This window comes from Lentzea sp. NPDC020367 (assembly GCF_044387305.1).
In the GTDB taxonomy this organism is placed as follows: domain Bacteria; phylum Actinomycetota; class Actinomycetes; order Mycobacteriales; family Pseudonocardiaceae; genus Lentzea.
Genome location: NZ_JBIRVV010000001.1, coordinates 684,146 through 741,194, shown reverse-complemented (window position 1 = coordinate 741,194; position 57,049 = coordinate 684,146). Strand labels below are relative to the sequence as shown.

Here is a 57,049-nt window from a genome sequence, read left to right as displayed (position 1 = left end):
GGCGCGTGGGCCTCGCCCTGCCGACCGGCGATCAGGGTGCCGAGCCGGCTGGCCAGGTCGGCGAGCAGGTCGCGGCGCTCCCACGAGGGCAGTGCCGCGTCCCTCTCCAGGCGCTGGACCTCCAGCGCGACGATCTCCCGCAGGTCCGTGGATTCCGGCACGGGCACTGGCATGGGCATCGGCGGCGGCACGGGCATCGACGCGGAGTCACGCATCAGCTTCGGCGCCGCGGCCCTGGCCATCGGCGCGGCCGCGGGCGGAGGTGCGCCATAGCCGCCGCCAGGCGCGCCACCCGCGAAGCTCGGCGCCGCCGCCACCGGCATCGCGAACTGCGGTACCTGAGGCGCCCATCCGGCGGGCTGCTCGACCGGCTGCACCACCCGGTGCACCGTCCCGTCGGACACCACCCGCTCGTCCACCGCGACGAACGCGGTGAAGCGGCACAACACCCCGAACTTCAACGAGGTCTCTACGATCGACGACTCCAGCGACCGGTCACCGACCGCGTACCGGTCCTCCAGGTCACGCAGCGCGGCACGGGCCCACTGCGCCCGGACGGCCGGTGACGTGTGCCGTTGCACGGCCACCGTCTCCTGCCAGTCCGCACCGTCCCGGGTACGGCCGCGCACGCTGAACGACTCCGGCGCCGCGCCCCGGTACCGGCCGAAGGCCACCAGCGGCACACCCGGATAGATGGCCGTCGGCTGCTTGGGCAGGTCGGACGACGGCGACAGCACCACGTCGGTGATGACCGGCGCGCCGATGCGCCGCTGGATGTGCGTCATCGCCTCGTCGAGCCGGTCCTCGCTCTCGACCAGTTCGCAGCGACCCGCCCCGGCGGCGGCCAGCCTGCCGAGGAAGCCCGCATTCACGGCCGTGTCGATGCCGACGGCGTGGATCCGCGTCCGGTTGATCATCGGCGCGATGTCGCGCAGCATCTGGTCCTCGTTGCCGACCTGGCCGTCCGTGACCAGCACGAGGACGGGGTCGCGGTCCGAGGTCGCGTCGGCGAGCAGGCTCAGGCCCTGCCGCAGCGGTTCGTACATCTCGGTGCCGCCGCGGGCCTGCACGGCCGCCAGGTGCTCGACGGCGCGGAAGCGGTGCCGGTCCGTGGCGGTGACCAGCGCCGAACCGAGAGTCTCCGGCCGGTCCAGGCGGTCGTCGAAGGTGATCACGGAGAACGTGTCGTCCGCGGTCAGCGTGTCGACGATGCGGGCCGCCGCGCGCCTGGCCGCGACCATCTTCCAGCCGGACATGCTGCCGGAGCGGTCGAGCAGCAGCACGACGTCCCGTGCGCGCACCGGGGCCTCGGGCTCGGGCGGCAGAACGGTCAGCTGGTAGGTGCCCTCACCGCTGTCGTCCAGGTCGGGCACGCACACGACCGCGGAGCTGTTCCCCTGGTACGCCAGGCGAAGCACGAAGTCGCGGTCGACCCGCTCACCCGGCGCGACCGTCACGGTGTTGCCCTCGGCGACCACGGTGTGCAGGCTCGACCGCACCTCGCCGAGCTCCAGGCCGGCCGGGTCGATCTCGACGCCGATGCCCAGCCGCACGGGGTTCGGGAAGCCCGGCAGCAGCACGGGCGGCGTGATGCGGGAAGCATCCGGCACCACGTCCGTGTCCTGCGCGTACCCGTCGCCCACCGACGGTCCTGGCAAAGGCGTGCCCGGCACGTACCTCGGCGCCACCACCAGCGGGAACCGGAACGTGGCCGCGCCGTCCTCGAACACCAGCGGCCCCACCAGGGTCAGCTCGACGGTGACGCGTTCGCCCGCCGGGATGTTGCCGACCCGCATGGTGAAGACGTCGGGCCGTTCTTCCTCCACAATGGATGCTCTTTTGCCCGCGGCGATCGCGTCGTCGTACGTCTGGCGGGCCTGGGCGCGTTCCTGCAGATCGGCTTCCACGGTGCGGTCGCCGGCGGTCATCTTCATACCGGTGACGGCGGCGCGATCCGGCAACGGGAACACGTAGGTCGCTTCAAGTGCGGTGTCATAGGTGTTCACGAACCCGGTCGTCAGCACGACGCGGCCGACCAGACCGGTGATCGCCGCTCGCACGTCGAGCCGCTCCAGCGGCAGGTTGCCGCGGTCGGTGCGCAGCGCGCCGATACCCGCGTCCTCGGTCGTCCGGCCGATGCGGTCGGCTTCGGCGGCCTTCATCGGGGCGACGGAGATGGTCATGACGGGTCCCTTTCGTTGAGCAGGCCACGGGCGGCGAGCAGGTCGAGCAGTGGCCGGGCGGCGGCGGCGATGTCGGCGCGGTCGGCGGCGGTCGGCGTTCCGGGTATCAGCACCACGGCACCTCCGCCGAGCGCGACGCCGTTGAGCGCGAACGCCTCCGGAGGTGCGGGTGGAGCGGGCGGTGCGGCGGTGGGTTCGGCCCAGAACCTCGGGCGAACCGCCTCCGGCGGCGGTGCCTCGCCGGACTCGAACAGGTGCTCCGGCACGCGGGCGATGGCCACCAGCGTCGTGTCGGTGGCGCCCGCGAGCTCCGTCTGGATGTCGGCCAGCGTCCTCCCCTGCGACTGAAGTCTCTTCACCGCCACGAGCTGGAGCAGGTGGCGCTTCTCGTACAACGCGGTGCGGCCGCGCATCGCCGATGGCCGGTCGACCAGCCCCGTCGTCGCGTACCAGCGGACGGCCCGTTTGTCGGGCACGTCCCGGACGCGGCCGTTGGGCGCGCCCGAGTACTCCGCCGTCAGCGCGGCGGAGACACGGTCCAGCAACTCGTCGAGCGTCCACACCCCACGATAGTGACACTGCAACCGTGACAGTGTCAACGTCGAAACCGATGATGTTCACGCGTGGTAGCCGGGTAGGGTCCAGCGCGTCCGCGTGCCCCTGAAAGTTCACCCACATGAGGACGGAGAGCACGAGTGACCACGGACGAGGTCGGCACCCTGACCGACCACCGCGCTGAGTTATCCCGGCTGAAGACCCACAAGGCCAGGATCGAGTACGCGCTGGAGCACATGCCGCGCGGCGGCACGGTTGAGGATGTTCGCCGCTGGCTGCACAAGCAGGACCAGCTGGTGCCCACCAGTTCTCACGCCAGGACGATCGTGAACGACTGGCGTGCGCGCAACGGCATGACCGACACGGGCGGTCACGTGCTGCTGACGCCGGAACTGATCGCCGAGCTCGACAAGGCGGAGGCCCCCGCTCCCGAACCTGTGGAACCCGCAGAGCCCGCGGAGCCGTCGAAGCCCGCCGGTGCCAAGGGTTTCTACGCCGTCGCGCTGATGAGCATCGGCGTCAGCGTCGACACCTCGTGGCGGTTCTTCGAACAGCGCCTGGGCATCACCGACGTCGTCGAGCGGGTCGTCCTGTTCTCCGTGATGGAGGCGGCGCTCGTCGCGTGCGGCTGGGCCATGCGCGGCGGCGTTCGTCGGGACGGCCGCCCCGGTCCGGCCCGCCTCGTGGCGTGGGCCCTGACCGCGTTCGCCGCCTTCGCGGCCTTCAGCCTGTCCGGCCCGGTCGCCGGCACCGCCCGTGTCCTGCTCGGACCGGTCCTCGGCCTCGTCATGCTGCACCTCGCACTCGGCATCGAGATCCGCGCCTCGCGGCAGCGCACGACGACGTGGGCACGTGTGGGCCGTGAGCTCCGGGAACGGCTGTTGTCGTTGCTGGGTCTGGGCGACGACCACCGGGACGCCGCCGCGCGCACCCGGGACAAGGCCGCGCTGCGTGCAGCCAAGCTGGCCATCGCGAGCCGGTGGACGCCGCGCCGGAAGGCACGTCTGCGCAAGGCGCTGCACGCGTCGCACGTCGCGCACGACGCCACCCAACGCGACCGCATGCTGCGCGAACTCGGCGTGCTCCAGCACGCGGACGAGCTCGCCAAGATCTCCCAGCCGTCGCCGTGGTGACTCCCGTCTTCCTCTCCGACACCGGACTGGCCGCGGAGATCGCGGGCCTGATCAACCGCGTGTACGCCGACGCGGAACAAGGGATCTGGCAGGAAAGCGGCGCCCGGACCACCCCGGAGGAGGTCGCGGAGCTCATCTCCAGCGGGCAGATCGCGGTGCTCAGGTCGGGCGAGCGCATCGTGGGTTCGGTGCGCGTGCACGAGATCGAGGACGGCGTCGGCGAGTTCGGGATGCTGGTCGCCGCGCCGGAGGAGCGCGGCACCGGCATCGGCCGCGACCTCGTGTCGTTCGCCGAGAACTGGGGCCGTGAGCGCGGCTTCGCGGAGATGCAGCTGGAACTGCTGGTGCCGCAGGGGTGGGCACATCCGGTCAAGGAGTTCCTGCGCGGCTGGTACACGCGGATCGGCTATCAGGTCGTGCGCAAGGACAGCCTGGAGAGCGCGTATCCGTTCCTGGTGCCGCACCTGGCGTGCCCGTGCGACTTCCTGGTCTTCCGTAAAGTTCTCGATCCCAGTAAGTGAACTCTCAACCGGTTTGATCGAGGTGCGAGGTACCGTCCGCCTCCTAAAGCCGAGTTAGAGGAGACGAACCGTGCGTCGTCGTATGCGTGGCACCGCCGTGGCCGCGATCGCGCTGACCAGCCTCATGGCGGTGAGCGCCTGCGCTAAGGACTCCGGTGGTGGCACCACGCCCACCACGTCCGGCAGCGCCTGCGAGTTCTCGACGCCGCCCACCGCGCCCGCCACGTCCAGCACCAGCGCCGCTGCCGGCGACAAGGTCGACGGCAGCGCGTTGAAGATCGGCCTGGCCTACGACATCGGCGGCCGCGGCGACGCGTCGTTCAACGACCTCGCCGCCCTCGGGTTCGACCAGGCGATCAAGGACATGGGCGTCAAGAAGGAGAACACCCGCGAGCTCTCCGCCGCGCCGAACGAGGACGAGGCGGCGAAGCAGACCCGCCTGCGCCAGCTCGCGGCCGAGGGCTTCAACCCGATCGTCGGCGTCGGCTTCGCGTACACCGAGTCGCTCAAGGTGGTCGCGCCGGAGTTCCCGAACGTCAAGTTCGGCCTGGTCGACTCCGCCGTCGACGGCGCCGCCAACGTCACGCCGCTGGTCTTCGCCGAGCAGGAGGGCGCGTTCCTCGCGGGCGTCGTCGCCGCGTACCAGAGCAAGAAGTGCCACGTGGGCTTCGTCGGCGGCGTGGACATCCCGCTGATCCAGAAGTTCGAGGCGGGCTACAACCAGGGTGCCCGCACCGCCGCGCCCAAGGTGAAGATCGACAAGAAGTACATCACCCCGGCCGGCGACTTCACCGGCTTCCAGGACCCGCCGAAGGGCCAGGAGGCCGCGAAGGGCCTGATCGACAAGGGCGCCGACGTCGTCTACCCGGCCGCCGGCGCCTCCGGTCTCGGCGTGTTCGCCGCGGTCAAGCAGGCGGGCGTGCTCGCGATCGGCTGCGACGCCGACCAGTACAACCAGCCCGCCGTCGCCGCCAACAAGGACGTCATCGTGGCGTCGAGCCTCAAGCGCGTGGACGTCGCCGTCTACGACTTCTTCCACGCGGCCGCCAAGAACGACCTCGCGTCGCTGCCGAAGGTCTTCGACCTGAAGGTCAACGGCATGGGCTACGCCACGTCCGGCGGCAAGATCGACGCGAAGCTGCAGGGCATTCTCGAGGGCTACAAGAAGGACATCGTCGACGGCAAGATCAAGGTCGCGAACACGCCGTAGTGCTCACGCTGGTGGGGTTCACCGAGCCCCACCAGCCCGCCGGGGCGCGACACCTCAGCCGATCGGGAAGTCGAAGTAGGTGTCCGGGTAGGGCTCGTCGATCAGCGTGTAGTGCCACCACTCGCTGTCGTAGCGGTGGAACCCGCAGGCTTCCATGATCGAGCAGAGGTGCTGCCGGTTCGCCGTTTCGGCCTCGGTGATCCCGGACGCGCCGTGGTGCGAGATCGGGTCCATCAGGTCGTGGTCGCCGCCCATCGGCGCGAGTTCGCCAGTGGCCAGGTGATACAGCGTCAGGTCGACCGTGCTGCCTCGGCTGTGGCCTGATCTCCTTGCCACGTAACCCTTCTCGAACATCTCCGCCCTGGTGATGTTCGGGTGGTACCGCTCCTTGGTCCTGCTGTCCCCGGGTTGTTCCGCCCAGCGCAGGAAGCAGTCCACGGCGCGTTGCGGGCGATAGCCGTCCCACAGCAGCAGGCCGAAGCCGAGCGACTCGGCCTTCTCGTGCGCCTTCTCCAGCGCGGCGGTCAGGGCTCGGGTGCCGACGACGCGGTTGACGAGGTAGCCGTCGACGGGTTTGCCGGTGAAGTTGTCCCACGTGGCGTACTTGGCGTCCCAGCGGATTCCGGGCGCGCACTCGTCCACGAAGACGAAGTCCGGGTTCACCGGGACCTGCCCGCCAGCGACACCAGCCGGTCGATCACGTCGCCGAGCGACAGGCCCGCGGCCGCCATCATCCTCGGGTAACGGCTGTAGGAGGTGAGGCCGGGCATGGTGTTGACCTCGTTGAGGACCGCCTTCCCGTCCGGCGTCAGGAACATGTCGACGCGGGCGAGCCCGGAGCAGCCCAGGGCGCGGTAGATGACCTTTGCCGTCTCCTGGACGAGTGCGCGCGACTCCTCCGGGATGTCCGCGGGCACGATGAACGTCGAGTTCTCCGAACCCGTTTCGGGCGTGCTCTCCTGGTGGATGCGGAAGAAGCCGTGGGTCAGCGCGACCCGGTCCAGCTCGCCGGCGACCAGGTCCAGGCCGTCGCCCAGGATCGAACAGCCGATCTCGCTGCCGGCCACCGCTTCCTCGATCAGCACCTTCGAGTCGTACTGCCGGGCGACCTCCACCGCGACCGCCAGCTCGTCCTCCGCGGACACCTTCGTGACGCCGAACGACGACCCGGAGCGGGCCGGCTTGACGAACACCGGGTAGGTGAGCTCGCTGAGTTCGACCTTCTCGTCCGGCGTCACGGTCCAGAAGTTCGGCGTCGCCACCCCGGCGCTCCTGGCGACGACGTACGTGAGGGACTTGTCCATGCACAGCGCGGAACTCTGGACGTCGCAGCCGATGTACGGCACGCCCGACAGCTCCAGCAGGCCCTGCACCGCGCCGTCCTCCCCCAGCCTGCCGTGCAGCACGGGAAAGACGACGTCCAGGCTGATCGACTCGAACCGGTCCCCGTCCAGGACGAGCAGTCCGCCGGGCGAGAGCACGACCGGGCGGCCGTCCGCCGCGTCCGGGCCGTCGCACAGCCTCCAGTCACCGCCGCGCGTGATCTTGATCCAGAACGGGTCGTACCTCGCGGTGTCGAGGCTCCCCGCGACCTCCTGCGCGGACTTCACCGAGACGGGATGCTCCTCGAACGATCCGCCGAAGATGATCCCGATCTTCACCTTGGTCATGCTTTTCCCCCGTTTTCGAAGTGCAGGCAGTTGATGAGACTGTTTTCCACGGTGTCGCTCAGGGCGTGGTCCGTGTAATAAGCCGTGTGCGGGCTGATGAGCACGTTCGGCATTCTTTGCAACTGCGTCAGCGGTTCGCTGTCGATCTCGCGCGCACGGCAGTCGGCGTAGAAGATTCCTTCCTCGCCTTCGACCACGTCCAATGCCGCGCCGCCCAGACGACCACTTTCCAACGCCTCGACCAGCGCCTTGGTGTCGATGAGCGGGCCGCGTCCGGTGTTGACGACGACGGCGCCGTGCTTCATCAGCCCGATGCGGTCGCGGTCGAGGAGATGATGTGTTCCCGCGTTCAACGGCGTGTGCAGCGTGACGATGTCGCACAGCCGCAGCAGTTCGTCCAGCGGCACGTAGTCGGCGGAGTTGCGGGGCCTGCTGTCGTGGGCCAGCACGCCGCAGCCGAAGCCGCGCAGCCGGTCCAGGACCGCCACGCCGATGCGCCCGGTGCCGACCACCCCGACGGTCAGGTCGCGCAGTTCTTTGCCGCGCACGGCCTGAAGCCGGTAATCGTGCAGGTCGGCTCGTCTCAACACGGACTTCATGTCCCGGATGACCATCAGCATCAACATCACCGCGTAGTCGGCGACGCTGTCGGGTGAGTAGGCGATGTTCCCGACGGTGATGCCCAGGCTCTCGGCGTGCTCCACGTCGACGTGGTCGAAGCCGACGCTTCGGGTGGAGATGTAGCGCACGCCGGCACGAGCGAGCGCCGAAAGCGTGGCAGTGGTGATGCGGGTTTTGTGGCCGACGCTGACGCACCGGTTTCCGCGCGCCAGTTCGGCGTTGGACTCGGACACCGCTTCTTCGATGATGGTCGGTGTCACGCCGCAGCGGGGTGCCATTTTCCGGAACAGGACGGCCTCGTCCTGTCCGCACCCGTAAATCGTGATGCCCGTTGCCATGCGTCTCAGTCAAGACAGCACGGCGTTGCCGGCCCGTATGCGGTTATCGATATACCGGCGATATGGCCGCTATTCGGCCTTGGTCACCATCAGACCGATCGCGGCCGGCAACTCGACGCGCAACTGGGCGACGTTGTCCGCGTTGCCCGCCAGGTGGTTCAGCAGCGCCCGCTGGAAGATGCCGTCGAGCGTCACGTAGATCATGGTGGGCGAGACGGCGACCGTGCCGCCGACCAGTTCGGCGTAGCGGCTGACCACGCGCCACACCATGTCCTCGCGGTGGCCGTCGATGTCCAGCACGTCGGCGCGGAACGACTCGTCGAACAGGCTCTGGTTGCGCAGGTCGTACCAGAGGCGGTGCAGCGTCGCGTCCTGGCCGAGGGTGTCGAAGAACATCGCCACGAACTCGTCCCGCAGCTGGTCCGCCGTCGTGGAGGTGGCCACGACCTCGTCGTAGCGCGTCACGCAGACGACCTCGTACTGGCGGACGGCCTCGGTGATCAGGTCCCGCTTGTCCGCGAAGTAGTAGTGCAGGACCCCGTGGGAGAACTCGGAGTTCTGCGCGATCTCCCGCAGGCTCGTCCGCGCGTACCCCAGTTCGGCCAGCGTGTGCAGGGTCGCCACGGCGAGTTCGGTCCGCCGGGCGTCGAACTTGTCGACCTGCCGGCGGGTGATGCGGTCCTGCTTGCGCGAAGCGACATCCGTCACGCCTCGGATCCTAACGCTCACTGCGACAAACCTTGACCAAACGTCCAAAAAATCTTGGACAGTCGTCAAAGAAAAACTTGACGACTGTCAAGGAAAAGCTAGTGTGTGAGCCATCTCACCGAGGAGGCGACTCAATGACGAGTTATCAGCTGGACGGGCGGAAAGCGCTGGTCACCGGGGGTGCGCGAGGACTGGGCGCAGGCATGGCCCAGGCCCTGGCGCAGGCCGGCGCGGCGGTGCTGATCGGCGACGTCCTGGAGGAGGAGGGCAAGCAGACCGCCCAGGCGTTGCGTGACTCGGGCGCCACGGCGGAGTTCGTTCCGCTGGACGTCACCGACGACGCGAGCTGGGCCTCCGCGGTGAGCACGGCGGTCGACGCGATCGGCGGCCTCGACATCCTCGTGAACAACGCGGGCATCGAGATCACCAGCCTGATCACCGAGCTCGACCCCGCCGACGTCCGCAAGATGCTCGACGTGAACGTCCTGGGCACCGCGCTGGGCATGAAGCACGGCCTGCGCGCGATGCGTCCCGGCGGCGCGGCGGGCAACGGCGGCTCGATCATCAGCGTCGCGTCCGTCGCGGCGACCATCGCCTTCCCCGGCATCAGCGTCTACTCGGCGACCAAGTCCGCCATCGACCGGCTGACCAGGGTCGCGGCCGCGGAGTCCGGCAAGCTCGGCTACGGCGTGCGCGTCAACTGCATCTACCCCGGCCTCACGCCCACCGCCATGGGCAACCAGCTGGCCGTGGACTGCGCCCAGCTGGGCCTGTTCCCGTCGGTCGAGGCCGCCGTCGGCGCGGTCGTGGAGCTCACGCCGCTCGGCCGGCTCGGGCAGGTCGACGACATGGCCGACGCGGTGGTCTTCCTCGCGTCCGACGCCTCCAAGTTCATCACCGGGGCGGGTCTCCCGGTCGACGGCGGAATGGGGATGTGACCGTGCCTACCGACAAGCCTGTCGTCGTTTATGGAGCCTCCGGCTACACCGGACGCCTGATCTGCGAGTACCTGCGCGAGTACGGGATCCCGTTCCTCGCCGCCGGCCGCGATGGCAAGAGGGTCAAGGAGACCGTCGACGCCGTGCCCGGCATCGAGACGGTCGACTACGACGTCCTCGAGGTCGAGCACACCGAGGCGGCGCTGACCGAGGCGTTCACCGGGGCCAAGGTCGTGCTCAACACCGTCGGCCCGTTCTCCCGCTACGGCCACGAGGCGGTGCAGGCGAGCCTGAACGTCGGCGCGCACTACACCGACACCAACGGCGAGCAGGACTGGATGATCGACTCCGACGCCCGGTACGGCGCCGAGTTCGCGAAGCAGGGCCTGCTGCTCTCCCCCGGCATCGCGCAGATGTACACGGTCGGCGAGATCGCCGCGCAGATCTGCCTGGAGCAGCCCGGACTGGACACTTTGGACATCGGGGTGTTCTGGAAGGGTTATCCCACCGTCGCCTCCACCAACACCATCCTCACGAACGCCGCGTTCTCGAAGGCCTTCTACCTGGAGCAGAACGAGTACGTGGAATGGCCCGCGGACGCCGGTCTCTACGAGCTCGTCGTGCCCGGCCAGCACGAGCTGGGCCTGGCGTTGCCGTGGGGTGGAACGGCTCATCCGGTGTGGTTCAAGAGGGACCCGCGGGTCGCGTCGGTGCGGGCGCTCGGCGGCGTCTTCAACCGGCCGTTGATGCAGGGCGTGCCGCAGATCGTCGCGGCGGCGCTGGAACAGATGGAAGGCAAGTCGGACAAGGAGAAGTACGAGATCGTCGACGCGTTCTCCGCGCAGGTGCGCAGTGAGATGCCGCCGCGGGAGAACCCGAGGATCAACATCTCGCTCGACTCCGTGCACGCTTCCGGTCCGCTGGGCCGCGCGAGCTGCGTGATCCACGGCAACTGCAACTACAAGCAGACGGCGCTGCTGAACGTGCGCGCCGCCGTGCACCTGTTGCAGGACGCGCCTCGCCGCGTCGGGTTCGCGTCCGGGTGCCAGGCGTTCGGGCACCGGGAACTGCTGGGCGCGCTGCGGTCGTTCGGCCTGGTGCTCGACCCGATCGTCGAAGTGCACCGCTGATGCGCCTCTGCGACTACCTGGACAAGGGCGCGTCGCTCGGGGGCGACGCGCCCTGCCTGACCATCGGCGGGGTCTCGCAGAGCTACGCCGAGGTGCAGCAACGCTCCCGTGCCATCGCGGGAGCGTTGCAGGGCAGCGGGATCGCCCCCGGCGACCGGGTCGCGGTGCTGTCCGCCAACGATCCGCTCGCGCTCACCTGCGTGTTCGGCATCTCGCGGGCCGGCGCGGTGTGGTGCCCGGTCAACCCCCGCAACGAGGCGGCGGAGAACCGCGAGCTGCTCGACCTGTTCGGCTGCCGGTGCCTGTTCTTCCAGGCGAAGTTCGCACCGCTGGTCGACCGGATCCGCGGCGATCTGCCCGCGCTGACCACGCTGGTGTGCCTGGACGGCGAGGTGGAGGGCGCGGTCACGTTCTCCGACTGGCTTTCCGAGCACGGGCGTGAGCCGGAACCGGTCTCCGTGGCCGACGACGACCTCTGCGTGCTGGCGGGCACCGGCGGTACGACCGGGCGTCCCAAGGGCGTGCGGCTGACCGGGCACAACCTGGAGACCGCGACCGCGCTGACGTTGATGAGCTACCCGTTCAGCGCCCGGCCGCGCTACCTCGCGCTCGCCCCGCTCACGCACTCGGCGGGCGTGCTCACGTTCCCGATCATGTCACTGGGCGGCGAGACGGTGATCATGCCCGCACCGGATCTCGGCGAGTTCCTGCGGCTGATCGAGCACCACCGGATCACGCACGCGTTCCTGCCGCCGACCGTGATCTACGGCCTGCTCGACCACCCCGCCCTGGACTCGACGGAACTCGGTTCGCTGCAGTGCCTCTGGTACGGCGCCGCGCCGATGTCCCCGGTGCGGCTGACCGAGGCACTCCACCGGATCGGGCCCGTGATGGGCCAGCTGTTCGGACAGACCGAGGCGCCGAACATGATCGCCACCCTCGCCCCTGCCGACCACTTCCTGCCGGACGGGTCGATCGCGGTCGACCGGTTGTCGTCGGCGGGCAGGCCCACGCCGCTGACGCAGGTCGCGATCATGGCCGCGGACGGCACGCTGCTGCCCGCGGGCGAACGCGGCGAGATCGTGGTGCGCGGTCCGTTGGTGATGGCCGGGTACCACGAGAATCCGGCGGCCACGGCGGAGGTCAGTGCTTTCGGCTGGCACCACACCGGCGACATCGGGTACCTCGACGCGGACAACTACCTGTTCATCGTCGACCGCGCCAAGGACATGATCATCACCGGTGGGTTCAACGTGTACTCGGCCGAGGTCGAGCAGGCGTTGCGGGCCCATCCGGCGGTCCAGGACAGCGCCGTCGTCGGACTGCCCGACCCGAAGTGGGGCGAGCGGGTGACCGCCGTGGTGCAGCTGCGGGTCTCCGGCCAGGCCGACTCCGACGCGTTGATCGCGTTCGTGAAGGAGCAGCTGGGCAGTGTGAAGGCGCCCAAACAGGTGGAGATCTGGCCGGACCTGCCGCGGTCCAAGGTGGGCAAGGTGCTCAAGGCCGAGATCAGGCAGCAGCTGACCTCCGGGCCCTGAGTTCGGCGAGGTGTTCCTCGAACGTGCCCGGCGCCTCGGTGAACGGCCCCTGCGGCAGCAACGCGCCGCCGGTCATCGCCCTGCCCACGCGGCCGGGCAACCGCACCGGGACGAGGATCTTGCGGTCACCTCGCGCCGCGGCGATCTGCTTCGCCATGTCCTGCATGAGCAACTCCCGCGGCCCGGCGATCGGCGGCACGAACTCGCCGGGCCGTCCCACCAACTCCACCAGCCTCGTCGCCACGTCGGCGGCCGCGACCGGGCGGCACAGCATCTTCGGCACCACGACGAACGGGCCACGCGCGTCGAGCAGTGGTTCGGCGAACTCGTGGAACTGCGTGGCGCGCAGAATCGTCCACGGCAGCGGACCGCCGCTGACCAACTCCTCCTGCCGGCGTTTGCCCATGTAGTAGCCCGTGTCCACCTTGTCCAGGCCCACAATGGACAGTGCCAGGAAGTGGCCGATCCCCGCCCTCGCACCGGCGTCGAGCAGGTTCGTGGTCACGGTCCCGAAGAACCTGACGGCCGCCTTCCTGCTCAGCAGCATCTGGTTGCTGACGTCGATGATCGCCTCGCAGCCCGTCAACCGTTCCACGAGCCCCTGCCCGGTCATCAGGTCCACACCGGTCCCGCGGGACAGGACCACGGCGTCGTGCCCCGTTCGTTCCAGCTCCCGCACCACGAACCTGCCGACCACACCGGTTCCGCCGGCCACTGCCACCCTCATCGCCGTTCTCCTCATCCCTGACCTGTGTCATCAGGGGGACGAGGTGGCGCTCCGATTCGTGACAGCCGCCCTGCCGGGGATCACCGGAATGACCGACGTCACCACGAGCAGGCTCAGCAGAACCACGTTCAGCGCCTGGTCAAGCGGCTCGTACAGGTGCAGCATCGTCAGGTGGTAGAGGAAGTGCAGGGTGTTGAAGACCAGCAGGGCGGCACCTGCCAGCGGCACGACCCCCGGCTTCTTCGCGTAGGCCAAAGCCATCAGGCTCAGCGCGGTGAACGCCAGGTAGGCCGCGCCCACGTCCTTGGCGAAGTGCTCGTTGTAGGGGCCGAGCTGGGGCAGCCAGCGCAGGCCCAGTCCCGGGAACGTGTCGTACCAGGTCTTCGGGGCGAAGTAGGCGAAGCCACCGACGTACGCCGACGTGACCGCGATGAAGCCCAGGCTGATCCGGTCGAGCAGAAGTTTCATGACACCGTCCTTCGTTGCAGGCAGCGCGAACGTAGCTGACAATTTCCTCACAACTGGTTGGCACCATGCGGCCATGACCGCACGCACCACCTGTCTCCTGTCGGCACTGTTCGCTCTCACCGTGAGTTCGTGCACAGCCGGTACCGCGGCGCCCCCGGAGTCCACCTCGAACACAACTACCACCATCACCACGACGACGAAGGCCCCGTACCCGCCCGCGGTCGACTACGCCCCGCACGTGCCCGAACGGACGCGCAAGACCGCCGCCGGCCGCCAGGTCAACACCTGCGTCCCCGAAGCACTCGACAAGAACGTCTTCACACTGACCACTTCGGACGGTGTGCGTCTGTCCGCAATGGAGCTGGGCGGCGGCGATCGCGGTGTACTGCTGTCCCACGAGCAGGGCTACTACATGTGCTCGTGGCTGGCGCTGGGCGAGGAACTGGCCGCGGCCGGGTATCACGTCGTGCTGTTCGAGTACCGCAACCACGGCGCGTCGGAGACGTCCGAGGACAACGACCACATCGATCGGGACACACGGGCCGCGCTCGCCGCGCTGCACTCGTTCGGTGCGGACAGGGTGCTGCTGGGCGGCGCCTCGTGCGGTGGCACGTCGAGTGCGGTGACGGCGGCGGACGAGCCGAAGCTGACCGGGCTGCTGATCCTCTCGTCACCCGCGAAGTGCGCTGGTCAGGACGGGGAGGCGGCTGCCAGGAGGATCACCGCGCCGTCGTTCTTCGCCGTGTCGCCCGAGGACTACAGCGGCAACATGATCAAGGAGACGCGGAGGTTGTACGAGGCTTCGGCGGCCGCGGACAAGCACCTGGAGATCGTGCCGGGTGGGCGGCACGGGACGGACATGTTGCGGCACGACGACCCGGAGAAGCTTCATCAGCTCGTGCGCGACTTCATCGACTCCGCCTTCCGGGGCTGAGCGGAGATCAACGGGTAGCGTGCAGGTCGTGGAACCTGTTGCGCTGCCGTTGGGACGTCCCCGAGAAGAACGGGCCGACGCCGCGCGCAACCGTGCCCACCTGATCGCCGTCGCCCGCGAGATGGTCGCGGAACTGGGTGTGGACAAGGTCACGATGGACGGGCTCGCCGAACGCGCCGGTCTGGGCAAGGGCACCGTGTTCCGGCGCTTCCGCACCCGTGCGGGCATCTTCCACACCCTGCTGGACGAGGAGGAGAAGCTCTTCCAGGAACGGGTGATGACCGGCCCGCCGCCGCTGGGTCCCGGTGCGCCGGCGGCCGAGCGGCTCGCCGCGTTCGGACGGGCCCGGCTCGAGTTCCTGATCGAGCACACCGCACTGGCGCGCGCCTCGCTGGACCCCGGCCAGCCCGTTCCCGCCGGGGACAGCCCCTCGCTGTTCCACGTCCACATGCTGCTGAGCGAGGCATGTCCGGACGACGCCGCGAGCGGCACCCTCGCCCTTCAGCTCGTCGCCGCGCTGGAGGGACCGATCCTGCTCTACCTCCAGACGCAGGACGGCGACGCGCCCGACCCGGGAGCCGTGGTGCACAACCTGATCACCAGCTGGCAGGTCCTGGTCGAGCGCGTCTGCGGTTAGGCCTTGGAACGCACGGTGAAGCGGTCGATCGTCAGCGCGCCCGCGTCCAGTCGCAGGCCCAGCGCCGGTGCCCACCCCGCGACCACCGAGGGATCCACGGCGGACCCGATCGGCGCGGACCGCAGCAACGTCCACCGGTTCGCGTGCTGCTGCCAGCTCGTCAGCTGACCGTTCTCGACGACCACGGCGAGCCGGTCGCCCGACGCCCAGTTCAGGCTCGCGCAGCACCCACCGGTGGCCTCGTCGCCCCGGCGCACTCCCTCCACGGTCACGTCGACGCCTGAGGCCTTGCCCGCGTTGTTGAACCAGGCCAGCGCGAAGTCGCGGTTGCCGGCGGTCTGGCCGAGGAACAGGCTGTCCTCGGGAGCCGAGCCCGCGAACGACCGGGGTTCGACGACGACAGCGGTTCCGCGCGCGTCCCCGGTCACCGGCGCGGCGAGCACCGATCCCGCCCGGCCACCGGATGAGGCGGTCAGCACGCCGTTCGCGACCGTCAACGTCGGCGGTGGCTCACCGAACGGGCCGTCCACGCGGTAGGAGGCCAGGCCGGCGTCGAACGTGTCGTCCCACACGACCCTGCCGTAGTCGGCGGGATCGAACACGGTCTGCGCCGAACTCAACGAGGACGTCACGCCGTCGGAGCCGGAAGCCGTTGCCAGCAAACGAATCGGCGCCCGCTCCCCCAGCCGCAGACCCGCCGGTGCCGTGACGCGCCACCGGGTGACGAGACTTTTGCCCGGCGCGAGCTGCGCGGCGTAGGACGAACTGAGCGGCACAGCGTTCCACCCGGCAGGCACGGCAAGGGTCGCCCGGACACCGCGCAACGGTTGCTGCGCCTGCAAAGTCGTGGTCGTCTCGACCCCACCGGCACGGACGGCGAGATCCTCCGGCAGTGACGCGCGCAGCCCTCGGACGGCCGAGCGCCACGACGAGAACGACGTGATGCCAACGGCTCCGCCATCAGCGCGACGAGGCAGGATCCGCACCCGGCTCGCGGTCAGCGCCGGTTGCACCAGGACGCGGTTCACCTGACGCGCCACCGGTTGCGCGGGAGTTCTTTGCTGGCCGGGTATGTCCCGCCATTGGCCGTCCCAGTACTGCAGGTCGAACGTCGTCGGCACCCGCACTCCCCCGCCGTCGTCGTAGAACACGACGCGCAGGTCGGAGATCTGGGTCGGCGCGCCGAGGTCGACCTCCAGCCAGTCCGCGGAGTTCGGGCTGCCGTAGGACGTCCAGCGCGTGCCGGGCACGTCGAGGTGGAAGTCCTGGCCGTCGATCGCCTTCGTGGGCGGGTCCGCGCTGTAGCTGTAGGACGCGCGGGCCGTGGGCAGTCCGGTCTGACTCACGTTCGCGAAGTCGTCGACCAGTTCCGGCACGTCCGCCGACCCGCGCGGCGTCACGTTCAGCCGCACCGCCCCCAGACCGGCCTGGGTGTGGGTGAGCCTGCCGTCGACCCAGACGCGCAGACCGGCGCCCTTGCCGTAGCGGCTGCCGTCCCTGTCCCACAGCACGGTGAGGTTGTGGCCGTGGTACGGCACGTTCTCGACGGCGAAGTTGTTCCACGAGTCCGGGACCAGCGGCGCGATCGACACCGTGTTGCCGAGCTGCGGCCGGATGCCGAGCAGTCCGGACAGCACGTTGTCGTTGAACGTCGAGTGGTTGTAGTCCTCGCTGTGGCCCTTGCCGTCGTACAGCCAGCGGTTCTCGTCGGGGTGGTGCGCCTCGGCGACGTACGGCTCGCCGTTCTTGCGCTGGGTCAGGGCATAGCCGCGCAGCACGGCGAGGTAGTCGTCGCGGTCGACGTAGGGCTGGCTCGGGTAGTCGATCAGCAGGTTCGCCAGTGCGGTCAGGGTCTGGCTGGTGGCGAACGGCCAGCTGGGGCCGTTCCAGCGGCAGCACCCGTTCAGCGCGTCGCGCATGAACCACGGGCTGCGGCGCTCGGCGGTGGTCGGGCCGTAGGGAGAAGCGAACCCCTGCGGATCGGTCAGTTGTGCCCAGGCCGCGCTGTTCGCGGCCGGTGGCATGTGGAAGTACCACGGCACGAAGCCGATCTCCTCGCGGTCGGCGAGCTTCGTGCGGCCGGGGTTGTTGTCGCGCATGACGTGCTTGTAGAACTTGCCCGCGTCGTCCCAGAGCCACCGCTCCTGGTTGGCGCGCAACGAATCGGCGGCCTGGTCGAACGGACGCGCACCCGCGACGTCTCCCCGTGCCCTGTACAGCTCCGCGATCGCCCGCGCGTCGCCGTACTGGTAGGCGTTGAGGGTCGGCCGGAAGCCGTCGCCACCGTGGTAGGGATCGGGACTCTGGTACGAGCTGGCCGTGTACTCCATCGCGTCCCACACCGGCGTCTGCCAGTAGAGCCCCATGTCCTGGTTGAGCTGCGGCGACCAGCGCTGCCACTGCCGGACCAGCTCGGGCAGCCGGTCGGTGGCGAACTGGGAGCGGCCGTCCACGGCGGCACGGGCGGCCACGGCGTCGGCGGCCCAAAACGAGTACTGGTGGGCCCAGTCGGTGGTGTTCTTGTTCAGGAAGTCGGTCGCGGGCTTGGGCCCGGCACCCGATCCACGCAGCCAGTAGTCGACGTAGTCGTCCAGATAGCGGTGGTCACGCAGCCAGCGGCCCTCGTAGACGTGATGGCCCGCCGCGGCGACGATTCCGCCGTTCGGCGCCGAGTAGCCGACCGGGCCGAGGAACTCCGAGACGATCCAGCCGTCTTTCGGGCCGGTGTACTTGAGCGCCTCGCGGTAGGTCCGCCAGCGGTAGTAGTAGGTGTCGCGGATCTCCCGGTCAGGGAGGTCCACGAACGGGATGTTCGCCTCGTACCAGGCCGGCTCCGGAACGTTGCCCAGCAGCTCGGAGTGGTTGAGGAAGTTCGTACCCGCGCCGACGGCCGGGTACAGGTCGGGCGCCACAGCGCGGTCTTGCTGCGCCACCGCCGGCAGGGTCGAGATCGATAACGCCGCCACCACGAGCATCGTCATTGACACGCGCATGGGCCCTATTGAAGTGGGAGCGCTCTCAACGCGCAAGACTCAACGCAGTCCGACATACCTCCACAGGATCTCGAACATCGGCGATCGTCGCCGCCGCAAGAGCCGCCGCCTCAGCGAAACCGGGATCGCCCAGCACGCGCGTCACGGCGTTCCGCAGTCCGTCGACGGTGGCCGGGCGGACGATCACGCCGCTGCCCTGCCGTGCGACCCGGCAGGCCATCTCCCACTGGTCGCCACCGCCGGGCACGACCACCACGGGAACCCCGGCCCGCAACGCCTTGACCAGCATTCCGTGCCCGCCGCCGCACACCAGCACCGAGGACTGGCGCAGCAGTTCGTCCTGCTTGCCCGGCCCCGACCGCACCCACGACGGCAGGTCGACCGGCGGCGGCGCGAACGTGGACACCACCGCCCGCACCTCCATGTCCCGCAACGCTTCCAGGGCCATCTCGGCCATGCTCTCCGCACCGGTCCAGGCCGTGGACGGGGCCACCATCACCAGCGGGGCGTCGCCCGGCGGCGGGCTCAGCGTCTCCCGGCTCGCCTCCCACAGCAGCGGCCCGACGACGTGGGCGTCGCGCGGCCAGTCCGGGCGCGGCACCTCCAGCGCGGGCAGCGTCGCGATCAACCGGGCGGCCGGGCCGGGCTCCTTCGCGGTGAGCCCGATCCGTTGCCGCACAACGGCTCGCTGCCGTTCACCCTGACGCAGCGACCTGGCCGTCATGGCCCGCAGCACCGCGTCCCGGAGCTTGCCGCGCACCCCGGTTCCGGCGGCCAGCCCGCTGCCCATCGGCGGCAACCACTTCGACGGTTCGTAGAGCGGGTGCGGCGACAGCTGGACCCACGGCACGCCGAGCAGTTCCGCGGCCATGCTCGCGCCCAGTGCGAGGACGTCGCAGACCACCAGGTCCGGATCCAGCTCAGCGAGTTGCGGGGCGAGGGCCGACGCCAGCACCGCGGCCTGGTCGTGCAGCGCGCGCCCGAGATCCGGCACGTCGCGCAGGTCGTCCAGCGACAGGCCGGCTACCCGTGAGGCCGTGATGCCCTCGGCGGTGGCAGGTTCGACCCAGCGGTCGCCGGTCAGCAGGACCGGGGTGTCTCCCGCCTCCGTGAACCGCAGGCACAACGCGATGGCCGGCACCACATGACCGGGATCGCCCCCGGAGACAACGACGACTCGCACCGGGCAGATCCTGCCCTGTTCGCGCTGGTGTTGACTGGACGGCATGGACCAGGCCCGCTGGCAGACGTACTGGGACCGCAAGTCGGCGACCTACGACGCCGAGATCGGGGTCCTGGACCGCCGGGTCTTCGGCGACTCCCGCCAGTGGGCCTGTTCGCAGGCCTCCGGGGAGGTGCTGGAGGTCGCCGTCGGCACCGGCCTCAACCTGCCGCACTACCCCGCCGGCGCCACCGTGACCGGCCTCGACCTGAGCGAGCAGATGCTCGGCCTCGCCCGCTCCCGCGCCGCGGACCTGGGCCTGCAGGTGACGTTGCGGCAAGGCACCGCGCACGCCCTGCCGTTCGACGACGGCTCGTTCGACACGGTCGTGTGCACGCTGGGTCTGTGCGCGATCCCCGACCACGAGACCGCGCTGACCGAGATGGTCAGGGTCCTGCGGCCGGGCGGACGGCTGATCCTCCTCGACCACGTGGCCAGCACTTCCCGGCTTGCGCGGGGCGTGCAGTGGCTTCTGGAGCGGATCACGGTGCCGATGGCGGGCGAGCACTTCCTGCGCCGCCCGCTGCACCTGGTCGAGGCTCGCGGTCTGGTCGTCGAGCAACGGCAACGCTTCAAGCTCGGCGTGGTCGAACGGCTCGTCGCCCGCAAACCGGTCAGCAGCAGTGGTGGCCCCGCCACGCCTCACGGCCTTCCCTGACCGCCACCACGGCGATCACCAGCGCCGCCAGCGGGTCGGCCCACCACCAGCCGAACAGGCTGTTCACCACGAGCCCGACGAGCAGCACCGCCGACAGGTAGGTGCACAACAGCGTCTGCTTCGAGTCCGCCACCGCGCTCGCCGACCCGAGTTCGCGACCGGCCCTGCGCTGGGCGTAGGACAGGCCGGGCATGATCACCAACGACACCGCGGCCAGCACGATGCCGACCGTCGAGTGCTCCGCCCGTTCCCCCTGCAGCAACGACAGCACGGACTCGACCGACACGTAGGCCGCCAGCGCGAAGAACGACACCGCGATCACCTTGAGCGCCGTCCGCTCGCGCTTCTCGGGATCACGCCCGGCGAACTGCCAGGCCACGGCCGTCGCCGAGGCGACCTCGATCACCGAGTCCAGCCCGAACCCGATCAACGCCGTCGAGCCCGCCACCGTGCCCGCCGCGAGCGCGATGACCGCCTCGACGACGTTGTAGGTGATCGTGGCGGCGACGAACATCCGGACCCGGCTCTGAAGCACGAGCTTGCGCTCGTCCACGGCCGGTGCGCAGCAGGCGTCACTCATCGGCGCAGTCCGGCCCGGGCTCAACGGCGAGCACGACGTCCACGAGTTCACTGATCGCGCGCTTGAGGTGCTGGTCCGCGAGTTCGTACCGCACCTGCCGACCCTGGTAGGTCGCGACGACCAGGCCGCAGCCGCGCAGACAGGACAGGTGGTTGGAGACGTTCGACCTGGTCAGCTCCAGCGTCTCGGCCAGCTGCGCGGGATAGCCGGGGCCGTCGAGCAGGGCGATCAGGATGCGGCACCGGGTCGGGTCCGCCAGGGCGCGGCCCAGCCGGGCGAGGGCCGCCTCCCGCGTCTCACAGGTCAGCATGGGCGGAACAGTACAGCGCTGGCTGTATTACAGCCAACGCTGAACAGTTGTTCAGGGACGGACGCGGTCAGTCGCGCAGCCGACGAGGAGCATCGCCAGGACGGCTGCGAGCGCGTGGTCGCCACTGAGCGCGCAGATGCACGCGAGTGTGAGCCAGAGCACAAGCCTCATGGACCGAGGTTAGGGACCGTACGACGGAGATCGCATCTCATTTGGGCAAGGCTTGATGGTCGCTTAGGCAAAACTGCGTTGGTGACGACGCGAGAGTTCTGGGACCGGCATGCCGCGACGTTCGACGACGAGCCTGACCACGGGCTTCGCGACCCTCTCGTGCGCGCCGCCTGGGCCCGTCTCCTGCTGCCGCTCGTCCCCGCGGAGTCCTCCGTGGCGGATCTCGGTTGCGGCACCGGCAGCCTGTCGGCCCTGTTCGCCGAGGCGGGCCACGACGTGCACGGCCTGGACCTGTCTTCGCGGATGCTGGAAGCCGCGCGGGCCAAGGCGCCGGACGCGAGCTTCACCGCCGGCGACGCGGCTCATCCGCCGTACCCCGAGGCGTCGTTCGACGTCGTGCTGGCGCGGCACGTGCTGTGGGCGTTGCCGGATCCGGCGGCGGCGCTTCAGGAATGGGTGTCCTTGCTCAAGCCGGGCGGCGTTCTCCTGCTCGTGGAGGGTCGATGGTCGACCGGGGCCGGGCTGACCGCCGCGCAGACCCGCTCGCTGGTTCTCGGGGTGCGCGTGGAGGCCGTGATCACTGCGCTGACCAGCGAGGACCTGTGGGGACGACCGATCGAGGACGAGCGCTACCTGCTGGTCAGCCGGCGGTAGTCAGGCCGTCGAGCAGCAGCCGGAGCGCGAACTCGAACCGCTCGTGCCCCTCGCCGGAGTTCAGCGTGTCCACGTGCTCGACGACGTTCGGAAAGCGGCTCACCGGCAGCATCCGCAGCCGTGCGAGCATCTCGGCCCGGTCCGGCTGCCCGCCGCGCAAGGACGATTCGAACGTGTAGCCGCTCACGTACAGGAGCACGGCGTCGATCGCCCACGCCGCCGACTGCGGTGACACGCCACCTGCCAGGAAGATCCCGAGCAGGCCCTCGGTGATCCGGAGCGTGTCGAGGTTGGCGGGCGGAGCGGACAACGCGGCCCGCGCGATCCCCGGATAGCGCAGGAACTGGTCGCGCAGCTGCCCGCAGACGTCGAGGACCTGCTCGCGCCACCGTTGCGGGTCGGGCGCGGGCACCGCCACGTTCCTGCTGAGCGTCCCGATGAGCAGGTCGTCGAGGTCGGCCTTGTTGCGCACGTGCGCGTAGAGCGAGGCGGGCCCGGTCTGCAGCGCGGCGGCGACGCGGCGCATGGTCAGCGCGTCGAAGCCCTCGGCCTCGACCAGCCTGAGCGCCGTGGTGACGATGCGGCTGACCGTGATCGGTTCCTTGCGCACCGGGGCTGACTCCTGCTCCAGCGCGGCGATCTGGGTCGCCCACTCCTCGCGGTTCATGTGACCAGCCTACCAGTTGACTCGAACAGTGTTCGTGAGTAGAACAGTGTTCGTGACTACCTACGATCTCGCGCAGCCCGAACTGCGCTCACCGCGGTCGCTGAGGGAAGCGTGGATCGCCCTCGCCGGCCTCTCCGCCGTGTTCCTCTTCGAGATGCTCGACAACTCGATCCTCAACGTCGCCCTGCCCACGATCGGCCGCGACCTGCACGCCTCGACGACCGCACTCCAGTGGGTGTCGAACTCCTACGCGGTTGTGTTCGGCGGCCTGATGCTGGTGTTCGGCGCCGTGGCGGACCGCTTCGGCCGCCGCCGCGTGATGCTCGCCGGCCTCGCACTACTTGCCGTGGCAAGCCTCGCGACTCTGTTCGTCACGTCCGTGAGCGGCCTTATCGCCGTGCGCTCGGTGATGGGCATCGCCGCCGCCATGACCACACCGGGCTCGATCGCGCTCGCGTTCCGCCTGTTCCAGGCCGACGACCTCCGCATCCGCGCGATGACGCTCATCTCGACCGTGGGCCTAGTCGGCCTGGCGATCGGCCCACCGCTAGGAGGTTTCCTGCTCGCCATCGCGCCCTGGCAGGCGTTGCTCCTGATCAACGTGCCGATCGCGGTGCTCGCGTTCGTCGGCATCGGCCGAGGCATCCAGGCCGACACGGACCTGCACCACGGTCCCGCCGACTATCTCGGCGGCCTTCTCGGCACCGCGGCGATCGCACTAGCCCTCGTCACGCCGACGCTCTTCGTCGAAGGCTCCTCCTGGCTCGCGTGGGCCGCCGCCGCACTGACCGTCGTGACCGCAATCCTGTTCGTGGTTCGCGCGCGCACGGCCAGCCATCCGTTGCTGGACCTCAAACTCGTCGCGCACCCGTTGGTCTCGAGCGGCCTCGCGTACAAGGCCGCGACCGGCCTGGCGGCAGCCGGCCTGACCTACCTCGTGACGCTCCAACTCCAGCTCGACTGGGGCTGGTCCCCCGCACTCGCCGCCGCCGGCATGCTGCCGCAGGTCGCCGTCCTCATCGCCGCGGGCCCGCTGGTCAACCGCTTCGTGCACTGGGCGGGCCTCAACCGCGCCGTGTGGCTCGGCGCGCTCTGCGTCGTCGCCGGCCTCGCCGTGTACGCACTGCTCGGCCGCCTCGGCTACCCGCCGGTCGCGATCGCGTTGGTGCTGGTCGCCATCGGCATCCGCGTGGTCGGCGCCGTCGCGGGCGTCAACGTCCTCAAGGGCCTGCCCGAGAACAGGACCTCGATCGGTGCCGCCCTGGTCGACACCGCGTCCCAGGTCACCTCGGCCGCGGGTGTCGCCGTCAGCGGCACGGTGCTGGCGGTCCTGTTCGTCGGCGGCATCGCGCAGCCGGACTGGACGAGCGCGCAGACCGCGCAGTTCGAACGGGCCGTCACGATCGGCAGTCTCGCCCTGACCGCGATGGCCGCCGCCCTCGTCGGCTGGGCGTACCTCCGGACGCGTAGCGCGCACTAGGCCGAATTGCTCCGGAAAGTTCTTGCAACGCTATGCCCGGTGTGCCTGCGGATGCTACGACGGTGTGTGAACCCCTGCAGCAAGGAGACAACGTGGTTTCCTCGGCTTCGCGCACCCTTCTAGCGGTGCTGCTGATCGTCGGACTGTCCACACCGGTGCAAAGTCTTGCGGCGCCACCGGGCGCCAAGGACGTCACCGTCACCCTGTTCCAATGGCCGTTCGCCCGCGTGGCAACGGAGTGCACGAACGTTCTCGGGCCCAAGGGCTACGGCTACGTCGAGGTCTCCCCCGCGACCGAGCACATCCAGGGTCCGCAGTGGTGGACCAGCTACCAGCCCGTGAGTTACCGGATCGCGGGCAGGCTCGGTGACGAGAACGCGTTCCGCAACATGGTCAGCACCTGCCACAACGCGGGTGTGAAGGTCATCGCGGACGCGGTGATCAACCACATGAGCGCCGGATCCGGCACGGGCACCGGTGGTTCCGGCTATTCGAAGTACAACTACCCGGGCTACTACAGCGACTGGGACTTCCACTCGTGCCGCTCGGCGATCAACAACTACCAGGACCGCTACAACGTCCAGAACTGCGAGCTCGTCAACCTGTCCGATCTGGACACCGGCAGCGACTACGTGCGCGGGGCGATCGCCGGGTACCTGAACCGGTTGATCGGCATGGGCGTGGACGGGTTCCGGGTCGACGCGGCCAAGCACATCGCGACCGCCGATCTGGCCGCGATCAAGGGGAAGCTGAGCAACCCCAACGTGTTCTGGGTGCACGAGGTGATCTACGGCGCCGGCGAGGTGGTGCAGCCAGGCGAGTACACGGGGTCCGGTGACGTGGACGAGTTCCGGTACGCCTACGACGTCAAGCGGATCTTCCAGAACGAGAACCTGGCCTACCTCAAGACGTTCGGGCAGTCGTGGGGCTTCCTGCCGAGTGGCCAGGCACGGCCGTTCGTCGACAACTGGGACACCGAGCGCAACGGGTCCACGTTGACGTACAAGGACGGGTCGACCTACACGCTCGCGAACGTCTTCATGCTGGCGTGGAACTACGGTGCGCCGCAGGTGTATTCGGGCTACGAGTTCACCGACAAGGACGCGGGTCCGCCCGGCAACTCGGTCTGCTACAGCGGCTGGAAGTGCCAGCACGCGTGGACGCAGGTCGCGAACATGGTGGCGTTCCGCAACACCGTCGCGGGCACCGACGTGAACAACTGGCAGGACAACGGGTTCGACATGATCGCGTTCGGCCGCGGCAGCAAGGGATTCGTCGCGATCAACCGCGAGACGTTCGCGGTGAGCCGCACGTTCCAGACCGCGTTGCCGGCCGGAAGTTACTGCAACGTCCAGGAGAACGGCTGTGTCCGCGTGACCGTGGACTCGCAGGGCAGGTTCACGACGACGCTCGGCGCGGGAACTGCGCTGGCGTTGCACGTCAACGCCCGCTAGGAGATCACCGGCTGTCCACCACGCGAAGTGGTGGACAGCCGGGAGTTTCATCAGGCGGTGTGCAGCCTCAGGTCGTAGACGTTGAGGATCTCGTTGATCGGCTGGAACCACGTGCGACCGCCGCTGGAGCAGTTGCCGTAGCCGCCGGACGTGACGCCCTGGGCCTGGTCACCGGTGATGAACGAGCCACCGGAGTCGCCGCCCTCGGCGCAGACCGAGGTGCCGACCATCTGGTAGACCGCGCCCTGCTGGTAGTTCACGGTCTCGTTGCGGCCCTGGATCACGCCGCAGTGCCACTGGGTCGTCGAACCGGAGCGGCACACCGAGGTGCCGACCGGCGCCTCCCACGAACCGCGCACCAGCGCGTCCGGCACGCGGCCCCAGCCGAGCACGACCGGCACGGTCCACCAGCCACCGCCGGTGCGGACCCACGCGTAGTCGTTGCCGGGGAACGACGAACCGGCGAAGTTGCCCTGGTAGGAGCGGTCCCAGCCGTAGACGGCCGCGCCGTTGCCGCCGCAGTGGCCGGCCGTGACGTAGCCGCCGTGCACGGAGAAGCCGATGGAGCAGCGGACGTTGCCGGTGTAGTACGGGTCGCCGCCGACGGTGCCCGCGGCGAACGTCTGCGGTTGCCGCACGCCCTCGGTGCGCACGGTGATGGCACCGAACTGACGTGCCTTGTCCAGGAACGAGGCCACCTCGGCGGTCTGCTTGCCCGCCTCCACGCTCACCTCGACGGTGCCGGTGCGCGCGTCGGGTCGCCAGCCCGCGACCGCGGACGGCACTGCGCCGGTCGCGGACAGGGCGTCGAGGCGGTTCTTGTGGGCCGCCATCGAGTTCGCCGAACGGCCGACGACCACCGCTTCGGCACCGGTGGCCTCGACCTTGCGGGCGGCGGAGGTGTCCGTGACCGCGACGACCAGGCGGTTCTTCTTCTCGTCGAACCAGCTGCCGGCGAGTGCGGCACCGGCCTCGCCTTCAGCGCGCGGGGCGAGGGCCGACGCGCGTTGTTCCTCGTCCAGACGCAGCCGCGCCTGGCTCTCGGTCAGCCCGAACGCCGAGCTCATCGCGGTGAGCAGGCCGGGTGACAACTCCTTCTCCGACGCCTGGGCCGGAACGGCGAAGGTGGACCCGACCAGCACGAGTGCCAGCGCGGGCACGATTCTGGGCATGGTGAAGCGCATGCTCTTCTCCTTGTCCGTGCAGGGATCGCCACCCGCCCCGTTGCGAATGACGACGAACATGAGAGCGCTCTCACCGTGCAGCAGGCAGACCTCGGTGGTCAACAGCTGACACCGGAACTGTCCTGCCCGATTCGTGCCCGGATGGGCTGAATCGGGCGTTACTCCATCACGACGACCTGCCGGACGGCCTCCCCGGAGGCGAGCTTCGCGAACCCGTCGTTGATCTCGTCGAGCCGCAGCCGACCGGACAACAGTCCGTCGACCGGCAGCCGTCCCGCGCGGTAGAGGTCGACGAACCTGGGCACGTCCCGGCGCGGCACGCACGAGCCGAGGTAGCTGCCTTTGAGCGTGCGTTCCTCGGCGACCAGGTTCAGCGCCAGCAGCGACACGGTGCGATCGGGGTGCGGCAGGCCGACGGTGACAGTGGTGCCGCCGACGGCCGTGGCGGCGTAGGCCTGTTCGAGCACCGCCGCGACGCCGGTCGTGTCGATGACCTTGTCCGCGCCACCGCCGGTCAGGTCGCGCACGTGGGCGACGACGTCCGGGCCGCCTGCGGCTTCGTGCGTCGCGCCGAGCGTGAGAGCGAGCTTGCGCTTGTGCTCGACCACGTCCACCGCGACGACCTGCGTGGCACCCGCCGTCACGGCCGCAAGCACCGCCGCCAGGCCGACGCCACCGAGCCCGAACACCGCGACCCGGTCCCCCGGCTTCACCTCGGCGCTGTAGAACGCCGCTCCCGCACCGGTCAGCACCGCGCAGCCGAACAACGCGGCGATGTCGAACGGCAGGTCGTCCGGAACGCGGGTGGCCGACCGGTCAGAGATCACCGTGTACTCGGCGAACCCGGACACGCCCAGGTGGTGGTGCGGGCGCGTGCCGTCCGGGAGGGTCCAGCGCCGCTGCCCGCTGAGCAGCGTGCCGTCACGGTTCGCCGCGGCTCCTGGTTCGCACAACGCCTGACGGCCCGACGCGCACCGGCGGCAGGCACCGCACGCGGGCACGAACGACAGCACGACGTGGTCGCCCGGCGCGAACTCGGCGTTCGGGCCCGCCTCCACGACCTCGCCCGCCGCCTCGTGGCCGAGCACCATCGGCAGCGGCCGGATGCGCGAACCGTCGATCACGGACAGGTCGGAGTGGCACAGGCCGGTGGCGTGCACGCGCACCAGCACCTCGCCGGGACCGGGCGGGTCGAGTTCGAGGTCCACGATCTCCAGCGGCCCGCCAACTCCGGTCAGCACCGCGCCTCGCGTCTTCACGCCACCACCAGCCCTTCCATCGCCGTGCGCAGGTTCGCGGGGATCTCCGCCGGCTTGCGCGTCGCGCGGTCCACGAAGACGTGCACGAAGTGGCCTTCCGCCACGACGTCCTCGCGTCCCTCGAAGAAGAACCCGACCTCGTAGCGCACGCTCGACCGGCCGAGGTGCCCGACGCGCAGCCCGGCGTCGACCGCTTCCGGGAAGGAGATCGAGGCGCGGTAGTTGCAGTGGGACTCCACGCAGAGCCCGATCTGCTGCCCGGCCTGGATGTCCAGCCCGGCGCCGATGAGCCACGTGTTGATCACCGTGTCCATGAACGCGTAGTGGACGACGTTGTTCACGTGGCCGTAGACGTCGTTGTCCGCCCATCGGGTCGGAATCCGCTGCCAGTGCCGGTACTGCTCGCGCACACAACCTCCAAGATCAATCGAGTCTCCTGCTGAGCTCGACCCTCGACCGCACGCCGAGCCGCGCGAAGATGTTGCGCAGGTGGTGTTCGACGGTGCGGTGGCTCAGGAACAACCGCGCGGCGACCTCGCGGTTGGTGGCGCCCTCGGCGACCAGCCTGGCGATCTGCGCCTGCTGCGGCGTCAGGCCGGGGTGGTCCTTGGGCTCGCTCGTGGAGTCGCCGGCCGCGCGCAGTTCGGCGCGAGCCCGTTCGACCCAGTGATCAGCCTGGTACGACTGGAAGATGCGCACGGCGTCACGCAGGTGTTCGCGCGCCGCCTTGGGCTTGCGCCCGCGCCTCAGCCGGTTCCCGTACAGCAGCTCGGTCTTGGCGAGCTCCAGAGCCGTGCCGCTCGCGCGGTGCAGCCGGATGGCCTCCTCGAAGTGCTCGTCGGCCGTACCGGTCTCCATCAGGCCGTGGCAGCGGTGCGAGAGTGCCATGCGGGCCGTGCTTCCCGTTGTGCCGGCCCACTTCTCGTACGGCTGGAGCGCTCTGTCCGCTGTGGACGGTTTGCCGCACGCCACGGCGGCCTCCACCACGTGTGGTGCGGCCATGACCTTGATCCCGGCGTGTCCCGGCTGCAGCCGCAACCGGTCGAGTGCGTCGGCGGGCCGGTCGCGGGCCAGGTCGACGCACGCGAACGCCCACGCGCCGAACGTGCCGGGCCGGGTGAGTCCGCGCTGGGTGATGTGCTCGGTGGCGGTGTCGATGCGGTGCAACGCCGTGTCCGCGTCACCACGCAACGCCGCCAGCAACGCGAGGATCGTCAGGTGGTCGACCACGGCGTTGTGCTGCCCGATCGCCGTGGCCGCGTGCACGCCCTCGGTGGCCGCCGTCAGCGCAGCCGCGTGCTGGTCCAGCAGCAACGCCGACAACGCCCGGTACACCAGCGCCCACGGCACCAGCGCGACGAACCCGCTCTCCCGCGCCGCCGTCACCGCGCTGGTGGCCATCTCGTGCGACCGGGCGGCGTCCCCGAGCACGTAGGCGGCCTGGCTCGCCCAGATCCGCGCCTGCGGTCCGGGGACCTGGTCGGCGAGGTCGACGACGGTGCGCAGCGCGGGCAACGCCTCGTCGTGGTGGCCGTCGAACGTCGCCAGCATGCCGGTGAGGTGGTCGAGCGTGAGCCGGGTGGCGGGCGGCTCGTCGTCGCGGCGGATCTCCCTCGCGAACTCGGCGACCGCGGTGTAGCGGCGGTGGTCCCCGGCGATGCTGGCCGCCTCGCCGGCGAACCCCAGTGCCGCCACGGCAAGCGTCCGACGGGTGCTGACCAGGCCTTTCGCCGCGCGCACCAACCGGTCCGCCGCCACGTCCGGGAGACTCTCGCCGAGGTCGATGCCGCCGACGACCAGGTCCATGAGCGCCCTGAGCTCCGGGGTGTGGGTCATCCGGACCGCGGTGCGCAGGACGGCCCGCGACCGGTGCGGCGCTCCGTGCGCCCAGTGGTCGGCGGCGGCCTTGAGCAGGCGGTGCGCCTTCTCCTCGGGGTCGGTCGTGAGCCGGGCCGCGCGGTCGTGGTCGCGGGCGGCGGTGGCGAAGTCGCCACACAGACGGGCGTGTTCGGCGTGGGTGGTGAGGACGTCGGCGAGCCCGGTGTCCTGGGTCGTGACCGCCTGGTGCCACGTGCGCCGGGCACCGGGCGGCAAGGTCTCCGCGAGTTCGGCGTGGGCCCTGCGCCGCAGCGGCAGCGGCACGTCCGCCTGCAGCGCGGACCGGACCAGCCTGCGCGGGTCGACCAACGGGCCCGCCTCGATCACCGCGTCCAGGTCGAGTGCCTCGGCGTCGATCTCCTCGTCCACCGCGGCCAGCGCGACGACGTGCTGCGCCTGAGGCGACAGGCTGTCGAACCGGGCTCGCCACCGCAGCCGCAGCGAGCTGTTCTCCGGCAGCACCTCCGGCGCCGCCGCGATGCCTCCCAGCTGCGCGGACGTGAGCGATCCCGCGAGCTCGACCAGCGCCAGCGGGTTCCCGCAGGCGAGGTCGGCGAGGTCCGCGGCGAGCGTGGCGGGCAGGCCGGGCACCAGGTCGTGCAGCACCCGCAGGCTCGTCGCGGGGTCCAACGGGTCGAGCGTGACGCTGGGCAATCCGCACGCCTCACCCTCGGTCGCGATGAGCAGCGCGGCCCTCGTTCCGACGACGTCCCGTGCGAGCTGCACGAGGTCATCGTCGAGTTCGCGGACATCCACGCACAACAACGCGTCGTAGGTCTGCCGCACGGCGTCGAGCAGCGCCGTCTTGCCCGAGCCGGCCTCGCCGCGCAGCACGAGCACCCCGCCGCGCCCAACGCGCGCACGGTCCACCAACGCGTCCACGGCGACGCGTTGCCGCTCTCGGCCACGCAGCATCGGCCCAGTCTTACGGCGGTAGCGGCCCCTCCGGAAGGGGTAACGCCCAAATTCACCTACCACCGTTAGTTTTGCCACCGAAGTTGTTCACCGAGACCGGTGGTTGCACCGATGCGGACCCGGCGGCCGGGGCAGGAGGGTCGAGGACGTTCCTCCCCTGTTCCCTGCCGAATGAGGTGTACAGCGCTGTGCAACTCCGCACCCTGATCCCCATCGCACTCTCCCTGGTGCTCGTCACGGGCACTGCCGCCCGAGCGGCCGACAACCCGTACGAGCGCGGCCCCGCACCGACCAACTCGAGCATCGAGGCCTCCCGCGGCTCGTTCGCCGTGTCGGAGACCTCGGTGTCGTCCCTGGTGGGCGGCTTCGGCGGCGGCACGATCTACTACCCGACCAGCACCTCCGCCGGCACGTTCGGCGCCGTGGTCATCTCCCCCGGCTACACCGGCACGCAGTCGAGCATCTCGTGGCTCGGCCCGCGCCTGGCCTCGCAGGGCTTCGTGATCTTCACCATCGACACGAACACGATCTACGACCAGCCCGACAGCAGGGCGTCGCAGTTGCTGGCGGCGCTCGACTACCTGACCCAGCAGAGCTCGGTGCGCACCCGGATCGACTCCTCGCGGCTGGGCGTCATGGGCCACTCGATGGGCGGTGGCGGCACCCTGCGCGCCGCCAGCCAGCGTCCGGCACTGCAAGCGGCGATCCCGCTGACCGCCTGGCACACCACGAAGAACTGGTCGTCCGTCCGCGTCCCGACCCTGGTCGTCGGCGCCGAGAGCGACTCGGTCGCCCCGGTCGCGTCGCACTCCGAGCCGTTCTACACGTCACTGCCGTCCACTTTGGACAAGGCGTACCTCGAGCTCAACAACGCCTCGCACTTCGCACCCAACTCGTCCAACACGACGATCGCGAAGTACAGCATCTCGTGGCTCAAGCGGTTCATCGACAACGACACCCGCTACGAGCAGTTCCTCTGCCCGGCGCCGGGACGCAGCACGCTGATCGAGGAGTACCGGGACACGTGCCCGCACTCCTGATCCTCTGAACACGGGTCGCGGCGCCACCCCGAGCGCGGGGCGCCGCGACCCGACCCACGTTCAGCTCCTGGTCCTGCGCCTGCGCAGCCACCAGACGGTGAACACCACCATCAGCAGCAGCACCAAGGTGATCACCAGGTCCCACGGCACCGTCCTCGCGCGCTTCGCGGGTTCGGACCCCAGGGCCCGGATCTGCACCGTCACCCTCTCCGTCGCCGCGGCCAGGCTCACCTCCCTGTGGGGGAACGCCTTCTCGACCTCCGCGGTCACGACCACCCGCTCCACCTGTTCGGGCGCACGGCGATCCGGGAACCCGACCCTGACGGCGTTGTGCTCCTCCACCTTTGCGGGAATTCCCTCGGTCCCGAGGATCTTCAGGCCTTCCGGCAGGTAGAGGCTCCCCTTGTAGCTGTCGTAGGCGGGGCCTCTCGCCCGGAACTCGCCGATCACCTTGATCCGTTCCCCCACCGCCAGGTCTCGCGGGGACGTCGAGCCGTCGGGGTTGACGACGGTGATCCCCAAGGGCTCGACGGTGTTCTGGTCGGCCTTGACGAACGCCGTGTCGACGTCGTCGATGTCGGTGCCGGGGACGTCGACCTTGAGCACCTCGGACCTGCCGTCCGCCACGTCGAACTTCGACACCTGGTCCTCGTCGGCGTCGTCGGACCGCCAGTGGGCGACGCCCCAGGTCGTCTTGTCGATGCCGAGACGGTCGGCGGACGTCAGCTGGTAGTGGTCGACCGGGAGGTCGCGGAAGCAGTACGTCCCGTCGTCGGCGGTGTACGCCGTGCGTTCGCCACCGACGTTCACAGGATGACTTGCCCGGATCGCGTGGCCACCGATCCGGCGCTCACCGTCCTGCCGCTGACCGTCGGCGTTCTCGTCGAGCCAGGCCGTTCCGCAGATCGCGGCGCCGTGCACGCCGATCATCAGTTTGTCGCCGGGATCGACCGCCGCGACCGCCCTCGTCGTGACCACGTACTGGTTCTCCGGGAACGCCACCGCCCACGGGCGCGGTTCGAGCTTCGCCAGTCCGTGGTCGTCGGTGTACATCGGATAGCCCTCGGTGTCCGGATAACCGCGGAAGTTGGGATTCGTGAGCTTGAAGTAGGCCTGAGCGAACGGCGGTTCGTCGGCCTGCCGCGCACCGTCGCGGTTGCGGTCCCAGAAGACCTCGACCTCGGCGCCGTCCTGCGCCGCCGCGACGCCCGTTCCTCCCGTCGCCAGCAGGACGACGAGCACGAAGATGACTTTTCTCAGCACAACCCGGAAGTGGCCGGCTCGCCGGAAACCGTTGCACGGGGGGCCACTCGATCGGCCCAACGGAGTAACGGCCGGACCGGGCGCTCCTATGAAGCAGGGGTGACGCCGCCGCGTACCTCGAAATCCCGTCGCCGGGCGACCATCTGGATCGCCGTGGTCGTGGTGCTCGCGTGCGCCACCACAGCGGTGATCGCCGTCCGGTCTGGCTGGTTCCGGTCGGGGTCGTCCGCGACGGACTCCGCCACCGTCGGCCGGGACGGCGTCGACCTCACCGTCGGCGGCGTCCACGTGCACGGCCCGGCCGGCGTCGCACCGGAGGGCACGACCCTCACCGTGCACACGACCACCGCCGCGCCGCCCGATCTCAGTTCGAAGATCACCGCGAACACGGCGTCCGGCGTCGAGATCTCGTTCGGTGGCCGTCAGCCGGAGAAGCCGCTGGAGCTGCGGTTCCCCGTCACCGGCACGCCACCTGAGGGACAGAACGCGGCCCTCGTCACCACCCCGTCCGACGGGTCCGGGGCGCACCTGATGCCCGCCTCGTTCGACGCCGCCACCAACACGATCACGGCCACCACCGAACACCTGAGCTCGTTCTGGCCGACCTTCGTGGACCTGCGCGCGGCGGGCCGGGCGGTCGACGAGTTCGTCGGCAAGGCACTGGGCATCACCTCGGCGCGACCGGACTGCGCCGGAGCCCCCGCCACCGACCCGTCCGGCATGAAGATCGCGATCGACGGCGACTACTCCGCCACCGCCAAGCCTGTTCTGTGGCCGTGCGTCAGCGTCGAGAACGGGCAGATGACGGTCGCGCTGACGAGCAACTCGCCGTTGCCGTGGCGAGTCCGCGCCGCACCCTCCGCGACCCTGGAACCCCAGGGCGAGATCGACCCCGCCAAGGCCGTCGTGCTCGCCGGGTACCACGCGCTGGCCACCAAGCGCCCCTACGCGGAGGGGCTGCTCATCCCCGGCAGCGAGATGAAGTACCGGTTCGCGGTGTCCTCGTTGCCCGCGACCGTCGAGGGCCAGGTCGACGTCGGCACGTGGCTCGTCATGGAGCTCGTGTTCGCGGTGCAGGCGATCATGGCGCTGTTCCACGTCGACCTCGGCGCCGTGACCGACAACGTCGCGGTGCTCGGCTGTCTCGGCGACGCCGTCGACGCGGCGAAGCTGGACGGCAAACCGGGCGCCGACGCGGTGGCAGCGCTCGCCAAAGCCGCGTTGTCCTGCCTGGAACCCGTGGCCAAGGCGTTGGGAGGCGCGCCCTCCGTCGCCGCGAGCTTCGTCCTGCTCGTCCTGTCGAGCGGTGCCGCGCTGGTGTTCGGCGGCCTGCAGGGCGCCGTGATGTCGCTGACCGGCACGGACAGGTTCAAGGTCGCCCTCACCGGCACCGGCAGGCCCGTCAGCGCGGCCGACCTCAACTCCGCACCCGTTCCGAGCATGTGTCAGCACCCCGCCGGCAAGCTGGTCAACGGCTCACTCCCCGGCATCCCCGAGATCGACGGCTTCGTCAGTCTGCTGACGAAATCTCCCGGCAGGGTCGACAAGCCGATCGTCCTGGGCGACCTCGACGGTGACGGCACCCAGGACGCCGCAGCCGCGTTCTCGTGCTCGCGCGGCGGGGTCGAGTGGCCCCATCACGTCGTGCTGTACGGGCCGGGACCCAAGATCCTGGGTTCTGTCCACCTCGGCGACTTCACCGAGGCAGAGCACTCGACCGTGACGCGGATGAGCATCGTCAACGGCGACGTCGTGCTCGCGTGGAGTTCCTACGAGGGCGCGTCGTTCTGCATGCGCACCTGGAGCGGACGCATCCACTGGAACGGTTCGAAGGCGGCGATGGCCGACCTGAAGCAGCTGTCGGGACCGCCTGCGGGGAACAGGTGCTAGTCGACGACGGTCATCCGCACGTCGCCGGACAACCGATAGGGCCGCGTCTCCACCAACGCGCCCAGCAGCCGTCGTAGCCGCGACACCTCGGCCCGCACCGTCACCACGTGCTCGGCGTCCCCGTACAAGGCGTTGCTCAACGCCTCGGCAGACAGCCCGGCCCGTCCGGCGCGGTGCAGCAGCACCAGGATCTCCGCGTGCCGCCGGGTGATCGTGCGCCGCCAGTCCGCGTCACCACCGGACAACCGGACCTGCGGTGTCCGGGTCAGGTCGAGCTCCAAGCCGACGGTGCGGTCCACAGAGGTCGGTCGGATCAGCCAGCCACCCGCGAGGCGTTCCGGCGTGCAGGCGCCGAGTCCCGGCACCGCGACAGGTCGTCCGGCAACGGGAACGGCGATCCGCGACCCCACCGCGACTCCGTGCGAGGCCGCCACCCACCCGTCGTCGTCCACGACGAGCGACGGCCCGGTGAGCAGGGCCGCGGACCGCAACCGGTCGAGCCTTTCCTGGTGGTAGCGCCACAACCGCGACTCGGCCAGCATGCGGCCGGTCTCGACCAGCGCGCCGATCGCCGGATGCAGGGTCAGCGCCGGCCCGCTGACGTCGATCACCCCGAGCAACGAACCGGTGCGCGGGTCGTGGACCGGGGTCGCGGTGCAGTACCAGGGGTGCTGGCCCTGCTCGAAGTGTTCGCCCGCGAGCAGTTCGACGGGGGCGGCCTCGGCCAGAGCGGTGCCGATGGCGTTGGTGCCGACGCGGCGTTCGGTCCAGTCGGCGCCCTCGAAGAAGCCCAGCGCGTCGGCACGACGCCGGACCGCGGGAGTGCCGGAGCGCCAGAGGATGACGCCCTCGTGGTCGGTCACCACGAACAGCAACTGGGAGGCGTCGGCCAGCGATCCGACAATGGCCCGCAGGTCCGGGACCACCTCGCGCAACGGGGACGCTTCCTGGCGGCGACCGATCTCGGCCGGGCTCAGCCAGTCGCGGGTGTTGACGTCGTCGGCGCGCAGACCCAGGTCCAGGACTCGGTTCCAGGATCGGGAGACGAGCGCTCGCGGGCGCAGGGCGGAGCGACTCCCCGCGATGACCGCGTCGTGCATGCGCACGAGTTCGCGGGCATACGTGGGCAGGTGCTGACCGGGCGGCACTGCCCTGGGCACGCTCACCGTCCGAGCATGGACCAGGCGTGCAATCCGGTGCAACGGTTTCGCCGAAGCGCGGGAAGGAGGTGAATCGGCGGCAGGACGACTGACGAGGAGCCGCGATGACGCAGACCATGGATCGCACGGCGCAAGCTCGCGCGGACGCCTGGCTCGCCGAGTTCGAGGCGGCGCTCAAGGCACGGGACGTCGACGCCGCCGCCGGCCTGTTCGCCACCGACAGCTACTGGCGCGATCTCGTCGCCTTCACCTGGAACATCAAGACCGTCGAGGGCCGCGAGGGCGTCGCGGACCTGCTCAGCGCGTGTCTCGACGGCACCGATCCGGAGAACTTCCGCACGACCGAGACGCCATCGGAGGCCGACGGGGTCGTGGAGGCGTGGCTCGAGTTCGAGACCACCTCAGGCCGTTGCAAAGGGCACCTGCGGCTCAACGACGAGGGCGCGTGGACGCTGCTGACGAGCCTGCACGAGCTGAAGGGGTTCGAGGAGCACAAGAAGGACACGCGGCCCAAGGGCGTGCGGCACGGCGTGATCGAGGAACGCCGGTCGTGGGCCGAGGAACGCGAACGCGAGCAGGCCGAACTCGGGTACGCGCAGCAGCCGTACGTCGTGGTGATCGGCGGCGGACAGGGCGGCATCGCGCTGGGTGCGCGGCTGCGGCAGCTCGGTGTGCCCGCGCTGGTGCTGGAGCGCAACGACCGGCCCGGCGACTCGTGGCGCAAGCGGTACAAGAGCCTCTGCCTGCACGACCCGGTCTGGTACGACCACCTGCCGTACCTGCCGTTCCCGGACAACTGGCCGGTGTTCGCGCCCAAGGACAAGATCGCGGACTGGCTGGAGATGTACACGCGGGTGATGGAGGTGCCGTACTGGACCCGTTCGGAGGTCAAGGAAGCGACCTACGACGGTGCACAGTGGACGGTCACGGTCGACCGCGACGGCGAATCCGTGACCCTGCACCCTAAGCAGCTCGTGTTCGCGACCGGCATGTCCGGCAAGGCGAACGTGCCGACGTTCCCCGGTGCGGAGCTGTTCGAGGGCGACCAGCACCACTCGTCGAAACACCCCGGACCGGAGGCCTACGCCGGACGCAAGGCCGTCGTGATCGGCTCGAACAACTCCGCCCACGACATCTGCGCGGCGCTGTGGGAGCACGGCGTGGACGTCACGATGGTCCAGCGCTCGTCGACGCACATCGTGCGCTCGGACTCGTTGATGGACATAGCCTTGGGCGATCTCTACTCGGAACGGGCCGTCGCCGCCGGCGTCACGACCGACCGCGCCGACACGATCTTCGCCTCGCTGCCCTACCGGATCCTGCCGCAGTTCCAGATCCCGGTGTACCAGCAGATCAAGGAGCGTGACGCGGACTTCTACGCACGACTGGAGAAGGCCGGTTTCGACCTCGACTGGGGCGACGACGACTCAGGGCTGTTCCTCAAGTACCTGCGCCGTGGCTCCGGCTACTACATCGACGTGGGCGCCTCGGAACTGGTGGCGGACGGCAAGATCAAGCTCGTTCGCGGCCAGGTCGACCGCCTGACGAAGAACGCCGTCGTGCTGTCCGACGGCACCGAACTGGAGGCCGATCTCGTCGTCTACGCCACCGGCTACGGCTCGATGAACGGCTGGGTCGCCGACCTCGCCGGGCAGGAGATGGCGGACCGGGTCGGCAAGTGCTGGGGCCTCGGGTCCGGCACGACCAAGGACCCCGGCCCGTGGGAGGGCGAGCAGCGCAACATGTGGAAGCCGACCCGGCAGCCCGGCCTGTGGTTCCACGGCGGCAACCTGCACCAGTCGCGCTACTACTCGCTCTTCCTGGCGCTGCAACTGAAAGCGCGGTTCGAGGGCGTGCCGACGCCGGTCTACGGCGCGCAGGAGGTGCACCACCTCAGCTGAGCAGCGTCTCGGTCTCCTCCCACAGCAAGCGCTGGACGACGCCGCGCCCCGCCTCCGGGCACGCCAGGGGCGCGGCGTCCTTCACCGAGAAGTAGCCGCCGGTGACGTCCGCGAAGCCGGGGTCCACCACGAGCCGCGTGATGATCGACGCACCACGAGCGGGGTCGCCGATGCGCAACGCGTGCAGCGCCTTCTCCAGCAGGCCCGAGAACGGCAGTTCACGGCCGAGGCCGGTGGTGTTGAAACCGGGGTCGCAGCAGTTGGCCGTGACCCCGGTACCCTCCAGCCGCCGCGCAAGCTCCTGGCTGAACATGATGTCCATCAGCTTGGTCCGGCCGTAGTGGGCGGCGGACGTCAGCGCGGTGGCCGGATCGAGGCTTCGAGCCTGCCGTGCCGCCTCGGACGCGACGGTGACGACGCGGGCGGGTGCCGAGGCGATCAGCTTGTCGCGCAGGGCGTTCGTCAGGACCCACGGCGCCAGGTAGTTCACGGCGGTCATCTCGGGCACGCCGTCCGGGGTGACGCGCGGGCTGAACGCGTGGATCCCGGCGTTGTTGATCAGCACGTCGACGCGGTCGTAGTGCGCGTCGATCGCCTTCGCCGCGCGACGGATGTCCTCCAGCGAGGACAGGTCGGCGACGAAGGCCGTGACGGTGACGCCCGCCCCGATCTCGGCACGCAGGTCGTCCACCTTCGAGGCGCTGCGGGCGACGACGCCCAGGTCGAAGCCGCGGCGGGCGAGGTCGAGCGCGACGAGCCGGCCCAGGCCGTGCGTCGCGCCGGTGATGATGGCGGTGGTCATGGTTCAATGATGCACGATACTGAGGTACCTCACAAAGGAGGCCGATGGACGCCGCCGACGTCGGACTGCGCTACCTGATGACGTCCGCCAGGATCCGCAGGGCGGTGGACGAGCACCTGTCCGGGACCGGGGTGTCGCTCGCCCGCACGAAGATCCTCCAGGTGCTCACGAGGCTGGGGCCGGTCAAGCAGACGCGGCTGGCCACCGAACTCGGCATGGCCGCCCGGTCGATCACCCAGGCCGTCGAGGCGATGGAGCGGGACGGCCTGGTGCGCAGGACGTCCGATGCCGCCGACAAACGGGCCAAGGTCGTGTCCGCGACCGACGAGGGCGTCCAGGCCCTCGCTGCGGGCGAGGAGGCGGGCACCGACGTCCTGCGGGAGATCTTCGGACGCCTCGACGCACGTCAACTGCGGGCGCTGAGCGAGGTCCTCGACGTCCTGGACTAGGCGAGGTGCCCGTCGGGACGCACAAGGCCGGCGGCCGTCTCGACCGGACGACCGGACCGCAGCCGGGTGAAGAGCGTGCCGTCGTCGGGCACCCGCCGGCCGTTCCCGTAGTCGACGTCGAGCCCGGACAGCCGTTCGGCGAGCTCCTTGGACATGTCCGGCGCGGTCGCGATCAGCCCGCTGACGACCGCCCGCAGCGCCTGCCCCTCGGCCGAGTACGCCGTCATCAACGCGGTCTGGGCCCTGGTGTGGCGGAGCAGATCGGCGCCCACCGGGTGACGTTCGGAGTGGTAGGTGTCGAGCAACGAGTCGTCCGCGCGCCCGGTCACGACGGCGGCGAGTTTCCAGCCGAGGTTGTGCGCGTCCTGGATGCCGACGTTCATGCCCACTCCCCCGGTCGGGAAGTGCATGTGCGCGGCGTCTCCGGCCAGGAGAACGGAACCGGACCGGTAGGCGGAGGCCTGGCGGGTGGCGTTGCCGAAGCGCGACAACCACTTCGGGTCCCGCAGGCCGAAGTCGGTGCCCGCGATCGCCTTGACGGTTGCGCGCAGTTCGTCGAGGGTCAGCTCACCGGGCCACTCGGGACGGTTCGTGGCGGGGTCGCCGCCGACGATCCGATGCACCCCACCGGGCAGCGGCACGACCATCAGGCCGCCGTCGGGGCCAGTGAAGCTCGCGAACCCCCGCGCGGGCGGATCGTCGAGGACGACGTCGCCCAGCCAGCCCCAGGTCGTGGCGGCGGTGCCGGGGAAGTCGATGCCCGCGACCTCGCGCACGGTGCTGCGGGTGCCGTCGCAGCCGACCACATACCGTCCAGCGACTTCACCATCAGCCAGCTCGACCCCGTTCGGGGTCAGGCCGACCACCTGACAACCCCTCCTCACCGTCGCGCCCATGCCGACGGCGCGTTGTTCGAGCAGCTCCTCGGTGCGGACCTGGGGCAACGCCAGCGTGAACGGATACGGCGTGTCCAGCACCGAGAAGTCCATGCGGTCAGGCAGCCCGCCGAAGTGCCCGTTCGGGATGCGGATGCCCTCCTCCAGGAACAGCTCCACCACACCCCGGCAGTCGAGGATCTCGATCGTGCGGGGGTGGATCGTGAGCGCCTTGGAGTTCTCGTCCCTGTTCAGCCGGGTCTCCAGCACCACCACGGAGGCCCCTCCCAGCCGCAGTTCCCCTGCCAGCCAGAGGCCGGTCGGCCCCGCGCCCACGATGACGACGTCGTGCATGACTCTCTCCCTTGGTCACTGACCAATGCTTCGCGGTCGAGTAGACTAGGTCAGTGACCAAGAGTCAAGCGGACGTGGTGCGCACCGCGCTGGAGATCCTCGACGAACGCGGCGCCGAGGCGGTGTCGATGCGCGCCATCGCGCAGAAGCTCGACGTGCGGATGAACACCGTCCTCTGGCACGTCAAGACCAAGGCGCGGCTCGAGGAGCTGATGGCCGACGCGATCGTCGGCGGCGTCTCCCTCGACGGCCTGCCGCAGCACTGGCGCGAGCGGGCCGCCGAGATCGCGCGCCGCTACCGGCAGGCGCTGCTGGCACACCGCGACGGAGCCGCTGTCGTGGCAGGCACCTACGCCGCGGAACCGGCCACTTTGGACACGGCGGAGGCGCTCGTCGCCGCACTGCTGGACGGCGGACTGTCCCCTCGGGACGCCGCGTGGACGTGCTGGAGCGTCATCTACTTCATCCTCGGCCTGGCGCAGGAAGAACAGGCGCTGCCGCAGGGTTCGGAAGATCTCGCCATCGGAGACCGACCGGCCCTGAAGCGCGTTCTACCTTTCCTCGCCGAGGAGTCGTTCGACGCGCGGTTCGAGTTCGGGATCGCCAAGCTGCTGGCCCAGTGAGACCAACGCGTCCGCGGTGGCCCGGTCGGCGGGCAGGTAGGTGACGATCACCTCGGCGCCGCCGTCGGCCAGCAGGTACTCGTAGGTCAGGCTCAGCGGGCCGGCGGCGGTGTTGAGCCGGATCAGGCCGTCGGTCTTGACCTGCACGTCGTGCAACGAGCACAGCCGCGCGAACTCACGACTCGCGGCGGTGAGCTCGGCGACCAGCGCGGCCAGGACGGGATCGCCGGGATGGCGGCTGCTTTCCTGCCGCAGCACGGAGACCGTGTCGGCCGCGACCACGTCCCAGTCGGCGTAGTAGTCGCGCGCGTCGGATCCGAGGAACACGTGACGCGCGGCGTTGCGGCCAGGTCCGGGGTAATGCGCGGGCAGCACGGCTTCGCCGAGCCGGTTCGCGTAGAGGATCTCCTGCCAGCGTCCCACGAGGATCGCCGGAATCCCGTGCATCGCGTCGAGCAACGCCCGAGCGCCCGGCCGGACCCGTTGCGGCGACAGGATCGCGGGACGGTGCGGACGGGCGAGGCGCAGCAGGTGGTCGTACGCCACCGCGTCGAGGCCGAGCACCCGTGCCAGCGCACCGAGCACGGCGTCGGACGGCGACTCGGCGCGGCCCTGTTCGAGCCGGACGTAGTAGTCCACGCTCACCCCGGCCAGCAGCGCGACCTCCTCGCGCCGCAGACCGGGCACCCGGCGGCGGGTGCCGGAGACCAGACCTCGGTCCTCCGGCGCCACCCGTGCCCGGCGTGCGGTCAGGAAACTGCCGATCTCACCGTCCACCCGCACAGCATTTCACTCCCAGACGGGGACCTCGCCCGCGAAACGCGCACCGAACCCGCCGTTCGGCAGGATCTCGGCGATCGCGGCCAGGTCCGCGGCGCTCAGGGCGAGGGAGGCGGCGCCGACGTTCTCCTCGACCCGCTTCGCACTGCGCGTGCCCGGGATCGGCACGATGTGCTCGCCCTGCGCCAGGTGCCACGCCAGCGCGAGTTGCGCGATGGTCGCGCCGAGGTCGCCGGCCAGCACGGCGAGCTGCCGGGTGGCCTCGACGTTCTTCTCGAAGTTGCCGGGCTGCCAGCGCGGATCGGTCGAGCGGATGTCCGTCTCGTCGTAGGAGGAGCCCGGCCGCGCGGTGCCCGTGAGGAACCCACGGCCCAGCGGCGAGTACGGCACAAACCCGATGCCGAGCTCGTCCAGCACTCCGAACACCTGCTCGGCGTCCCGTTCGAACAGCGAGTACTCGGTCTGCAGCACGGACACGGGCAGCACGGCGTGTGCACGGCGGATCGTCTGGGGCCCGGTCTCGCACAGCCCGAAGTACTTCACCTTGCCCGCGTCCACGAACTCCTTCACCGTGCCCGCGACGTCCTCGATGGGCACCGAGGGGTCGACGCGGTGCTGGTAGAGCAGGTCGATCGTGTCGACGCCGAGGAACCGCAGGCTGTTCTCGACGACTTCGCGGATGTGCTCCGGCCTGCTGTCGGTGCCGTAGTCGTGGGTGAAACCGAACTTCGTCGCGATCACGACGTCGTCGCGCACGGACCTCAGCGCGCGGCCGACGACCTTCTCGTTGTCGCCCCAGCCGTACATCTCGGCGGTGTCGAACAACGTGACGCCGAGGTCGTAGGCGCGCTGGATGGCCTCGGCGCCGCCCTGCTCGTCGCTGGCGCCGTACGCGAGGTTGATCCCCATGGCGCCGTAGCCGATCGCCGACACCTTCAGTCCCTGCCGGCCGAGAACCCGTTGCTGCATCGGACATCCCCTTCTTCGTGGTGTCCTCAGCCTCGTCCGGCGCGGCGGGATGTGGCAGGCCCGCGATTTCCTGGTACTGCCAGACCTACCTTCCGCGCAGGAGGTGCCCCGCCCCCGAGCGGGGCACCTCCGCTGCCCTACTTCACCGCGTAGGCCCTGGTGATCGTCTCCGTCACCGAGTTGCCCAGGACGTCGGCGGCCGTCGCGCGCAACGACGCGAAGCCCGTCGTCCCCGCCGGAAGCTCCAGCTTCCCGCCGGCGACCTTGACGCGCCGCCACGTCACGCCGTCGTCGAAGGACACCTCCACCCCGATCGACCGCACGTTCGCCGACGGGGCACCGGGCTGGTGCGCCACCGACACCGTGCCGCGCACCGGACCGTGCGCGGTGTTGTGGTCGTCGAGGTCCAGCGCGTACCGGATGTCGAGCAACGGCAACGCCGCCCGCTCGGCCATGCCGGACCGCGCGTGGAACCGCCACTCCGAACGCACCTTTGTGGACAGTGCGGGAGTGAGGTTGCCGGTCGGCCGCACGGCTTCGGCGGCCAGGGTGAACCAGCCCGGGCCGCGCGGCACGTCGAACGTGCCCAGCGCCGCGCGGTCCTCGCTGCGGCCGATCTCCTTGCCGTTGCGCGACAGCACGGTGGTGCCGGTGTGCGACGGGTCGAAGAAGCTGACCGTGCCGGGATCGCTGTCGGAGAACATCGGGACCATCAGGCTGATCCGGTCACGCGAGCGGTACGCCCACGGCAACGGCTTGTTGTCGCCCCGTGCGATCAGCGGCGTGGTCAGCTCCGGGCCGAACGGCGCGGCGAAGACCCGGGAGGTCCGCTTCTCCCCCGCCTTCACCGTCACCGGGAGCGTGACCTCCGTGTACGGCTGGCGGCCGTCCGGCAGGAACGCGCCCGCGTCGAACAGCTGCACCGCGGCGGCCGGCGAGATGTAGTCGGTGCGGCGCTGCGGCCACTTCGACTCGACGTCCGCTCCCGCCCGCATCGGCCCGACGGTCCACGAAGCCGCGCCGAACCGGTACGTGTTCGCCGGCATCGTGTCGATCAGCCTGCGCTCGATCCGGCCGAGACCGGCCTTCGCGAACTGGAAGTCGTACCCGCCGGGCAGGCCCTTGACCTCCTGGCCGAGGAAGTACGACACCGGGCTGTTGGCACGCACGGACATCGTGGCCTCCACAGTCCGTTGCGCCATCAGGTCCTGCACGCGGCGCAGTTCCGCGGAGTTGAAGATCAGGCCGGTGGGCAGCGCGGGTTCGGCGGCCGAGCCCGAGTCGATGGTCGGGTTGAAGTAGGAGAGCACGGCCAGCGCGCCCCTCTGCTTCAACAGTTCCACGCCGCTCATCAGCTGCTCCCCCGGCGGGTACACCGGGTCGTCCCAGTTCTTCGGCGTGATCACCGCGATCGCACCGGAGACGTCGGCCGCCTCGATCGACGCGCGGTCTGCCTCGCCGACGCCGACCAACCGGCCGGTGCGCGTGCCGGTGAAGTCGGTGGTCCACGGGAAGTACGTCTCGCTGAGCTCGAACCCTCCGGCCCCGCTCACCGTCGTGAGCGCCCACGGGTGGTTGAAGTAGCTGAGGTTCGTCAGCGACAACCCGCGCACGTCCGGACCGGCCACGCTGTACAGCCGCGCGCCGTCCCTCGGCACGCCACCGCCGCGCAGGATGCCCGCGGACTCGAGCGGGCCGGACTCGTCGGGGTCGGACAGGAGGCCGAACCCGCCGCCGATCTGGGGCCGCGCGTCCGGGTCGTCCACGCCGACCGTGATCGGCTTGCCCGCCATGGTGTTCGCGTCGACCGTGGTGTCCTTGGAGATCTCCACGCGCTGAGCGAACAACGTGTTGTCGCCGGTCAGCTCCGCGATGAGGCCGAGCACGCGGTAAGGGCCGCTCGGCACCGTGAGGCTCAGCGAGTCGGTGAAGGTGAAGTCCCCGAACGCCTGGCCGGTGCGTTCGTTCTGCACGATCACCAGGGACTGGAAGGACTCGCCGGACCTCGGCGGCACCTTCACGGTCAGCGTCTGCTTCTCGCCGTTGAACTGCCCGGTCACCGGGGTCGTCAGCACGACGTCACCGGCACGCGCCCGCAGCACTCCGGTGAGCTCGCCCGCCGTTTGTGCCGTCGGACGCGCGGTCACCGTGACCGACGCCGACCCACCGGCGGGCACCGTCACCGACTTCGGCACCGAGAGCACGTTCTTGCGGTCGACGTCCAACTCCAGCGCCAACGTGACCGGTTTGCTGCCGGAGTTGACGTACGTGATCTCCCTGCTGGACTCGGCGGTGCCCCACACCGTGCCGAACCCGGCCACACCCTCGGCCCGGACCTGTTGCGCGACACCGCGAGCGATGTCGAGCCTGCCCGCGCCCTGAGCCAGCGTGGAGATGCCCGCAAGTCGTTGAGACGAGCCGATGAGCGCGTTCTTGATCTGCTCGCCCGTCCAGTCCGGGTGCTGCTGCGCGAGGATCGCGGCGGCACCGGCGACGTGCGGCGACGCCATCGACGTGCCGGAGAGCTGCGCGTAGTTGTCCCCCACCGCGTACTCGGGCAGCAGCCCGGCCGCCCGCGCCGCGACGATGTCCGTGCCCGGTCCGGCGATCTCCGGCTTCAGCCCGAAGTCGCCCAGCCGCGGACCCTGACTCGAGGTCAGGTTGAGCTTGTCGCGCTTGGTCACGTTCGCCACGGTGAGCGCGCGGTCGGCGGCGCCGGGGCTGCCCACGCTCTCGCGCAGCCCGTAGTTGCCGGCCGCGATGACGAACAGCGTGCCGCTCGACGCCGAGAGCTCGTTGACCGTCTGGGACATCAGGTCGGTGCCGTCGGTGACGCCACCGCCGAGGCTCATGTTGACGACGTCGGCGCCCTGCTGCACGGCCCACCGCATGCCGTTGAGGACCCAGTCCTCCCGGCCGCCGAACTCGCCGAGCACCTTGCCGACCAGCAGCCGCGCTCCGGGTGCGACGCCCTGGTAGCGGCCCTGCGACGCCGCGCCACTGCCCGCGATCGTGCTCGCCACGTGCGTGCCGTGCCCGTCGAGGTCCTGCACGCCCTCGCCGGTGAAGTCCGCCGAAGTGTCCACAACGGACTTGAGGTCGGGATGCGCGGTGTCGTACCCGGTGTCGAGGACGGCGACCTTCACGCCGTCCCCGCGGAACCCTGCCTGCCAGGCCTTCGGCGCGCCGATCTGCTTCACGCTCTCGTCTAGCGTCGGCCGCACCCGGCCGTTGAGCCAGATCTTCTCCGCCGCGAGCCGGGACGAGCCGCGCGCACGCCACCGCCCTGCCGCCTCGGTCTTCGGGATGTAGACCGCGTTGACGCCGGCGGTCAGGGCGTTCGCGCCGGTCACGATGGTCGGCACGGTGGGTTCGTTGCGGTCGTCGTAGCCCTGCTGGACGAGCCCGGTGACGTCGAACAGCCGCTTGTCCAGCTTGCCGGCCTTCAGGTCCGCGACCGCGTCCTGCGGCACGACGTGGTCGTGGCCGTCGAGCCGGTAGCGCCAGGCACGCAGCTGTTCGCGGCCCTTCGCCATCCGCACGGACGAGACGCGGTCGCCGTCGACGACGACCTGGTCGCCGGTGATCAGGGTGACGACGCCGGGCGTACCCGCGGCCTGCGGCTGCGTTCCGCTCGCCGCCGCGGGTTTCGCCACCGCGACGGAGAGCAGGAGCGCGGCCGCGAGAGCCGCGCTTCGTTTTCTGTACATGCGATTCCTTCGAGCAGGGGTGGCCAGTTCCCCGAACTTAGGGCGCACGAATCGTCCCGTCTGCGATCTTCATGACCTCTTCACAACAACCGGGACTCACGAGTTGTCGGTGACCGTGTCGAGCCCTTCCTCGACCACGGCGGACAGCGAGCGCATGAAGGTGGCGCTCACGTGGTTGTCGTCGAAGTTGACCAGCAGGTCTCCGACGACGGGCGGGCACAGGTCCGCGGTGCAGAGGTGGTCGCTGAAGTCGAGGAACGACACGTTGGCCGGCACGTCGAGCTGCGCGTACGGCGGAACGGGTGCGAGCAACTCGGCACGGGGTGCGCCGCAGCGGGCCGCGGGACCGTGCACCTGCACGCAGTCCAGCACCGAGAAGCTGTAGCGGGGGTTGTCGCGCACCGCGACCACCGGGATCTGCTCGGCGTCGAGCTGGCGCCAGCGCTCGACGAACCCCGGCGGCGTCTCCTCCGTCAGTCCTACCTGGACGTTGCGGGAGGCGAGGGTGAAGACGAAGTCCGGGCGCAGGCCGATGATCTCGGTCGCCGCACTCTCGTTCCACCGCAGGCAGGACTGGTCGCCGGGCACCTTCTCCGACCGCGTGGAGAACGGGCAGGCGCCCTTGAGCATGGCGATCAGCTGCCAGTTCCGGCGTTCCGCGATCGGCGCGAACGCGGCAAGGTACTGCTGGACGTGGGAGTCGCCGACGAGCACTACCCGTTTGGCCGGGGTGCCTTCGACGGGGCCGTAGCAGATGTCGAGCTCCTGGTTGTGCACGGATTTCGCGCAGTGCTGGCCGTCGAGCGCCGCGAAGTCCGTGGCCGGGATCTGCGCGGCCACCTCACGCGGTCCCGTCGGCTGCAGGACGGTCGTCGCCACCAGGAGCGGGATCAACAGCAGGGCGGTGAGCGTGCGTGCCCTGAAACGAGACCTGCGCACGGGTTCCTCCACCAGGTGGTGCGTGACCGCCGCGAGCACGAGTGACGCTCCGATGATCGCAAGCCCGTCCTCCACCCCGACCTCGTCGCGGCCGCTGAGCACGAGCCAGCCCACCAGCACCGGCCAGTGCCAGAGGTAGAGGGCGTAGCTGAGGTCGCCCAGGTAGCGCAGCGGCGGGGCGCTGAGCAAGCGGTCCGCGCCGACCCTGCTGCCGGTGGCTCCGGCGACGATCACCGCGGCGGCGCACGTCGTCGGCCACAACGCCAGGTAGCCCGGGAATCCCGCGCCCACGTCCAGCACGATCCCGCAGACCACGAGTCCCAGCAGGCCGACCCAGCCCAGGACCGTCCTCAAAGGACTGGAGAGGTCAATGCGCGACACGGCCAACGCCAGCAGGCCTCCGAAGGCGAACTCCCAGATCCGCGTCGCCGTGTGGAAGTACGCCAGCGGCTGGTCGACGGCGGTGAGCCACACCGAGTAGCCGAGCGAAAGCACGAAAACCACTGCCAGCAAACGGAAAAGCGATCGGCGCAGCAGCGTGACGACCAAAATCAGCAAGGGCCAGATCAAGTAGAACTGGCCCTGGATCGACAACGACCAGAAGTGCTGCACGACGCTCGCCTGGTCGTGTTGCGCGTAGTAGTCCGTGGAGTCCGAGGCGAGCTGCCAGTTCTCCAGGAACAGCGCGGACGCGATCACCTCCCGCACGGTCTGCGGCCAGCGGTTCTCCGGTAGCAGCACCGCCCCGGCCACCAGCACCGCGCCGAGCACGACGACAGCGGCGGGCAGCAGCCGCTTGGCCATCCGGCTCCACAGCGCGCGCAGGTCGAGCCGTCCTCGCCCGGTGGCCCGCACCAGCTGTCCCGTCACCAGGAACCCGGAGATCAGGAAGAAGACGTCGACGCCACCGGACACCCGGCCCAGCCACACGTGGTAGACGACCACGAGCAGTGCGGCCACCGCGCGCAGGCCCTGCAGTTCCGGGCGATAGGTCCGGTCCGGCGCGCGCACCGCCGTTTTGTGATCACTACCCAACACGCCTGCGAGGCTGACGTCCTGCCGCGTTCCAGTAAATCCGTGGCAACACCCAACTTCACCCCGCACCACTCCTCCGGACGGCCGGGAGTTGAGTGAGCGGACGGATCGTCAGGAGGGCCGCGACCAGGGAATGTTGGTGTCATGGTCCACACAGACCGATCCACCCGCACACGACGACCACTGCCCTGGGTTCTGCTCGGGGTCGCACTGGCCCTGCTGATCGCCGGAATCACCGCGCCGCACGCACTTCTCGTCGCGGCCGGACTGATGCTGGCCGGACTGATCGGCCTCGGCCGCACACCCTGACCACACGTCCGAAATGGGTGTTGCACCCGATGGTTCCGGACGGCCGTCCCGCAGAGACTTCCACCAGGAGACGGGAGGCGACCATGTCCATCGCGGGTCAACTGGGGGCTGATGCCATGCAGGCACGCGACATCGCCATCAACGTTCCGACCGTGACGGTCGACGACCCGGTCACCAAGGCGGTGCGGGTGATGGCGGTCAACCGGCTGCCGGGACTGATCGTGGTCGACGACCGCGCCCGCCCGTGGACGGTACTGCCCGGCACCCAGGTGCTGCGGCTCGCGGTTCCCCAGGCATATCAGGAAGATCCAGCGCTCGCCCGCGTCGTCGACGAGGGCCACGCCGACCTGTTCTGGATGGAACTGAGCGACCGCACCGTCGGCGACGTGGCACCGAACCAGCGCGCCAAACCCGCGACCGTCCGCGCCGACGCGACCCTGCTGGAGGTCGCCGCGCTGATGGCCCGGCAGCACAGCCCGCTCGTCGCCGTGGTCGACGACGACGGCGCGCTCGTCGGCGCGATCACCCTCGACCGTCTCATCACCTCGCTCGCGGTCTACACCGCCGAGGACTGAACCCCAGGGCCATCTGTCCCCGTCACCGCCGGCGCGCTGAACTCGCGCCGGCGGTGACACCCATCCCGTTGGGAGATCCGTGAGCGCCGCCCTAGCCCTGACGATCTTCCTCGTCGCGTTCTTCCTCATCGCCACCGAGAAGGCGAACAAGGTCAAGGTCGTGCTGGTGGCCGCCGGGCTGATGGCCGTGTTCGGCCTGGTCCCGGGCTCGGAGGTGTTCTACTCCGAACACGCGGGCATCGACTGGAACGTCCTCTTCCTGCTGTTCGGCATGATGATCATCGTCGGGATCGTCAAGCAGACCGGCGTGTTCGACTACCTCGCCATCTGGGCCGCGAAGAAGGCCCGCGGCCGCCCGTACCGGCTGATGGTGATGCTGATGGCCATCACCGCGATCGCGTCGCCGTTCCTGGACAACGTCACCACGATCATGCTCGTCGCGCCGGTCACGATCGTCGTGTGCAACCGGCTGCGGATCGCCGCCCAGCCGTACCTGATCGCCGAGGTGCTCGCGTCCAACATCGGTGGCGCGGCGACGTTGATCGGCGATCCACCGAACATCATCATCGGCAGCCGGGCAGGGCTCTCGTTCACCGACTTCCTCGTCCACATGGCGCCGATCGTCGCGGTCGTGTTCGTGGTGTTCGTGCTGCTCACGAAAGTCCTGTTCCGCAAGTCCTTCCAGTACAACGCCGAGCACGTCGAGGCCGTGATGGCGTTGCAGGAACGGCGGGCGATCACCGACCCCGCGATGCTGCGCCGCTGCCTGATCGTCTTCGCGGGCGTGGTGGCCGGGTTCGGCATGCACTCGGTGCTGCACCTCGATCCCGCGATCGTCGCCCTGGTCGGCGCGGGCGTGATGCTGCTCGTGACGCGGGCGGACGTGAACGACGTGCTGGCCGAGGTGGAGTGGCCGACGCTGACGTTCTTCATGGGCCTGTTCGTGATGGTGGCGGGCCTCGTGCACACCGGCGTCATCGAAACCGTTGGGACGTGGGCGGTCTCGGCCTTCGACGACAACTACTTCGCGGCCGCCACGGCGTTGTTGTTCGGTTCCAGCGTGCTCGGCGCGTTCTTCGACAACATCCCCTACGTGGCAACGATGACCCCGGTGGTCGAGGGCATGGTCGCGGAGATCCCCGACACCGGGACCGGCCGCGCACTGTGGTGGTCGTTCGCCCTGGGCGCGGACTTCGGCGGCAACGGCACCGCGGTCGCCGCCAGCGCCAACGTGGTCGCGCTCGGCATCGCCGCCCGCGCCGGGCACCGGATCAGCTTCTGGCAGTTCACCCGTTACGGCATCGTCGTGACGCTGGTCAGCACCGCGATGGCCTGGGGTTACGTGTGGCTGCGGTACTTCTAGGGCCTGTGTCGAAGTCTGGTTCGATGAGAGTCGCGCTTGAGGTGGTTCCTGGTGGTGCGGCCGGAGGGCCCGCGTACCGGTGTTGTACGTGGGTCGTCCGGCCGTGCCGCCAGGGGCCGTCTCGGGCCCGGCTATCGCTGACCAGACTTCGACACAGGCCCTAGGCCGCCTGGCGCAGGGCGGGGGTCACCCACGCCATCACGACGCCGATCAGCAACACCGCGAGGCCGGCGGCGAGTCCCGCCCGCGGATCACCGGCGGCGACCGACAGGACACCGGCCAGTGCCGCGCCGAGCGGCTGACCGAGACCCCAGGCCACCATCCGGCCCGTGGTGTTCACCCGCGACTGCAACTCCTCCGGGCACACCTGCTGCCGGTAGGTGATCCCGTTGATCACCACGAGCGCGCCGGTGATCCCCCAGTACGTCGCGGTCAGGCAGAGGACGATCCAATGACCGCTCACGAGAACGAGGACGCCGCCGAGCAGCGACAGCGGTAACGCGGCCAGCGACACCTTCGCGTTGCCCCACCGCGCCGTCACCCGCGGGAACAACCGGGACGCGATCACCGCACCGACACCCCAGCAACTGAACAGCACGGCGAGCCGGGCATCCCCTTTCGGCGCGACGCCGAGCACCTGGTCGGCGAACGGCACGAGCACCGCCATCCACGCACCACTGGCGACGGAGTGCGTGGCGCCCACGAGCGTGAGGATGCGGATCACCGGCTCGTCCCACAGGAACCGCAAACCTTCGCGGACGTCCTTGGTGAGTTCGCCCGCACCGCGCACCGGCCGTGGATTGGCCATGTTGCTGGTGATCGCGCGCAACAACAAAGCCGACCCCACCGCCGTCAACGCGTTCACGGCCAGCAGCGCCGCCGGAGCGACGATCGCCACGAGCAGACCGGTCACGCCGGGCACGACGAGTTCGACCACGGTCGTGCGCCCGTAGAGCTTCGAGTAGGCGACGGTCAGCTTTTCCTTGCCCACCAACGCCGGCAGCGCCCCGAAGTTGGCGGCGTCGAAGAACACGAACGCCGTCTGCGTCGCGAACGCCACCACCACGACGTGCGGCGCGGTCAGGCCACCCGCCAGCCACGCCAGCGGCACGCTCAGCAGCACGGCGGCGACCGTGAAGTCCATCGCCACCATCATCAGGCGGCGGTTCAGCCGATCCGCGAGCGCACCGGCCAGCAGCCCGAACACCAGGTACGGCAACGCCTCCGCCGCCGTGACGGCCGACGTCCAGCCCGCCGACCCGGTCTGCTGGTAGACCAGCACGGGCAGCGCCACCGCCGACACCACGGCACCGACCACGGACAACACGCGTGCGGACAGGTACCGGCTGAAGTCTCGCTCGGTACCCACCCCTGTCTTCTCGACCTCCACCACTACTCCCCCACCTCATCGCCGTACCGGGCGGCGATCGCCGTCGCCCGTTCCCTCAGCGCGGCACGCAGCCACTGCGGCCCCACGACTTCCGCCCCCGCGGACAGCCGCCACACCGCCCACTCCGCGTGCCGGGCGTCCTGGAACGTGACCTCCATCCGCAGCCACTCCCCGTCCGGCTCCTCGGCGAGCACGGCCAGAGCGGTGCCCACCAGTTCCTCCTGCCGGGCCGGGTGCACGCGCAGCACCACCGCGACCTGATCCCCGCCGGTCCGGAACCGCGTGCTGCGTTCCTGCCAGGCCCGGTCCAGGTCGACCCGGTCTGCACGCCGCGCGGGTTCGTCCAGCTCCTCGGCTGCCAGGATCCGGGACAACCGGTACGTGCGGTCCTCCCCCGACCTCTGGGCCAGCAGATAACCCTGTTCCCGCACGGTGACCAGGCCGATCGGGTCGACCGTGCGCCACTCGGGAGCCTTCTCGCGGGCCTCGTAGTGGATCCGCAACCGGTGCCCCGCGAAGACCGCCCGCCGGACCTCCGCCACCACCGCGTCCGGCAGTTCCTCCTCGACCGCGCGACGAGACAGCAGATCGGTCTCCGGGTCGATGAGCAGCCGTTCCGCCGCACCGGCCGCGGTCTGCCGGTAGCTCTCGGGCAGCGCGTCGACCACCTTGAGCATGGCCGAGGCGAGGGCCGATCCGAGTCCGAACACCTGGGCGCCGCGTCGCGAACCGGCGACCAGCAGGGCGAGCGCCTCGTCGTGGTTCAGGCCGGTGAGCTCGGTCTGGAAACCGGGCAGCAGCGCGAAACCGCCGTGCCGGCCGCGTTCGGCGTAGACCGGGACGCCCGCCGCGGACAAAGCCTCGATGTCGCGCAGCACGGTCCGAGTGGAGACCTCCAGCTCACGGGCCAGCGCCGTCGCGGACAGCTGACCGTGCCTGCGCAGCAGCAGGACCAGTGAGACCAAACGGTCGGCGCGCATGCGAAAACCCTACGGGAATACACGACACAGGATGTCGTGTATTGGTTGCGAGGCTGCACAGCGACATCCGAGAACCTGAATGGAGCTGTTGTGGCTGTGGAACGAACGCCGATCAACCCGTGGCCCTGGTCGGCGGAGCTGGGGTACCACCAGGGCGAGGTCGTCACCGGGCAGACGCGGACGCTCTTCTGCGCCGGCCAGACCTCGATGAACGGCGACGGCAAGCCCGAGCACGCCGGGGACATGGCGGCGCAGCTGGCGTTGAGCCTCGACAACCTGGAGGCGGTGCTGGCCGGGGCGGGGATGTCGCTCGCGAACCTGGTGCGCCTCAACGTCTACACCACCGACGTCGACCTGCTGTTCCAGCACTACGGCGTGCTGGCGGCGAGGCTAGGCCAGGCTCAGGTGGCACCGCCCACGACGATGCTCGGCGTGACGCGGCTGGCGATCCCGGACCTGATGATCGAACTGGAGGGAACGGCGGTCGCGTAACGGCTTCGGCGGCGCCGGCCAGGTCGGCGCCGCCGGACGGTCAGCCGAGCCCGATCTGGCTGAAGAACGCCTGGTTGTCCCAGAAGAGGAACTCCTCGTCCATCGTGCCGCGCCGGTTCCACAGGCCCACGGTGGCCATGTTGATGGCGTACCGGCGGCCGGTGGGCTGGATGAGACCGCCCTTGCCGTCCGGCATCGGCCGCGTGAAGGTGCCCTTCATGACGCCCGCGACCGCGCTGAGGCCGCCGTTCGCGACGCGCAGGTAGTGCGATTCGATGCGGGTGTCCGGCGCCCAGACGAACAGGGCCTTGAGGTCGTCGATGTGCTTGTCGATGCCGTCGGTGTAATGGCCGTCGGGCCAGTGCACGCGGATGTTGCGGGCGTGGCTCTCCCCCAGCCGCGCCCACTTCTGGTGGCTGAAGACGTCGAAGTCGAGCTCGTCGAACGTCCTGAGGTTCTCCCGTTCCTCCCTGGTCAGGTCCTTGGCGAACGGCGGGTTCGGCACCGGCGTGGTGGCCGGGTCCGGCAGCGGCGTCCACGGCGAGTACCCGGCCGGAGCGGCGGCCTCGGCCACGCCACCGGTCACGGCCGCCAGCGCCATCGCGCCGAACGCGGCGGTGCTTCCCTGGGTGATGAGCGAACGACGGTTGAGCATCTCGTGCACCTTCCACTCGGTGTGTGCACGAGAGCCTCGCACTAACTTTTCGTTAGCGCTATAGATTCAGCAGCGCTGTGATCTAGCTAGCACCGATCTCGATCGACTCGATGGCGGCGGCCGCGAGCGGGGTCGCCGTCTCGGCGTAGCGGGTGGCCAGGGACTGGAACAACTGCTCGGCCTCGATCGCGGGCCAGTCGCCCGCGAGCAGCTCGGCCGGCAGGTGCGGGTCCTGGCGCACGAGGTCGAGCCAGTCGGCGTGCAGCAGCAACTGGCGGGCCAGGTCGTCCGGCAACGAGCTGTCCGGCTCACGCCACTTCGTCAGGAAGTCCTGGTAGCGGGCGGCGATGGCGGCCGTGTCGAACGCGCGGCGCGCCAGGTCCGCCGCCTCGGTCGGTTTGGCGTGCTGGGCGGTGAAGACGGTGACGTTCTCCGCGAGCCCCTCGACCAGTTCGGTCACGTCGCGCGCCCCCGGGGCGATCCACAGGCCGTTCTGGACCGGACCGAAGCCGGCCCACTGCAGCTGCGAGCGCAGGTCGTGCCGTTCGCCGCGGCGGCCTTCCGGCAGCGAGAAGCCGACCAGGGTCCAGGTGCCGTCCCAGTCGCGGTTGACCGCGCCGGTCTGCCAGATGCGGCGTTCACCGTCCCTCAGGACGTCCGTCGCGCGCGGAGTGAGTCCGAAGTAAACCTTGCGGCCGTTGCGGTGCTTGGCGAGCAGCCCTCGCGAGGCCATGCGCGTCAACGTCGAGCGCACCGCCTCCTCCGAGACGTCCACGCGCCCGAACACGTCGATCACACTGCCCGAGTAGACCGCGATACCGCGGTCGAACACGTACAGGCCGAGGAAGTTGAGCATCAAGGACTGGGGTGTCACGCAGCTCACGATACATGTTGGGCAGCATCTAGACGAGCGTCATGAATATGCCCTACTTTGGGTCGCGACCCAACGGAGAGGACTCGCCTGATGGAGCTGTCGGACAAGGTCGCGATCGTCACCGGCGCCGGCCGCGGGCTGGGCCGGGCGTACGCGGAAGCGTTGGCGCGCAACGGGGCCAAGGTCGTGGTGAACGACGTGGACGAGTCCGCAGAGGAGGTCGCCGCGAGCATCGGCGGTCGCGCGGCGATCGCCCCGGTCGGGTCCGCCGAGACCGCCGACCTGCTCGTCGCGGCCGCCGTGGAGGAGTTCGGACGGCTCGACGTGCTGGTCACCAACGCCGGCATCCTGCGCGATCGCGTGCTGTGGAAGATGACCGACGACGACTTCGACGCCGTCATCAACGTGCACCTGCGCGGCACTTTCACGTGCGCTCGCGCGGCGGCCGTGCGGATGCGCGAGCAAGGCACCGGAGGCAGCCTCGTGCTGATCTCGTCACCCGCCGGACAGCGCGGCAACTTCGGGCAGACCAACTACTCCGCCGCCAAGGCCGGGATCGCCGCCATGGCACGGACCTGGGCCCTGGAACTCGCCCGGTCCGACATCGCCGTCAACGCGGTCGTCCCGGTCGCCGCCACCGAGATGACGCGGACGATTCCGGCGTTCGCGCCGTTGATCGAGGAGTCCGAACGGACCGGTGCGCCGCTGCCCGAGTGGGTGCGGCGCGACGAGGGCCTGGGCACCGTCGAGGACGTCGCCGACCTGATCGTCTACCTCGCCTCGGACGCGGCGAAAGGCGTGACGGGACAGGCGATCGGCATCGGTGGCGACCGGCTCGCGCTGTGGTCGCACCCGGCCGAGAAGCAGGTCCTGTTCGCGGACGGCGGCTGGAACGCGGCCGCGATCGCCGAGCGGTTCAGCGAGTTCGAGGCCGAGACCTACGGAATCCCGATGCCGGTGGCGCCGTGAACGTTCCCAAAATGGATGTGGACAGCCTCGTCGCCATCGACGTCCACACGCACGCCGAGATCTCCAGCGACGGCCACAGTTCGCTCAGCCCCACGCTGATCGAGGCGTCCGCCAAGTACTTCAAGGCCGCGCACCGGCAGCCGACCATCGCCGAGACCGCGCAGATCTACCGCGAGCGCAAGATGGCCGCGGTGATCTTCACGGTCGACGCCGAGCACGCCACCGGTCATCCGCGCATCTCCAACGAGGAGATCGCCGCGTCCTGCGCCGAGCACGCCGACGTGCTGATCCCGTTCGCGAGCGTCGACCCGTGGAAGGGCCGCACAGCCGTCCGGGAGGCACGGCGGCTGGTCGAGGAGCACGGCGTGCGAGGCTTCAAGTTCCACCCCAGCCTCCAGGACTTCTCCCCGGACGACCGGATGGCGTACCCGCTCTACGAGGTGATCGAGGAGCTGGGCGTGCCCGCGCTGTTCCACAGTGGACAGACCGGGATCGGCGCCGGCGTGCCCGGCGGCGGTGGCATCCGGCTCAAGCACTCCAACCCGATGCTCGTCGACGACGTCGCCGTGGACTTCCCGCACCTGCGGATCGTGCTCGCGCACCCGTCGTTCCCGTGGCAGGACGAGGCGCTCGCGGTGGCCACGCACAAGCCGTTCGTGTACATCGACCTGTCCGGCTGGTCGCCGAAGTACTTCCCGCCGCAGCTCGTCCGCTACGCCAACACCCTGCTGCAGGACAAGGTCCTGTTCGGCTCGGACCACCCGGTGATCACTCCGGACCGCTGGCTCGCCGACTTCGCCAAGCTCGAGATCTCCGACGAGGTCCGGCCCAAGATCCTCAAGCACAACGCCGCCCGTCTGCTCGGACTCGTCAAGGAGGACGCGTGACCATCTCCGTACAAGGAATCGCCGAACTC

The 57,049-nt window shown here is 69.9% G+C and carries 53 protein-coding genes (2 of these 53 cut by a window edge); 24 read left to right on the top strand and 29 right to left on the bottom strand.

Features of this window, described 5'->3' with window-relative positions:
- Together ACH413_RS03270 and ACH413_RS03265 are read right to left on the bottom strand one after the other, a co-directional pair.
- On the bottom strand, positions 1-2,183 hold the 5' portion of the coding sequence (locus ACH413_RS03270; RefSeq protein WP_360030102.1) for a VIT domain-containing protein. It extends 136 nt beyond the left edge of the window; 2,183 of the gene's 2,319 nt are visible here — the first part of the coding sequence; the start codon lies at positions 2,181-2,183; its stop codon lies off the left edge, out of view.
- Complete coding sequence (locus ACH413_RS03265) at positions 2,180-2,746, bottom strand: MerR family transcriptional regulator (RefSeq protein ID WP_360030100.1); 567 nt, start codon at positions 2,744-2,746, stop codon at positions 2,180-2,182. Before ACH413_RS03265 ends, ACH413_RS03270 begins: the two co-directional genes overlap by 4 nt.
- Positions 2,747-2,878: 132 nt before the next feature.
- Here ACH413_RS03265 and ACH413_RS03260 point away from each other — a divergent pair, with 132 nt between their 5' ends.
- From ACH413_RS03260 to ACH413_RS03250, 3 genes are all read left to right on the top strand, one after another.
- The gene (locus ACH413_RS03260) at positions 2,879-3,871 is read left to right on the top strand and encodes a hypothetical protein (protein ID WP_360030098.1); all 993 of its coding nucleotides are present in this window, start codon (positions 2,879-2,881) and stop codon (positions 3,869-3,871) included.
- A complete protein-coding gene (locus ACH413_RS03255) occupies positions 3,868-4,392 on the top strand; it encodes a GNAT family N-acetyltransferase (protein WP_360030096.1) in 525 nt (174 codons plus the stop codon). Before ACH413_RS03260 ends, ACH413_RS03255 begins: the two co-directional genes overlap by 4 nt.
- 82 nt (positions 4,393-4,474) lie before the next feature.
- Positions 4,475-5,602, top strand: coding sequence for a BMP family ABC transporter substrate-binding protein (locus ACH413_RS03250; protein WP_360030377.1), 1,128 nt, complete (start codon positions 4,475-4,477; stop codon positions 5,600-5,602).
- A gap of 54 nt (positions 5,603-5,656) precedes the next feature.
- On the opposite strand, the gene vanX is transcribed toward ACH413_RS03250, so the two are convergent.
- From vanX to ACH413_RS03230, 4 genes are all read right to left on the bottom strand, one after another.
- Positions 5,657-6,265 (bottom strand): D-Ala-D-Ala dipeptidase VanX, encoded by a 609-nt coding sequence (gene vanX / locus ACH413_RS03245; protein ID WP_360030094.1) that lies wholly within the window; start codon positions 6,263-6,265, stop codon positions 5,657-5,659.
- A complete protein-coding gene (locus ACH413_RS03240; protein ID WP_360030092.1) occupies positions 6,262-7,272 on the bottom strand; it encodes a D-alanine--D-alanine ligase family protein in 1,011 nt (336 codons plus the stop codon). Before ACH413_RS03240 ends, vanX begins: the two co-directional genes overlap by 4 nt.
- Entirely contained in the window at positions 7,269-8,231 is a 963-nt protein-coding gene (locus ACH413_RS03235; protein ID WP_360030090.1) for a D-isomer specific 2-hydroxyacid dehydrogenase family protein, read from the bottom strand. The genes ACH413_RS03240 and ACH413_RS03235 overlap by 4 nt, the downstream gene beginning before the upstream one ends.
- Before the next feature lie 69 nt (positions 8,232-8,300).
- Positions 8,301-8,939 carry a TetR/AcrR family transcriptional regulator gene (locus ACH413_RS03230; protein ID WP_360030088.1) on the bottom strand — a complete coding sequence of 213 codons (639 nt, stop codon included), beginning with the start codon at positions 8,937-8,939 and terminating at the stop codon, positions 8,301-8,303.
- Positions 8,940-9,073: 134 nt separating this feature from the next.
- Here ACH413_RS03230 and ACH413_RS03225 point away from each other — a divergent pair, with 134 nt between their 5' ends.
- Genes ACH413_RS03225 through ACH413_RS03215 form a run of 3 tightly spaced genes read left to right on the top strand, consistent with a single transcriptional unit; the run spans position 9,074 to position 12,545 of the window.
- Positions 9,074-9,877: an SDR family NAD(P)-dependent oxidoreductase gene (locus ACH413_RS03225; protein WP_360030086.1), complete on the top strand. Its 804-nt coding sequence runs from the start codon at positions 9,074-9,076 to the stop codon at positions 9,875-9,877.
- A gap of 2 nt (positions 9,878-9,879) precedes the next feature.
- Positions 9,880-11,007: a DUF5938 domain-containing protein gene (locus ACH413_RS03220; protein ID WP_360030084.1), complete on the top strand. Its 1,128-nt coding sequence runs from the start codon at positions 9,880-9,882 to the stop codon at positions 11,005-11,007.
- Complete coding sequence (locus ACH413_RS03215; RefSeq protein ID WP_360030082.1) at positions 11,007-12,545, top strand: long-chain fatty acid--CoA ligase; 1,539 nt, start codon at positions 11,007-11,009, stop codon at positions 12,543-12,545. The genes ACH413_RS03220 and ACH413_RS03215 overlap by 1 nt, the downstream gene beginning before the upstream one ends.
- Here the strand turns inward: ACH413_RS03215 and ACH413_RS03210 are convergent.
- Positions 12,517-13,272 carry an NAD(P)H-binding protein gene (locus ACH413_RS03210; RefSeq protein WP_360030080.1) on the bottom strand — a complete coding sequence of 252 codons (756 nt, stop codon included), beginning with the start codon at positions 13,270-13,272 and terminating at the stop codon, positions 12,517-12,519. The genes ACH413_RS03215 and ACH413_RS03210 overlap by 29 nt on opposite strands.
- 30 nt (positions 13,273-13,302) lie before the next feature.
- Complete coding sequence (locus ACH413_RS03205) at positions 13,303-13,740, bottom strand: hypothetical protein (RefSeq protein WP_360030078.1); 438 nt, start codon at positions 13,738-13,740, stop codon at positions 13,303-13,305.
- 73 nt (positions 13,741-13,813) lie between these two features.
- Between ACH413_RS03205 and ACH413_RS03200 the strand changes: the two genes are divergently transcribed.
- Complete coding sequence (locus ACH413_RS03200) at positions 13,814-14,674, top strand: alpha/beta hydrolase (RefSeq protein ID WP_360030076.1); 861 nt, start codon at positions 13,814-13,816, stop codon at positions 14,672-14,674.
- A 28-nt stretch (positions 14,675-14,702) separates the two neighbouring features.
- Positions 14,703-15,311, top strand: a complete 609-nt coding sequence (locus tag ACH413_RS03195; protein WP_360030074.1) for a helix-turn-helix domain-containing protein — start codon at positions 14,703-14,705, stop codon at positions 15,309-15,311.
- Here ACH413_RS03195 and ACH413_RS03190 read toward each other — a convergent pair.
- Positions 15,308-18,304: an MGH1-like glycoside hydrolase domain-containing protein gene (locus ACH413_RS03190; protein ID WP_360030072.1), complete on the bottom strand. Its 2,997-nt coding sequence runs from the start codon at positions 18,302-18,304 to the stop codon at positions 15,308-15,310. The genes ACH413_RS03195 and ACH413_RS03190 overlap by 4 nt on opposite strands.
- Positions 18,305-18,329: 25 nt before the next feature.
- Positions 18,330-19,487 carry a nucleotide disphospho-sugar-binding domain-containing protein gene (locus ACH413_RS03185; protein WP_360030069.1) on the bottom strand — a complete coding sequence of 386 codons (1,158 nt, stop codon included), beginning with the start codon at positions 19,485-19,487 and terminating at the stop codon, positions 18,330-18,332.
- Positions 19,488-19,530: 43 nt separating this feature from the next.
- Here ACH413_RS03185 and ACH413_RS03180 point away from each other — a divergent pair, with 43 nt between their 5' ends.
- On the top strand, positions 19,531-20,184 hold the full coding sequence (locus ACH413_RS03180) for a class I SAM-dependent methyltransferase (RefSeq protein ID WP_360030067.1): 654 nt from the start codon (positions 19,531-19,533) through the stop codon (positions 20,182-20,184).
- Here ACH413_RS03180 and ACH413_RS03175 read toward each other — a convergent pair.
- Positions 20,141-20,764, bottom strand: a complete 624-nt coding sequence (locus ACH413_RS03175) for a cation transporter (RefSeq protein WP_360030066.1) — start codon at positions 20,762-20,764, stop codon at positions 20,141-20,143. The two genes, ACH413_RS03180 and ACH413_RS03175, sit on opposite strands and share 44 nt — an antisense overlap.
- Positions 20,757-21,074 (bottom strand): metalloregulator ArsR/SmtB family transcription factor, encoded by a 318-nt coding sequence (locus tag ACH413_RS03170; RefSeq protein ID WP_360030064.1) that lies wholly within the window; start codon positions 21,072-21,074, stop codon positions 20,757-20,759. Before ACH413_RS03170 ends, ACH413_RS03175 begins: the two co-directional genes overlap by 8 nt.
- Before the next feature lie 252 nt (positions 21,075-21,326).
- Between ACH413_RS03170 and ACH413_RS03165 the strand changes: the two genes are divergently transcribed.
- Positions 21,327-21,899 (top strand): class I SAM-dependent methyltransferase, encoded by a 573-nt coding sequence (locus ACH413_RS03165; protein ID WP_360030062.1) that lies wholly within the window; start codon positions 21,327-21,329, stop codon positions 21,897-21,899.
- Here ACH413_RS03165 and ACH413_RS03160 read toward each other — a convergent pair.
- Positions 21,886-22,566 carry a TetR/AcrR family transcriptional regulator gene (locus ACH413_RS03160; RefSeq protein WP_360030060.1) on the bottom strand — a complete coding sequence of 227 codons (681 nt, stop codon included), beginning with the start codon at positions 22,564-22,566 and terminating at the stop codon, positions 21,886-21,888. The genes ACH413_RS03165 and ACH413_RS03160 overlap by 14 nt on opposite strands.
- 52 nt (positions 22,567-22,618) lie before the next feature.
- On the opposite strand from ACH413_RS03160, the gene ACH413_RS03155 reads away from it, so the two are divergent.
- Complete coding sequence (locus ACH413_RS03155; protein ID WP_360030058.1) at positions 22,619-24,046, top strand: MFS transporter; 1,428 nt, start codon at positions 22,619-22,621, stop codon at positions 24,044-24,046.
- Between the two features lie 92 nt (positions 24,047-24,138).
- Positions 24,139-25,500 carry an alpha-amylase family protein gene (locus ACH413_RS03150; RefSeq protein WP_360030057.1) on the top strand — a complete coding sequence of 454 codons (1,362 nt, stop codon included), beginning with the start codon at positions 24,139-24,141 and terminating at the stop codon, positions 25,498-25,500.
- A gap of 50 nt (positions 25,501-25,550) precedes the next feature.
- On the opposite strand, the gene ACH413_RS03145 is transcribed toward ACH413_RS03150, so the two are convergent.
- The 4 genes from ACH413_RS03145 to ACH413_RS03130 all read right to left on the bottom strand — a co-directional run bounded on the left by ACH413_RS03145 (position 25,551) and on the right by ACH413_RS03130 (position 30,736).
- The gene (locus ACH413_RS03145; protein ID WP_360030374.1) at positions 25,551-26,672 is read right to left on the bottom strand and encodes a S1 family peptidase; all 1,122 of its coding nucleotides are present in this window, start codon (positions 26,670-26,672) and stop codon (positions 25,551-25,553) included.
- 170 nt (positions 26,673-26,842) lie between these two features.
- Positions 26,843-27,943 carry a zinc-binding dehydrogenase gene (locus tag ACH413_RS03140; protein WP_360030055.1) on the bottom strand — a complete coding sequence of 367 codons (1,101 nt, stop codon included), beginning with the start codon at positions 27,941-27,943 and terminating at the stop codon, positions 26,843-26,845.
- Positions 27,940-28,353 carry a thioesterase family protein gene (locus ACH413_RS03135; RefSeq protein WP_360030053.1) on the bottom strand — a complete coding sequence of 138 codons (414 nt, stop codon included), beginning with the start codon at positions 28,351-28,353 and terminating at the stop codon, positions 27,940-27,942. Before ACH413_RS03135 ends, ACH413_RS03140 begins: the two co-directional genes overlap by 4 nt.
- 13 nt (positions 28,354-28,366) lie before the next feature.
- Positions 28,367-30,736 (bottom strand): LuxR C-terminal-related transcriptional regulator, encoded by a 2,370-nt coding sequence (locus ACH413_RS03130; RefSeq protein WP_360030051.1) that lies wholly within the window; start codon positions 30,734-30,736, stop codon positions 28,367-28,369.
- A gap of 188 nt (positions 30,737-30,924) precedes the next feature.
- Here ACH413_RS03130 and ACH413_RS03125 point away from each other — a divergent pair, with 188 nt between their 5' ends.
- On the top strand, positions 30,925-31,776 hold the full coding sequence (locus ACH413_RS03125; protein ID WP_396424841.1) for an alpha/beta hydrolase family protein: 852 nt from the start codon (positions 30,925-30,927) through the stop codon (positions 31,774-31,776).
- A 60-nt stretch (positions 31,777-31,836) separates the two neighbouring features.
- Here ACH413_RS03125 and ACH413_RS03120 read toward each other — a convergent pair whose 3' ends face one another.
- On the bottom strand, positions 31,837-33,039 hold the full coding sequence (locus tag ACH413_RS03120) for a hypothetical protein (RefSeq protein ID WP_360030049.1): 1,203 nt from the start codon (positions 33,037-33,039) through the stop codon (positions 31,837-31,839).
- 99 nt (positions 33,040-33,138) lie between these two features.
- Here ACH413_RS03120 and ACH413_RS03115 point away from each other — a divergent pair, with 99 nt between their 5' ends.
- Positions 33,139-34,929 (top strand): hypothetical protein, encoded by a 1,791-nt coding sequence (locus tag ACH413_RS03115; protein ID WP_360030047.1) that lies wholly within the window; start codon positions 33,139-33,141, stop codon positions 34,927-34,929.
- On the opposite strand, the gene ACH413_RS03110 is transcribed toward ACH413_RS03115, so the two are convergent.
- Positions 34,926-36,095, bottom strand: a complete 1,170-nt coding sequence (locus ACH413_RS03110) for a transcriptional regulator (protein WP_360030045.1) — start codon at positions 36,093-36,095, stop codon at positions 34,926-34,928. The genes ACH413_RS03115 and ACH413_RS03110 overlap by 4 nt on opposite strands.
- A gap of 98 nt (positions 36,096-36,193) precedes the next feature.
- On the opposite strand from ACH413_RS03110, the gene ACH413_RS03105 reads away from it, so the two are divergent.
- The gene (locus ACH413_RS03105; protein WP_360030043.1) at positions 36,194-37,990 is read left to right on the top strand and encodes an NAD(P)/FAD-dependent oxidoreductase; all 1,797 of its coding nucleotides are present in this window, start codon (positions 36,194-36,196) and stop codon (positions 37,988-37,990) included.
- On the opposite strand, the gene ACH413_RS03100 is transcribed toward ACH413_RS03105, so the two are convergent.
- Positions 37,983-38,792 (bottom strand): SDR family NAD(P)-dependent oxidoreductase, encoded by an 810-nt coding sequence (locus ACH413_RS03100; protein ID WP_360030041.1) that lies wholly within the window; start codon positions 38,790-38,792, stop codon positions 37,983-37,985. The two genes, ACH413_RS03105 and ACH413_RS03100, sit on opposite strands and share 8 nt — an antisense overlap.
- 44 nt (positions 38,793-38,836) lie before the next feature.
- Here ACH413_RS03100 and ACH413_RS03095 point away from each other — a divergent pair, with 44 nt between their 5' ends.
- A complete protein-coding gene (locus tag ACH413_RS03095) occupies positions 38,837-39,241 on the top strand; it encodes a MarR family transcriptional regulator (protein ID WP_360030039.1) in 405 nt (134 codons plus the stop codon).
- Here ACH413_RS03095 and ACH413_RS03090 read toward each other — a convergent pair.
- Complete coding sequence (locus tag ACH413_RS03090) at positions 39,238-40,470, bottom strand: FAD-dependent monooxygenase (RefSeq protein ID WP_360030037.1); 1,233 nt, start codon at positions 40,468-40,470, stop codon at positions 39,238-39,240. The genes ACH413_RS03095 and ACH413_RS03090 overlap by 4 nt on opposite strands.
- 53 nt (positions 40,471-40,523) lie before the next feature.
- On the opposite strand from ACH413_RS03090, the gene ACH413_RS03085 reads away from it, so the two are divergent.
- A complete protein-coding gene (locus ACH413_RS03085; protein WP_360030035.1) occupies positions 40,524-41,093 on the top strand; it encodes a TetR/AcrR family transcriptional regulator C-terminal domain-containing protein in 570 nt (189 codons plus the stop codon).
- On the opposite strand, the gene ACH413_RS03080 is transcribed toward ACH413_RS03085, so the two are convergent.
- From ACH413_RS03080 to ACH413_RS03065, 4 genes are all read right to left on the bottom strand, one after another.
- Positions 41,022-41,870 carry a helix-turn-helix transcriptional regulator gene (locus ACH413_RS03080; protein WP_360030033.1) on the bottom strand — a complete coding sequence of 283 codons (849 nt, stop codon included), beginning with the start codon at positions 41,868-41,870 and terminating at the stop codon, positions 41,022-41,024. The genes ACH413_RS03085 and ACH413_RS03080 overlap by 72 nt on opposite strands.
- 12 nt (positions 41,871-41,882) lie before the next feature.
- Positions 41,883-42,842: an aldo/keto reductase gene (locus ACH413_RS03075; protein WP_360030031.1), complete on the bottom strand. Its 960-nt coding sequence runs from the start codon at positions 42,840-42,842 to the stop codon at positions 41,883-41,885.
- Positions 42,843-42,979: 137 nt separating this feature from the next.
- The gene (locus tag ACH413_RS03070; RefSeq protein WP_360030029.1) at positions 42,980-46,552 is read right to left on the bottom strand and encodes a S8 family serine peptidase; all 3,573 of its coding nucleotides are present in this window, start codon (positions 46,550-46,552) and stop codon (positions 42,980-42,982) included.
- A 96-nt stretch (positions 46,553-46,648) separates the two neighbouring features.
- Positions 46,649-48,529 (bottom strand): acyltransferase family protein, encoded by a 1,881-nt coding sequence (locus ACH413_RS03065; RefSeq protein ID WP_360030027.1) that lies wholly within the window; start codon positions 48,527-48,529, stop codon positions 46,649-46,651.
- Positions 48,530-48,670: 141 nt separating this feature from the next.
- Between ACH413_RS03065 and ACH413_RS03060 the strand changes: the two genes are divergently transcribed.
- The 3 genes from ACH413_RS03060 (at position 48,671) to ACH413_RS03050 (ending at position 50,773) form a co-directional block, all read left to right on the top strand.
- The gene (locus ACH413_RS03060; protein WP_360030025.1) at positions 48,671-48,835 is read left to right on the top strand and encodes a hypothetical protein; all 165 of its coding nucleotides are present in this window, start codon (positions 48,671-48,673) and stop codon (positions 48,833-48,835) included.
- Positions 48,836-48,918: 83 nt separating this feature from the next.
- Positions 48,919-49,410, top strand: a complete 492-nt coding sequence (locus ACH413_RS03055; RefSeq protein WP_360030024.1) for a CBS domain-containing protein — start codon at positions 48,919-48,921, stop codon at positions 49,408-49,410.
- A 79-nt stretch (positions 49,411-49,489) separates the two neighbouring features.
- On the top strand, positions 49,490-50,773 hold the full coding sequence (locus ACH413_RS03050; protein ID WP_360030021.1) for an ArsB/NhaD family transporter: 1,284 nt from the start codon (positions 49,490-49,492) through the stop codon (positions 50,771-50,773).
- Positions 50,774-50,933: 160 nt separating this feature from the next.
- Here the strand turns inward: ACH413_RS03050 and ACH413_RS03045 are convergent, their stop codons facing one another.
- Together ACH413_RS03045 and ACH413_RS03040 are read right to left on the bottom strand one after the other, a co-directional pair.
- Positions 50,934-52,142: an MFS transporter gene (locus ACH413_RS03045; RefSeq protein WP_360030019.1), complete on the bottom strand. Its 1,209-nt coding sequence runs from the start codon at positions 52,140-52,142 to the stop codon at positions 50,934-50,936.
- Between the two features lie 23 nt (positions 52,143-52,165).
- The gene (locus tag ACH413_RS03040) at positions 52,166-53,143 is read right to left on the bottom strand and encodes a WYL domain-containing protein (RefSeq protein ID WP_360030017.1); all 978 of its coding nucleotides are present in this window, start codon (positions 53,141-53,143) and stop codon (positions 52,166-52,168) included.
- 96 nt (positions 53,144-53,239) lie between these two features.
- On the opposite strand from ACH413_RS03040, the gene ACH413_RS03035 reads away from it, so the two are divergent.
- On the top strand, positions 53,240-53,635 hold the full coding sequence (locus tag ACH413_RS03035) for a RidA family protein (RefSeq protein ID WP_360030369.1): 396 nt from the start codon (positions 53,240-53,242) through the stop codon (positions 53,633-53,635).
- Positions 53,636-53,675: 40 nt separating this feature from the next.
- Here the strand turns inward: ACH413_RS03035 and ACH413_RS03030 are convergent, their stop codons facing one another.
- Positions 53,676-54,290, bottom strand: coding sequence for an ester cyclase (locus ACH413_RS03030; protein ID WP_360030016.1), 615 nt, complete (start codon positions 54,288-54,290; stop codon positions 53,676-53,678).
- Between the two features lie 82 nt (positions 54,291-54,372).
- Entirely contained in the window at positions 54,373-55,164 is a 792-nt protein-coding gene (locus ACH413_RS03025; protein ID WP_360030014.1) for a PaaX family transcriptional regulator C-terminal domain-containing protein, read from the bottom strand.
- A gap of 90 nt (positions 55,165-55,254) precedes the next feature.
- On the opposite strand from ACH413_RS03025, the gene ACH413_RS03020 reads away from it, so the two are divergent.
- The 3 genes in view from ACH413_RS03020 to ACH413_RS03010 are tightly spaced (at most 11 nt apart) and all read left to right on the top strand, a layout consistent with a single transcriptional unit that may run on beyond the window.
- Positions 55,255-56,133, top strand: coding sequence for an SDR family NAD(P)-dependent oxidoreductase (locus tag ACH413_RS03020; protein WP_360030012.1), 879 nt, complete (start codon positions 55,255-55,257; stop codon positions 56,131-56,133).
- Between the two features lie 11 nt (positions 56,134-56,144).
- Entirely contained in the window at positions 56,145-57,020 is an 876-nt protein-coding gene (locus ACH413_RS03015) for an amidohydrolase family protein (protein WP_360030367.1), read from the top strand.
- A protein-coding gene (locus ACH413_RS03010) for a MaoC family dehydratase (protein WP_360030010.1) crosses the window boundary here: on the top strand, positions 57,017-57,049 show its start. It continues 426 nt past the right edge of the window; only the first 33 of its 459 coding nucleotides appear in the window; the start codon lies at positions 57,017-57,019; the stop codon falls past the right edge of the window. Before ACH413_RS03015 ends, ACH413_RS03010 begins: the two co-directional genes overlap by 4 nt.

Coding starts and splice junctions, on each gene's coding strand:
- ACH413_RS03015 (WP_360030367.1), top strand. CDS start 56,145: ATGGATGTGGACAGCCTCGTCGCCATCGACGTCCACACGCACGCCGAG.
- ACH413_RS03090 (WP_360030037.1), bottom strand. CDS start 40,470: ATGCACGACGTCGTCATCGTGGGCGCGGGGCCGACCGGCCTCTGGCTG.
- ACH413_RS03060 (WP_360030025.1), top strand. CDS start 48,671: ATGGTCCACACAGACCGATCCACCCGCACACGACGACCACTGCCCTGG.
- ACH413_RS03070 (WP_360030029.1), bottom strand. CDS start 46,552: ATGTACAGAAAACGAAGCGCGGCTCTCGCGGCCGCGCTCCTGCTCTCC.
- ACH413_RS03105 (WP_360030043.1), top strand. CDS start 36,194: ATGACGCAGACCATGGATCGCACGGCGCAAGCTCGCGCGGACGCCTGG.
- ACH413_RS03210 (WP_360030080.1), bottom strand. CDS start 13,272: ATGAGGGTGGCAGTGGCCGGCGGAACCGGTGTGGTCGGCAGGTTCGTG.
- ACH413_RS03180 (WP_360030067.1), top strand. CDS start 19,531: ATGGACCAGGCCCGCTGGCAGACGTACTGGGACCGCAAGTCGGCGACC.
- ACH413_RS03235 (WP_360030090.1), bottom strand. CDS start 8,231: ATGGCAACGGGCATCACGATTTACGGGTGCGGACAGGACGAGGCCGTC.
- ACH413_RS03020 (WP_360030012.1), top strand. CDS start 55,255: ATGGAGCTGTCGGACAAGGTCGCGATCGTCACCGGCGCCGGCCGCGGG.
- ACH413_RS03170 (WP_360030064.1), bottom strand. CDS start 21,074: ATGCTGACCTGTGAGACGCGGGAGGCGGCCCTCGCCCGGCTGGGCCGC.
- ACH413_RS03200 (WP_360030076.1), top strand. CDS start 13,814: ATGACCGCACGCACCACCTGTCTCCTGTCGGCACTGTTCGCTCTCACC.
- ACH413_RS03160 (WP_360030060.1), bottom strand. CDS start 22,566: ATGAACCGCGAGGAGTGGGCGACCCAGATCGCCGCGCTGGAGCAGGAG.
- ACH413_RS03190 (WP_360030072.1), bottom strand. CDS start 18,304: ATGCGCGTGTCAATGACGATGCTCGTGGTGGCGGCGTTATCGATCTCG.
- ACH413_RS03095 (WP_360030039.1), top strand. CDS start 38,837: ATGGACGCCGCCGACGTCGGACTGCGCTACCTGATGACGTCCGCCAGG.
- ACH413_RS03250 (WP_360030377.1), top strand. CDS start 4,475: ATGCGTGGCACCGCCGTGGCCGCGATCGCGCTGACCAGCCTCATGGCG.
- ACH413_RS03040 (WP_360030017.1), bottom strand. CDS start 53,143: ATGCGCGCCGACCGTTTGGTCTCACTGGTCCTGCTGCTGCGCAGGCAC.
- ACH413_RS03205 (WP_360030078.1), bottom strand. CDS start 13,740: ATGAAACTTCTGCTCGACCGGATCAGCCTGGGCTTCATCGCGGTCACG.
- ACH413_RS03030 (WP_360030016.1), bottom strand. CDS start 54,290: ATGCTCAACCGTCGTTCGCTCATCACCCAGGGAAGCACCGCCGCGTTC.
- ACH413_RS03130 (WP_360030051.1), bottom strand. CDS start 30,736: ATGCTGCGTGGCCGAGAGCGGCAACGCGTCGCCGTGGACGCGTTGGTG.
- ACH413_RS03240 (WP_360030092.1), bottom strand. CDS start 7,272: ATGACCAAGGTGAAGATCGGGATCATCTTCGGCGGATCGTTCGAGGAG.
- ACH413_RS03075 (WP_360030031.1), bottom strand. CDS start 42,842: ATGCAGCAACGGGTTCTCGGCCGGCAGGGACTGAAGGTGTCGGCGATC.
- ACH413_RS03145 (WP_360030374.1), bottom strand. CDS start 26,672: ATGCCCAGAATCGTGCCCGCGCTGGCACTCGTGCTGGTCGGGTCCACC.
- ACH413_RS03175 (WP_360030066.1), bottom strand. CDS start 20,764: ATGAGTGACGCCTGCTGCGCACCGGCCGTGGACGAGCGCAAGCTCGTG.
- ACH413_RS03100 (WP_360030041.1), bottom strand. CDS start 38,792: ATGACCACCGCCATCATCACCGGCGCGACGCACGGCCTGGGCCGGCTC.
- ACH413_RS03225 (WP_360030086.1), top strand. CDS start 9,074: ATGACGAGTTATCAGCTGGACGGGCGGAAAGCGCTGGTCACCGGGGGT.
- ACH413_RS03215 (WP_360030082.1), top strand. CDS start 11,007: ATGCGCCTCTGCGACTACCTGGACAAGGGCGCGTCGCTCGGGGGCGAC.
- ACH413_RS03055 (WP_360030024.1), top strand. CDS start 48,919: ATGTCCATCGCGGGTCAACTGGGGGCTGATGCCATGCAGGCACGCGAC.